44 protein-coding genes, 2 tRNA genes and 1 riboswitch (1 of these 47 only partly in view) are annotated in these 42,182 nt (G+C 64.9%); of the genes, 17 read left to right on the top strand and 29 right to left on the bottom strand.

All coding sequences use genetic code 11. From position 1 onward, the window contains the following. Positions 1-395 precede the first annotated feature (395 nt). On the bottom strand, positions 396-1,019 hold the full coding sequence (locus tag J7I84_RS14705) for a hypothetical protein (RefSeq protein WP_214945290.1): 624 nt from the start codon (positions 1,017-1,019) through the stop codon (positions 396-398). A 219-nt stretch (positions 1,020-1,238) separates the two neighbouring features. On the opposite strand from J7I84_RS14705, the gene J7I84_RS14700 reads away from it, so the two are divergent. The 3 genes from J7I84_RS14700 to J7I84_RS14690 all read left to right on the top strand — a co-directional run bounded on the left by J7I84_RS14700 (position 1,239) and on the right by J7I84_RS14690 (position 2,190). Then, positions 1,239-1,562 carry a hypothetical protein gene (locus tag J7I84_RS14700; protein ID WP_214945289.1) on the top strand — a complete coding sequence of 108 codons (324 nt, stop codon included), beginning with the start codon at positions 1,239-1,241 and terminating at the stop codon, positions 1,560-1,562. Between the two features lie 93 nt (positions 1,563-1,655). Beyond that, positions 1,656-1,829 carry a hypothetical protein gene (locus J7I84_RS14695; RefSeq protein WP_214945288.1) on the top strand — a complete coding sequence of 58 codons (174 nt, stop codon included), beginning with the start codon at positions 1,656-1,658 and terminating at the stop codon, positions 1,827-1,829. 223 nt (positions 1,830-2,052) lie between these two features. After that, the gene (locus J7I84_RS14690) at positions 2,053-2,190 is read left to right on the top strand and encodes a hypothetical protein (protein WP_214945287.1); all 138 of its coding nucleotides are present in this window, start codon (positions 2,053-2,055) and stop codon (positions 2,188-2,190) included. A gap of 224 nt (positions 2,191-2,414) precedes the next feature. On the opposite strand, the gene J7I84_RS14685 is transcribed toward J7I84_RS14690, so the two are convergent. From J7I84_RS14685 to J7I84_RS14640, 10 genes are all read right to left on the bottom strand, one after another. Then, complete coding sequence (locus J7I84_RS14685) at positions 2,415-4,934, bottom strand: GDSL-type esterase/lipase family protein (protein WP_214945286.1); 2,520 nt, start codon at positions 4,932-4,934, stop codon at positions 2,415-2,417. Between the two features lie 116 nt (positions 4,935-5,050). Then, on the bottom strand, positions 5,051-5,209 hold the full coding sequence (locus J7I84_RS14680; protein WP_214945285.1) for a helix-turn-helix domain-containing protein: 159 nt from the start codon (positions 5,207-5,209) through the stop codon (positions 5,051-5,053). Positions 5,210-5,466: 257 nt separating this feature from the next. After that, positions 5,467-5,706, bottom strand: coding sequence for a hypothetical protein (locus tag J7I84_RS14675; protein ID WP_214945284.1), 240 nt, complete (start codon positions 5,704-5,706; stop codon positions 5,467-5,469). After that, positions 5,703-5,900, bottom strand: a complete 198-nt coding sequence (locus tag J7I84_RS14670) for a hypothetical protein (RefSeq protein ID WP_214945283.1) — start codon at positions 5,898-5,900, stop codon at positions 5,703-5,705. The genes J7I84_RS14675 and J7I84_RS14670 overlap by 4 nt, the downstream gene beginning before the upstream one ends. Further along, positions 5,893-6,072, bottom strand: a complete 180-nt coding sequence (locus tag J7I84_RS14665; RefSeq protein WP_214945282.1) for a hypothetical protein — start codon at positions 6,070-6,072, stop codon at positions 5,893-5,895. Before J7I84_RS14665 ends, J7I84_RS14670 begins: the two co-directional genes overlap by 8 nt. Beyond that, entirely contained in the window at positions 6,069-6,248 is a 180-nt protein-coding gene (locus J7I84_RS14660) for a hypothetical protein (protein ID WP_214945281.1), read from the bottom strand. The genes J7I84_RS14665 and J7I84_RS14660 overlap by 4 nt, the downstream gene beginning before the upstream one ends. Beyond that, complete coding sequence (locus tag J7I84_RS14655; RefSeq protein ID WP_214945280.1) at positions 6,245-6,478, bottom strand: hypothetical protein; 234 nt, start codon at positions 6,476-6,478, stop codon at positions 6,245-6,247. Before J7I84_RS14655 ends, J7I84_RS14660 begins: the two co-directional genes overlap by 4 nt. Then, positions 6,475-8,031: a YfjI family protein gene (locus J7I84_RS14650; protein ID WP_214945279.1), complete on the bottom strand. Its 1,557-nt coding sequence runs from the start codon at positions 8,029-8,031 to the stop codon at positions 6,475-6,477. Before J7I84_RS14650 ends, J7I84_RS14655 begins: the two co-directional genes overlap by 4 nt. 359 nt (positions 8,032-8,390) lie before the next feature. Next, positions 8,391-8,717, bottom strand: coding sequence for a hypothetical protein (locus J7I84_RS14645; RefSeq protein WP_214945278.1), 327 nt, complete (start codon positions 8,715-8,717; stop codon positions 8,391-8,393). A gap of 74 nt (positions 8,718-8,791) precedes the next feature. Then, positions 8,792-8,983, bottom strand: coding sequence for an AlpA family transcriptional regulator (locus J7I84_RS14640; protein WP_251046651.1), 192 nt, complete (start codon positions 8,981-8,983; stop codon positions 8,792-8,794). Positions 8,984-9,159: 176 nt separating this feature from the next. On the opposite strand from J7I84_RS14640, the gene J7I84_RS14635 reads away from it, so the two are divergent. Both J7I84_RS14635 and J7I84_RS14630 read left to right on the top strand, forming a co-directional pair. Beyond that, positions 9,160-9,795: a hypothetical protein gene (locus J7I84_RS14635; RefSeq protein WP_214945277.1), complete on the top strand. Its 636-nt coding sequence runs from the start codon at positions 9,160-9,162 to the stop codon at positions 9,793-9,795. 2 nt (positions 9,796-9,797) lie between these two features. Further along, the gene (locus J7I84_RS14630; RefSeq protein WP_214945276.1) at positions 9,798-10,931 is read left to right on the top strand and encodes a site-specific integrase; all 1,134 of its coding nucleotides are present in this window, start codon (positions 9,798-9,800) and stop codon (positions 10,929-10,931) included. A 61-nt stretch (positions 10,932-10,992) separates the two neighbouring features. Here J7I84_RS14630 and J7I84_RS14625 read toward each other — a convergent pair. Further along, positions 10,993-11,082: transfer RNA gene (locus tag J7I84_RS14625), tRNA-Ser, on the bottom strand. A 110-nt stretch (positions 11,083-11,192) separates the two neighbouring features. Between J7I84_RS14625 and J7I84_RS14620 the strand changes: the two genes are divergently transcribed. The 4 genes from J7I84_RS14620 to J7I84_RS14605 all read left to right on the top strand — a co-directional run bounded on the left by J7I84_RS14620 (position 11,193) and on the right by J7I84_RS14605 (position 15,391). Further along, positions 11,193-12,581, top strand: coding sequence for an HNH endonuclease signature motif containing protein (locus tag J7I84_RS14620; protein ID WP_214945275.1), 1,389 nt, complete (start codon positions 11,193-11,195; stop codon positions 12,579-12,581). Positions 12,582-12,878: 297 nt separating this feature from the next. Continuing rightward, positions 12,879-13,907 (top strand): zinc-binding alcohol dehydrogenase, encoded by a 1,029-nt coding sequence (locus J7I84_RS14615; protein ID WP_214945274.1) that lies wholly within the window; start codon positions 12,879-12,881, stop codon positions 13,905-13,907. A gap of 3 nt (positions 13,908-13,910) precedes the next feature. After that, positions 13,911-14,306, top strand: coding sequence for a 6-carboxytetrahydropterin synthase (locus tag J7I84_RS14610; protein WP_214945273.1), 396 nt, complete (start codon positions 13,911-13,913; stop codon positions 14,304-14,306). Between the two features lie 2 nt (positions 14,307-14,308). Continuing rightward, entirely contained in the window at positions 14,309-15,391 is a 1,083-nt protein-coding gene (locus tag J7I84_RS14605; RefSeq protein ID WP_214945295.1) for a glycosyltransferase family 4 protein, read from the top strand. Positions 15,392-15,448: 57 nt separating this feature from the next. Here J7I84_RS14605 and J7I84_RS14600 read toward each other — a convergent pair whose 3' ends face one another. Next, a complete protein-coding gene (locus tag J7I84_RS14600; protein WP_214945272.1) occupies positions 15,449-15,955 on the bottom strand; it encodes a nucleoside deaminase in 507 nt (168 codons plus the stop codon). Positions 15,956-16,010: 55 nt separating this feature from the next. On the opposite strand from J7I84_RS14600, the gene J7I84_RS14595 reads away from it, so the two are divergent. The 3 genes from J7I84_RS14595 to J7I84_RS14585 are packed head-to-tail and all read left to right on the top strand — an operon-like array spanning position 16,011 to position 17,932. Continuing rightward, positions 16,011-16,835 (top strand): phosphatase PAP2 family protein, encoded by an 825-nt coding sequence (locus J7I84_RS14595; RefSeq protein WP_214945271.1) that lies wholly within the window; start codon positions 16,011-16,013, stop codon positions 16,833-16,835. A gap of 12 nt (positions 16,836-16,847) precedes the next feature. Further along, complete coding sequence (gene upp / locus J7I84_RS14590) at positions 16,848-17,483, top strand: uracil phosphoribosyltransferase (protein WP_214945270.1); 636 nt, start codon at positions 16,848-16,850, stop codon at positions 17,481-17,483. 44 nt (positions 17,484-17,527) lie between these two features. After that, on the top strand, positions 17,528-17,932 hold the full coding sequence (locus J7I84_RS14585; protein WP_214945269.1) for a glyoxalase superfamily protein: 405 nt from the start codon (positions 17,528-17,530) through the stop codon (positions 17,930-17,932). Positions 17,933-18,160: 228 nt separating this feature from the next. On the opposite strand, the gene J7I84_RS14580 is transcribed toward J7I84_RS14585, so the two are convergent. From J7I84_RS14580 to J7I84_RS14555, 7 genes are all read right to left on the bottom strand, one after another. After that, on the bottom strand, positions 18,161-18,886 hold the full coding sequence (locus J7I84_RS14580) for a hypothetical protein (protein ID WP_214945268.1): 726 nt from the start codon (positions 18,884-18,886) through the stop codon (positions 18,161-18,163). Between the two features lie 5 nt (positions 18,887-18,891). After that, positions 18,892-19,052, bottom strand: a riboswitch (cyclic di-AMP (ydaO/yuaA leader). A 197-nt stretch (positions 19,053-19,249) separates the two neighbouring features. Then, entirely contained in the window at positions 19,250-21,373 is a 2,124-nt protein-coding gene (locus J7I84_RS14575; protein ID WP_214945267.1) for a glycosyltransferase family 39 protein, read from the bottom strand. A 6-nt stretch (positions 21,374-21,379) separates the two neighbouring features. Further along, positions 21,380-23,494 (bottom strand): glycosyltransferase family 39 protein, encoded by a 2,115-nt coding sequence (locus J7I84_RS14570; RefSeq protein WP_214945266.1) that lies wholly within the window; start codon positions 23,492-23,494, stop codon positions 21,380-21,382. Beyond that, entirely contained in the window at positions 23,491-23,919 is a 429-nt protein-coding gene (locus J7I84_RS21600) for a GtrA family protein (RefSeq protein WP_251046660.1), read from the bottom strand. Before J7I84_RS21600 ends, J7I84_RS14570 begins: the two co-directional genes overlap by 4 nt. Before the next feature lie 5 nt (positions 23,920-23,924). After that, positions 23,925-24,899: a dolichyl-phosphate beta-glucosyltransferase gene (locus J7I84_RS14565; RefSeq protein ID WP_251046649.1), complete on the bottom strand. Its 975-nt coding sequence runs from the start codon at positions 24,897-24,899 to the stop codon at positions 23,925-23,927. Between the two features lie 79 nt (positions 24,900-24,978). Then, complete coding sequence (locus tag J7I84_RS14560) at positions 24,979-26,466, bottom strand: HAMP domain-containing sensor histidine kinase (protein ID WP_214945265.1); 1,488 nt, start codon at positions 26,464-26,466, stop codon at positions 24,979-24,981. 13 nt (positions 26,467-26,479) lie between these two features. After that, positions 26,480-27,220: a response regulator transcription factor gene (locus J7I84_RS14555; RefSeq protein ID WP_214945264.1), complete on the bottom strand. Its 741-nt coding sequence runs from the start codon at positions 27,218-27,220 to the stop codon at positions 26,480-26,482. Between the two features lie 230 nt (positions 27,221-27,450). Between J7I84_RS14555 and J7I84_RS14550 the strand changes: the two genes are divergently transcribed. The 4 genes from J7I84_RS14550 (at position 27,451) to J7I84_RS14535 (ending at position 31,748) form a co-directional block, all read left to right on the top strand. Beyond that, complete coding sequence (locus J7I84_RS14550; RefSeq protein ID WP_214945263.1) at positions 27,451-28,296, top strand: hypothetical protein; 846 nt, start codon at positions 27,451-27,453, stop codon at positions 28,294-28,296. Positions 28,297-28,866: 570 nt separating this feature from the next. Next, positions 28,867-29,733 (top strand): winged helix-turn-helix domain-containing protein, encoded by an 867-nt coding sequence (locus J7I84_RS14545; protein ID WP_214945262.1) that lies wholly within the window; start codon positions 28,867-28,869, stop codon positions 29,731-29,733. A gap of 414 nt (positions 29,734-30,147) precedes the next feature. Further along, positions 30,148-30,675 (top strand): histidine phosphatase family protein, encoded by a 528-nt coding sequence (locus J7I84_RS14540; RefSeq protein ID WP_214945261.1) that lies wholly within the window; start codon positions 30,148-30,150, stop codon positions 30,673-30,675. Positions 30,676-30,746: 71 nt separating this feature from the next. Further along, positions 30,747-31,748 (top strand): EamA family transporter, encoded by a 1,002-nt coding sequence (locus J7I84_RS14535; protein ID WP_214945260.1) that lies wholly within the window; start codon positions 30,747-30,749, stop codon positions 31,746-31,748. 559 nt (positions 31,749-32,307) lie between these two features. On the opposite strand, the gene J7I84_RS14530 is transcribed toward J7I84_RS14535, so the two are convergent. The 5 genes from J7I84_RS14530 to J7I84_RS14510 all read right to left on the bottom strand — a co-directional run bounded on the left by J7I84_RS14530 (position 32,308) and on the right by J7I84_RS14510 (position 37,366). Then, positions 32,308-32,955 (bottom strand): TetR/AcrR family transcriptional regulator, encoded by a 648-nt coding sequence (locus J7I84_RS14530; RefSeq protein ID WP_214945259.1) that lies wholly within the window; start codon positions 32,953-32,955, stop codon positions 32,308-32,310. Continuing rightward, positions 32,952-34,988: a YhgE/Pip domain-containing protein gene (locus tag J7I84_RS14525; RefSeq protein WP_214945258.1), complete on the bottom strand. Its 2,037-nt coding sequence runs from the start codon at positions 34,986-34,988 to the stop codon at positions 32,952-32,954. Before J7I84_RS14525 ends, J7I84_RS14530 begins: the two co-directional genes overlap by 4 nt. After that, positions 34,985-35,692 (bottom strand): ABC transporter ATP-binding protein, encoded by a 708-nt coding sequence (locus tag J7I84_RS14520; RefSeq protein ID WP_214945257.1) that lies wholly within the window; start codon positions 35,690-35,692, stop codon positions 34,985-34,987. Before J7I84_RS14520 ends, J7I84_RS14525 begins: the two co-directional genes overlap by 4 nt. 66 nt (positions 35,693-35,758) lie before the next feature. Continuing rightward, positions 35,759-37,213, bottom strand: coding sequence for an NAD(P)/FAD-dependent oxidoreductase (locus J7I84_RS14515; protein WP_214945256.1), 1,455 nt, complete (start codon positions 37,211-37,213; stop codon positions 35,759-35,761). Between the two features lie 76 nt (positions 37,214-37,289). Further along, positions 37,290-37,366: transfer RNA gene (locus J7I84_RS14510), tRNA-Arg, on the bottom strand. 276 nt (positions 37,367-37,642) lie between these two features. Between J7I84_RS14510 and J7I84_RS14505 the strand changes: the two genes are divergently transcribed. Then, positions 37,643-39,475, top strand: a complete 1,833-nt coding sequence (locus J7I84_RS14505; RefSeq protein ID WP_214945255.1) for a phosphoenolpyruvate carboxykinase (GTP) — start codon at positions 37,643-37,645, stop codon at positions 39,473-39,475. Positions 39,476-39,578: 103 nt separating this feature from the next. Here the strand turns inward: J7I84_RS14505 and J7I84_RS14500 are convergent, their stop codons facing one another. From J7I84_RS14500 to J7I84_RS14485, 4 genes are all read right to left on the bottom strand, one after another. Continuing rightward, the gene (locus tag J7I84_RS14500) at positions 39,579-40,739 is read right to left on the bottom strand and encodes a globin domain-containing protein (protein ID WP_214945254.1); all 1,161 of its coding nucleotides are present in this window, start codon (positions 40,737-40,739) and stop codon (positions 39,579-39,581) included. A gap of 140 nt (positions 40,740-40,879) precedes the next feature. Beyond that, positions 40,880-41,329, bottom strand: a complete 450-nt coding sequence (locus J7I84_RS14495) for an Rrf2 family transcriptional regulator (RefSeq protein WP_214945253.1) — start codon at positions 41,327-41,329, stop codon at positions 40,880-40,882. Between the two features lie 15 nt (positions 41,330-41,344). Continuing rightward, positions 41,345-41,842 (bottom strand): hypothetical protein, encoded by a 498-nt coding sequence (locus tag J7I84_RS14490; RefSeq protein ID WP_214945252.1) that lies wholly within the window; start codon positions 41,840-41,842, stop codon positions 41,345-41,347. Between the two features lie 6 nt (positions 41,843-41,848). Further along, on the bottom strand, positions 41,849-42,182 hold the 3' end of the coding sequence (locus J7I84_RS14485) for a phosphomannomutase/phosphoglucomutase (RefSeq protein WP_214945251.1). The gene runs 1,085 nt beyond the window's last position; the window shows 334 of its 1,419 coding nt (coding positions 1,086-1,419); its start codon lies off the right edge, out of view; it ends in the stop codon at positions 41,849-41,851.

Genomic DNA, 42,182 nt, shown 5'->3' with positions numbered 1-42,182 from the left:
AAAGTTGCCGCTCACAGTCCCACTGCGTTGCCTGCGGAGAACGCCACAGCTCTTCCCAACGGGCCCTCTCCAAGTCCGTCCAATCCCTCGAAGCAGGGATGTCAGGAATAGGGAGGGTGCAACCGTCTGCGGGCAGCTCCACCATGGACGGCGTCGCGGAGACGCCCCTGTAAGCCCGTGAGTTCGGCTTCGTGTAATTCCTTTGTGTGCCCAAGTGGGCCTCCTTTCATCCGCCCCGTTGAGGTCGAGCGGTTTGCAAACTAGCGAGAGTCCTCACCGGCGGTCTGGGCTGGGGTGGGCCTTGGTGGGCCCCCCTGGGGGCATGGCAACGCCGTGTCCACCTTCGCCTAAACCTTGGGTGGACACGGCGCGCCGGTCTGTGGGGCAGAACAGGGTTATACGTCTGCGTCTGCGATCTGTTCGATCTGGCTGTCGTAGTTGAACCTGGCGAGTTCTGCGGGTGTGTCGATGGCGAAGGCGCCGGCTTCCACGATGATCTCTTTGAGGCCGCTGATGTGGTCGTCTGTGGGTGGCTGCATCTCCCAGAGTTCTTCGAGCTTCTGCCCTTCGTAGGGGTGAGCTTCGATGTAGGTGTTTGCGACGTTGACCCAGCCTGCTTCGACTGCGCGGCTGATGAGGGCTTTGACGAGGATCTGGTCGCCTGAGAGTTCAGCCCGGTCAAGGAGTGCTAGTGCTTTGCTTTCGTCGCGTACGCCGAGGCTGGAGACTCGTTCGTGTGCGTCTCGGTAGGAGATGGCGTGCTGCGGGTCTGTGGCTGTGTTGCCGAAGAGTTGCCGGCGGAGGTCGTAGGTGCGTGTGGTGCGCGCTTGGAGTTCAGCGGCTTTGAGGTCGTTGATGGTCTTCTTGGTGTCTAGAAAGCTGCGGGCGATCTTGGATAGTTTGCCTTCGGGGGTGAGCTTGCGGTCATTGCGGACGGCTTCAGTGGTTTCGCGGAGGCGCTGGCGGAGGGTCGCTGCCTGGTTCGCGAGGTCCGTGTTGGCGGCGTTGTATCGTGCCACGGTGGTTCTCCTTTGTCGGGGAAGGTCTATGTGTTGATAGTCCCGCGGCTTCCGGCGCGGGTGCATTATCGCTTCCGGTGACGGCAGTAGTGTTATTTGCAAGAGAAGCTGTGCTTCTAAACGCTTTCAAAGGGGGGTATTTTTTCGATGCAGGAAACTACGGACAAACAGAGCACTGGCGTTGACACGGTTCCGGGTGACACAGCGCCGAGCAGTATGGTGGCACCTGACGCATTGCCGGGCGAAGCGGCGGCAAATGGTAGTGGGCCCAAAGAAACTGTCAAAAAGAAAATCCTTCTTGCGGGTGGAATTACGCTCATTGGTTTGGCGATGGGGCTGGTCGCCCTAGCCCCTAATGATGTGTGGACTCCGGCATGGGGAAATTTCTTTGGCGCCCTGATTGTCGCCTTGGGTGGTCTCTTCGGCTGCCTCCACGCGTCCAAACTCGCAACAGAACGTGTTGTACCGCTCTCCTGGTCGTGCATCGTCGTGGGAGGATTCGTGATCGCTGGAGCATCCCTTCAGATGGCCCTGAATTCCTAACAGGACAGGTAAAGGCACCCAACTTCCGTAAGGGTTGGGTGCCTTTCGCGTCTGTCGCCTTATTGGTAATCATGTGAGCCATATGATGAGGTCATGACTGAATACAAAGTGGGGGGCTCGTTCAGCCCGGGTGATCTGAGCGTTGTTGGACCTGACTGCAAAGAACAAGACCCGAACAGCGGTTGCTTTTGCGTCTTAAATGACAAGCATGGCGGACAGCACGTCGCTGCTGATTCACATTTCACAGTGGTAGCCGTCTGGAACTAGCCGATCCCTGGGGGCAGCAGAAGACCCCGAGTCCTTGGGGGGGGTGGCTCGGGGTCTTCTGGCTTCTACGTTCACCGGGGGATGGTTAAGTAGTCGCCTCGAAGAAGGTTACTGACGGGAACTTCCTTCGGCAACTTGCATAAATGCAGGTCCGGCCTGCGCGGATGCAGCCAGCGTTCGGAGTGGTGGATAACCAGATCCTCGGTGCGGTTATGCTGGGCCCATGTCGAGCGATGACGAGAAGGACCCGCCCGTTCCTGCTGATGTTGAGGGAAAGATCCCGAAGAAGGTCCACGACGAGCATGCCGCGACGAAGCCTGTCGCTGCGCAGGGTGACGCTGACCCGGAGCGGACAAACTAAAGCGGCAGGAGCCCCCCAAAGGAACCCCTGCCACCTGCCCCATGCTAGCGGCGGGCAGGCCATGGGCGTAGAAGAAGACCCCGAGACACGGGGGCGTCTCGGGGTCTCCAGCTTCTCTACACATCCCGGGGGCGTGCGAAGTCGCACCATCTATTGTACTCGCAAGTAACTTATGAGGAACGCGCCCATTGAGCGCTGGTGCATAACCGGTATGTTTCTTACCCCTACACGTAGCGGGCGAGCATGCTGGTCCGGATGGTCGTCTTCTCCGTGGTGGTCAGTGCCCTGTCGTAAATGACCGCCTCGCGGATGTCCACGCTCCGCTCAGCCGTCACCGCATTCTCGGTGTAGAGCGCCTGGAAGAGCAGCTTGTTCAGGTTGCTCAGACGGTCCCATGTGCCGGAGACCGTGGTGTAGGGGCTGCCGTCGATCCGCCACGATGGCGCTGTGACGTCCATGCAGATGAATGCCCAACCCGGCATCCCGCCACCGGAGATGAAGCCGCCAGCGCCGCCGAGGCTGTACATCCGCGAGCCTGTTGCGTGCAGCCTGACGGCGCTTGCCCCGTTGAACTTGGCGAAGGTCATGAGGTCCGTGGACGTGAGTGCGTCCAGGCGTACCATCGCGGCGAGCGTGACCATAGTGGTGTGCGTGCCGGCGTCGCTCATGCTGACATCGCCGCTGGTTGAACGGAGCCGCACGAAACGGTTGTTCGATTCGGTGAGCGCTTGAATGGTCGCGGTGCTGGCAGAGGCTGCGTCGCGGGTCAGGTCGTTCGCTGTGGCGCCAATATCCTTCCAGACGGTCACAGTGTCGTTGGAGCGAATTGAAGCGGCGAGGTACCGGCTGGTGTAGTCCTCAACCCCCAGCGTGTAGGAGGTCTTGGTGGGAACCGTTCCGACAACCACGGAGCCCATGCGTCCGACGCGCAGAGTCCCAGCGTTGGCGCTGAACCGGACATCAACGAGGATCGCCGTCACTCCTGTACTGGGGATGGTCATCGTCGGGGTGCGGAGCATCCCGGACATCGGGAACAGCGCTTCGGTGGGCGTGGGTGTGATGTTGGCGTTGGCGTTGTCTTCTGCGTAGCCGGTATTGCCGTTGCCTTCGTAGTGGAGTCCACCCTTCAGCAGGGTCACTCCGGACCAGTCGGCATCGCGTTCCCACTCGATGTCGGCCCGGATGGTCGTGCCCGGTTTGAACTGCCAGACGCCCGCGCCGGTCTGCTCGACAAGGCCGGAGCCTGCCGCGCCGAGGGCCGAAGCTTGAATGCGCTGGTACATCCATGCGCCGCCGGCGCTGGTGAGCTGTACCTGCTGCCATGCCCCGCCGACCGTGCGGGCCACCTTGGACCAAACCATGGTGCCCGTAAACGATGTCCCGCCGCCGGTCTGCCCCTGGGTGCCGTTCCAGCTGTCCGCGATGGTGCCTGAGCCTGCGCCGCGCACGCCAGCGGTACCGGACATAAGCGGATTGAGCGTGATGTTCCGGGCATCCGTGTTGGAGCTGATCGCGTCGGTGTCGGCAGCCACGATGAGAGGCTTGATGACCTTCGCCAGTTCCGCACCAAGATACGAGGCGCCCACCGGGTTCGGGTGGGTGGTGTCGAAGTACATGCCCGGCTTCCAGTCACCGGTTGCTGTATCAATGACCGCAGCCCGCCAGTCGCACAGGTAAACGTCTACCTGCTGCTTGCAGTAAGCGCGGATGTACTCATTGATGGCGAGGAGCTTGGGGCGCTTGTCTTCCTTGCCGTTGGTGCCGTCCCACTCGTTACGGAGCAGGGTGCAGAGAATGACGCGCTTGCCGGAGGCTATGGCGCGTTCGCACATGGTCCGGAGGTTGCCAAAGATCGACTCCGGGGTTGTTAGGTCGGATCCGATGTCGTTGATGCCGCCGAACAGGATGAGGAACTCGGCGGGAACGTTCTCCACGTCGGTGGCGAAGCGGGCCAGCATGGAGGTTGTGCTCTGCCCGGTGATACCGGCTTCACGCTGGCAGACGACGGCCTGGTTCAGGGTCATCTGCGCCCAGGTGTAGTAGCCGATCATGTCGAAGCGCCGAACCGTTGCGGTACTGCCGCCGGGGTCGACCTCGCCGCCGAGAAGCGATGTCTGGTCGGTGATCGAGTCGCCCATGAGGATCATGCGCGGGCGCGACTTCGCGGGAACCGTGGACTTCACGCGGGCCACTAGCGACTCGATAACCGGCGTCAGCGACGCTGGGGCATAAGTGGCAGATAGTGCCGCTGGGGTGAGTGATGGGGGCACGACGTAGTCGAACTTTGACGAGTCGTAGGACGCGCCGGACGTGTGAGCGGTTGTGACTTTTACGAGGTCGCCGGACTGGTTGGAGATGACCTGATTCAGCGGGTAGAACGTGTTGGGCTGCCAGGTTGCGAGGTCGCCACGGTCGCCCTTATCGCCCTTCGCACCACTGTTACCCGGGTCACCCTTCGGGCCGGGCACAGGATCCGTGGTCGTCAACACAGACGTGAACGAGCTGCTGCCCTGCTTCCACACAACCGAAGTCCTGTTAGCGACCGTGAAGTCCGGGAAAAAGCCATTCGCGTCGGCGCTCAGCGAAGTAGTAGTCAGGCCCCCGACAACCAGCGTGATGTTAAGGGGCGTGGTGAACGTGGTGTCACCGATGGCGTAAACCTTGCCGGTAGCGGACTTAGCAACCGTCGCCGGGGTGGTGTTGAAGTTCAGAGCTGCGACTCTGGAATAGGTGTAATCAACCAAGATGGTTCTCCTGTTTTTGGGCATAAGAAAGCCCGCCACTTTGGGCGGGCTAAACGGGTCTTGCTATTCAGTTATGGGAAGGGCCCGCACACTGATTGATGCGCGGGCCCATGGTCCTAGGCGGCTTTCTTCGCCGCGGTGAAGTGGGCGATGTCCTCGTTAGTGATCCGCCACCGACCATCCACGTTCGTCGCGGGTAGCCGGCCTTCCTGGATCGCGAGGCGCACAGCCCTATCCGTGATGCCAAGCCGGTTTCCTGCCTGGGTCGTGGTCATCCACTGCCTAGAGGATCCCGTCACTTCCGGCTCCGCTGGCTCCTGGCTACCTGTCGCGACATCACGCCAAGCCAGAGCTGCCCATCGGATGGCGAGCAGCACCGCATCTGCTTCCGGGTCCATCCCACGAGCGTTCACCCGGACGCTATTGAGGTCCGCGTGGCGCTCCAACCAGGCAGCGATACGCCCAGGAACAATCACCACGGGCCCCGCAAGGCCGAGGCCGTGAACGTAATGCGCAGGGGTTCGTTCCGCCATCAGGCGTGATCACCTGCCTCGTGAGCGTTGATGCTGTCCAGGATGAAGTTACTAAGCCGCCTCGCGTCATCTATCGTCAGGATCCCCATGAGGTTGTGATCCCGGAACAGAGCAACCGCGGGCTGCTTCCCTCCAGGGCTGTCGATGTACGCCGGGTTTGCGTACGTGCTGGCCGACTTCCGCAGGTTCTCCTGATAGAAGCGTGCCGGGCCTACGTAGGGTCTCTTAGGGATCTTCACGCGGCACCCTCCCGCGATTCCGTCGTGTAGACCGGCTGTTTACGGGCCAAGTACAGCCGAAGCTCAGCCTCAACCGCGTCATACTCCGCCTGAAGCAACCGCAGCTTATGGTGTGCTCGGTGGATGATTTCCTGACGTGTCTCCGCCATCTTCTTCCAATACTCCGCAGACCCATACGGGAAGTAATCAGCCATGCTCACCCCTTGCTTTCGCTAGTTCGGTGAGGGCGCCGGCTGCTACAGCGATCCACCAGCCCGTCTCTTCATCCGGGGTGGATCCCTCCGGCGGCTGGGTCGCTTTGAGGTGTTCCAGCACGTCCTGCCTCAGCGCTTCAGTAACGCGAGGATCCTCGAAAAACGCAGTCACAGGGCCGGCTCCTTTGCGGGAGTAGCGGCATTCGCCAATCGAGCTTCCGCGGTCAGTGCCCGAGCCTGCCAAAAGACAGCCCTGCGCTGTTCATGTTCGAACTTCTGGCGGTAGGCCTCGGCTTGGGCGGGCCAGTCCCACTGCTGTAGGACCCTGGGGGTGTAGTCGTATGTCATGGTTGGCCTTTCGAATTTCTGCGTTCTTTTTCAACGGCATTCACGGCTGCTGTCCCCGTCGGGTCGCGATGCAGGGTGGTCTTTCCGTAGTGCCGTTCCGGCTTGTTTTTCAGCGCCAGGAGCTGCTGCAAGTAGGTGTTGGCAAGGTTCCGGTAATGGATGGTCTGGTGCTTCCAGTACTCGGCCAGTTCGGCGTCAGTCCGCGCAGTTGTCTGCTGCTCCTGGCTCATGCGGCTGATTCTGCGTATTCTGCGGATTCCGCGACGTGCAGGCCACTTTCAAACATGCTCCGGTGAGGTACATACATCTGCGATGGCTTGCGCCCAGGCCCTCTGGGTTCCGGCATCTGGACCCTGAACACCCAGTCATTTTCCAGAAGAATGGCAAGCGCTTCTTTTATGGCCGTGGAATCCGGGAACACTGAACGGCTAGCCTTGGTAAGCAGGTCCCGCTCAGTAAAGCTAAAGAGCTTGTTGTTAATGATTATCATTCTCAAATCCTTAGCTTTCTTATGAGGATCAGAGATACTCATAAGGTGAAAAGCAGCTAGGGCATGCTGTGCAAAGTGTTCTGCGATAGCCGCCGCACAATCCGCAGTATCCGCAGAAACCAATTCATCCGTCGTTTTCCCGGACGCCAGGTGGAGTATTCCTGCGAACCTCGCAGTTGTACCTGCGAGCTTCGAGCCCCAGCCGATAACGCGAGGATCCCCAAGCAGCCCACCAGGCCGCAGATCAGCCTCTATGGCCTTCTGCCAGTCAGTGAACAGCTTTGCAGCGTCCGAACCCATCTGGATGATTGCAGGCCCGTCAGGAGCCGCGGCAGTCCGGGCCAGTGAAGACACGTGGTGGTAGTAAGCGGCCTTTACCCCTGCGGGCACCGGCTTGGCTTCCACGGACCTGTACCCGACAATCGACTTCGGAACCGTGAACAGGAACCGCTCTAGTTCACCCTTGGATTTCTCCGGGGAACCAGATCCGATCTGCCTCAGTACTGCCGGCTGAACCGTGAGGTTCATATTCAGGCAAACTGAAGCGATCCGTTCAGAAGGCCTGCCCTTGCGATCCACTGTCATGGCGTCCCCGGCATGCCCCTTCAAAAGGATGTCCATGTTCGGCATCCCGCCGCTGTAGCGTCCGGCGAAGATGTCGAAAATGCCACCCTCTGCCGAGGCAACCGATATCTTCCCGCCGTTGTCTGCGGCAAGTGATGTCAGCGCTTCCGGCGTTGCGTCGTCAGCAAGGAGCCGGGGTAAAGTCAGCACCGGGATTTCCTCCGCAGCCTGAACGGCAGACAGATACTCATCCTCGGACTTCTTACCGGTCATCACCTGCTTACGCACCGTCTCGGCGGCGTCTTCCCGCAACTTCTTGAGCGTCGCCTGTCGCCTGACTTCCGGCTTAGCGTCCTCAATCAAGTCAGCCTCCACGTCCCGTAGGGGAGCAGTAGCGAGATTGAAGACTGCCGATTTTCGGTTGCCGGGAGGTAGGGCACAGGCAAGGTAAAGGTTCAGGGGCTCTTCCCAACCTGGTGCTGCCTGGATCCGGTTCCTACCAGACAAGGCGGTAGCCATGACCCCGAGTGTCACTGATGCTGCAAGGTCAAGCGGCGTCTGCGTCGCTTCTGCTGTGGCTTCGACAAAGTCCTTCCACCACGAGGGGAGTGCTCCCGTAGGAAATGGTGGAACCTTGGGTTCGGTATGCAGTGCCGTTGGTTCCGTCATAGCGGCTTCGTATTCAGCGCTGGAAATAGCGTCTGCGAGTTCTGGCGTTGGCTCTTTCACGCGGCGGCTCCTTCCGGGCTAAGGACAACCATCCACGCAGCTATGACAGACGGGTCGGAGGCTTCTACCTGAACGATGAGGTCAGGGCGACACCAAGAAGCGCTGTCACTTGTGGGCTTGTAGTTGTGAACTATTAGGCGGACATTGGTGCCCGCGGGAACCTGTGGCATGAGGTGCAGCATTTGCCGCTCCAACTCAAAGCAGTCATAGCCCCAAGCGCTGGAGCTGGGTTTAGCGGTGTAGTCGGCTAGGTCAATCCGGAGAACCGGGTTCGTGAGCATAAGCTTTGTGTCCTCGAAAATTTGTGGGAGTGGGGGAGTTTTAGCCGGCCTGGGTGCTCAAACCAAGCCGGCAGTCTGTTACTCCTGAACCTCGTACAGGTCATGTCCGTGCAGGTAACTAAGACGGAACAGCTCAGTCCATTCGGAGGCCGAAAGGACCCGCTTCGGATTCTCACTCTTTAGCCAGGCGGTGTAGGCGGCATCGGCGAGGACTTTAGGGCGTAGCCGCTCAGCGCGTGCAAGCTGGAGGACCGTTCTGGCGTACTGCTCGCCGGTCGTAGCAGCCCTGAACTGTTCGAGTTCCGCTGCCGTGACAATTGAAGTTCCACGCGTTAAAGTTGAAGAAACCATTGGTTTGAGACCTAACTTTTTGGTTGATGTGTACAGACGGATCGGGTTCTGCAAGGGCAATTGCAGGGTTCGATCCGTTTTTGTATATGGGTCCCGGGGTTGAATCGGGGTTTTTGATTTGCGCTTGATTACGCAGCGCCAGTCTGCTGTCGAGTTTGTGCATCCAGCCATGCCTCTACGTCAGTCACCCTGTAGCGGATCGATCGACCGAGTTTGATGAACTTCGGGCCGATGCCGAGGTATCGCCAGTTCGCCAAAACGGCAGTAGAGGTCTCGATCCGGATGCTTAGTTCGGCTGGCTTCATGAGTTCAGAAGTCATTGATTTCTCCCTGGTGTGATCGAGGGATAAGTACGTTGATTTATCATCTGGTTCAGTTTTGACAACTGAGCCTCTTTGTCCCCACTTTGATATTAGAGGTGGGGAGTTAGCCTTGTCAAGAGTGCTCCCCGATGATTCTCACTTGTCATGGGTGAACCAGTTTGGGATACTGGGTCATGCCCAAAACGACGGTGAAATCCTCATACACCCCAGACCCCGGAGCGGTCCGCCACGTCCTGGACCCCGTATTCATCGAACTGCCTGGGACGTTGACGGTCGCCCACGTTCCAGCCGAGACTCAAGACGTTTCTTTTCGTGTCGAGCTGGTGGAAAACGTTCTTCGGCCGACAGCCATAACGGTGTCTTCCCGAACCGGGCAAGAAGTAACGTCAACTGATCTACGCGCCGTGAATGTCCAAAACCTCTGGCGCTCTGCCATAGTGCAGCATCTCGAATACTGGCGTGGTTTCCACTCTTGGGAAAATCATGATGGGACGAAGGTCTTGGCGGAAAGCCCGATTCAGTTGCCAGATGAAGACTTGGAAAAGCTGAGGCTGCGCGGCCCGGAGCGGGACACATTGGAATATGTGGCAGACATCTATTCGCTTGGTCGTCTCCTTGGCCTAGCGCCAGCGCTTTATGTTCAACAGACCTTTGCGGGTGAAAATCTCGATCCATTGCCGCGAACGACCGCGTCGAAGTGGATCAAGAAGGCGCGAGACCTGGGCATGATCCAGGAGCCAAATGTGCAGCAGTTCCAGCTCCTAGATGAAGCGGACGGGATACGCGTGCAACATCCCGGACAGGACTGACAATGGCGACAATCGAGGCCTACACGACGGCTGCCGGCAAGCGTTACCGTGTACGTTATCGAAAGCCGGACCGGACGCAGACGGATAAGCGAGGGTTCCGAACCAAGAGAGACGCGGAACTGTTCCTGGCCTCTGTAGAGGTTTCTAAGGCCCGCGGGGAGTTCATTGACGCTACGGCAGCGCGGGCGCTCATTGGGCCCCTTGGGGCTGAGTGGTTGACCCGCCAGACGCACCTCAAGCCTTCAGCGTTCCGTCCGCTGGAATCAGCCTGGAGGCTACACGTGATGCCTCGTTGGGGTGGCGTCGCTGTAGCCGATGTCCGCAAGACTGCCGTCCAGCAGTGGGTATCCGATATGTCGGTGGGGGATGCTTCTGTTGTGCCGCATCGCAAGCCGAAGGGAGCAACGCTGGTTATCCGGTCATATGGGATCCTGGCTGCAATTCTTGATGATGCCGTGAGTGACCGCCGGGCTCTCAGTAACCCCGCCCGCGGTGTCTCCCTGCCTCGCAAGGTGAAGAAGCCCCATGTGTATCTGAGTCATGAGCAGGTGCACGCCCTGGCTGCCGCAAGCAAGTACCCGGCGCTGGTCCTGGTGCTGGCCTACTGCGGCGTCCGGTGGGGAGAGGCGACGGCGCTGCGGGTAAAGCACCTAGACATGTTGCGGCGCCGACTGATGATCGAAGAGAACGCTGTTCAGGTCGGTTCCGTGATCGAGGTAGGTACTCCCAAGAACCACAAGAAGCGCACTGTGCCATTCCCTAAGTTCCTGGGGGAGCATCTGGCGCGGCAGTGCGAGGGCAAGGGCCGGGACGACCTGGTGTTCCCGGATGAAAATGGGCACTACCTGCGCGGGGCCCGCGTGCACGAGGACAACATGAGCTGGTTTGCCTATGCCATCAAGAGGGCTGGCGTGCCGCGTATTACCCCGCATGACCTGCGGCACTCTGCTGCGAGCTTTGCCGTATCGGCCGGCGCTAACGTCAAGGTGGTGCAAAAAATGCTGGGACATAGCTCGGCAGCTATGACGCTGGACACTTACGCGGACCTGTTCGACGGGGACTTGGACGCCGTTTCGGACGCTCTAGATCACGCTGTTTCACAGACAGATGTGGGCAAAGTGTGGGCAAGGCCCTGATTCGGTAAAAGCAAAAGGCCCCGGTTCCCTTGAATCGCAAGGGAACCGGGGCCTTTCTACGTGGCGGTGACGGTGGGATTTGAACCCACGTTGGCTTTTACACCAAACAACATTTCGAGTGTTGCACCTTCGGCCGCTCGGACACGTCACCAACCTCAATAGGGTACCGGAGCAAGGCCTGCATCCCCAAAACGTGGGTAGACCAAGCCTGTGCTGCAGCAGTCGGTCTTGATTGTCGGACCCCCTTGTCATGATGGGTCTATGGGGAAGGCAGCGGTGGTGAAGGCGTTCGGGGACATCCGTGCTGCCCTTGCGGTGTTGAATGCTGAGGTGGACGGTTCTGGGTCGGTGCCGTTTTCGGGGGCTGATCCGTTGGCTGGTTTGGTGGATGGTTGCCTGGAGATTCTCGCCGGTGTCCGGGAGGTGGAAGCCGGGTTCGCGGCTCTGAAAGCGAAGGCTGCGGTGGGGTACGCGGACAGTGCTGATGCTGTTGCCGGGCCGGATGTGCCGGTGCGGGCGCAGGAGATGGCGGTCGCTGCGGAGATCGGGTGCGTCCTGGCTTTGGGGCCGCGGGCAGCGTCGTCGTTCCTGGCCACCTCGTACGCAGTCACACGGACGTTGCCGCGGACCCTGGCGGCGTTGCAGGCCGGGGTTCTGTCCTGGAGCCTTGCGGTGGTGATGGCCGATGAAACAGCGAGCCTTGACGCGGCGGGGGCGGCGGCGTTGGAGGCCCATTTCCTGGACCCGGACGCACCGGATCCGGCCCGGGGGTGCCCGGTGGGGCAGATGCCGGCGCACCGGTTCAAGGCCAAGGCCCGGACCTGGCGGGAGCGCCACCACGCCGAGAGCATTGAAGCCCGGCACGCGAAGGGGGTCGCTGACCGGCGGGTGGAGTACCGGCTGGACCAGGACGGGATGGCGTGGCTGTCGGCGTACCTGCCCGCTGCCCAGGCCCTTGCCGGGTGGAACCGGCTCACGGCTATTTCGCGTGCCATGCAGGGACCGGAGGAGTGCCGCGGCATGCCGCAGTTGCGGGCCGACATCTTCGCCGACGCGGTTCTTGGCAGCGGTGCCACGGACGCCGGCGACACCGCAGCCGGGACCGTGGAAGGAACAGGTTTCCGATCGTCGCCGATCCGGGCTCAGGTTCTGGTCACGGTCCCGGTGTTCTCCCTGCTTAGCCTGACAGATGAGCCGGCGATGCTGGATGGGTACGGCCCCATCCCGGCCTCGATGGCCAGGGACCTGGTGGCGGGCGGTGCAGGATCGTTTTACCGGGTGTTGGTGGATCCGCGGGACGGGGCGCCGTTGGAGATCGGCCGGGCGAGTTACCGGGTGACCGGGCCGATGCGGGCCTGGCTGCGGATGCGGGATGGAAAGTGTCCGTTTCCGGGTTGCAGCAACAACTCGCTGGACAACGACGCCGACCACATCCTCGCCTGGGCCAAGGGTGGCACAACAGGCATCTCGAACCTGGGACAGCCCTGCCCGAAACACCACAAACTCAGACACACCACCGGCTGGAAACCCACCCCGGCCGCGAAGAACGAACCACCGGGCTGGATCTCCCCATCAGGCCGGCACTACGCGAGCGAACACCAGGACTGGGAACCGCCCCAATGGCCCTCCGGATTCCTGCCCGAAAACTGAGTCTCCCTGAAGAACCAAGCCTGCCCGGTGGACGGAGTCTGCCTGAGGAACCGAGCCTCACCAAGAAGCGAAGTCTCCTCGAGGAGGAACTCCTCCTGCATCTTGTCTCTTGATGCGTCACGGAGGATGCGCCACGCGGGTTGCGCCACGCAGGCTGCGCCCCGCGGCCTCCGGCCACGGACGATGTGCCAGGATGATGCGGCCGCGAAAGCGCGCCATGAATCCTCGCTGGGAAACCCCGCCAAGCGGCGTCTGACTTTCCCCGTCCATGCAGGTCCGGTTAGATTCATCAGCAAGATGACAAATTCACAGAATCCGATCCACGCAACCGCATACTGGACCACGGCCAAGGAACACGGCGAGCTCAGGACCGAGGATGTGCCCGGCCCGGGGCCCGGTGAAGCCCTTGTCCGGGCCCTCTACTCCGGGATCAGCAAGGGCACCGAAATGGTAGTCCACGCCGGGGCGGTGCCGCCGCGTGTCGCTGAAGAAATGCGCGCCCCGCACCAGGAAGGCCACTTCCCCGGACCTGTGAAATTTGGCTACCTGTCCGTCGGAGTCGTGGAGGAAGGACCCGATGGCTGGAAAGGCCAGCGCGTCTTTTGCCTGAACCCCCACCAGGACCTCTATGTGGTTCCGGTGGCCTCCTTGACCAGGATTCCCGACGACGTCCCGTCCCGGCGTGCCGTCCTCACCGGGACAGTGGAAACGGCAGTCAACGCACTGTGGGAAGCAGGGCCACGGCTGGGAGACCGGGTTGCCGTCGTCGGTGCCGGGCTGGTGGGCGGCATGGTGGCCACACTCCTGCGGACCTTCCCGCTGCAACGCCTGGAGCTGGTGGACCTGGATCCCGGCAGGAAACAGCTCGCGGACACCCTGGGCGTGGACTTCGCACACCCCGATGACGCACTGGCCGACTGCGACATCGTGTTCCACTGCTCGGCGTCCCAGGAAGGGCTGGAACGCAGCCTGCAGCTCGTCGGCGATGAAGGCGACGTCATCGAGATGTCCTGGTACGCAAACCGGGAAGTCACTGTCCCGTTGGGGGAGGACTTCCATGCGAGGCGGCTGTCCATTAGGGCCAGCCAGGTAGGCATGGTGGCGCGTGCCAGGCGCCACCGACGCACCAATGCCGACCGCCTGGACCTCGCCGTATCGCTGCTCAAGGACCCTGTCTTCGACGCATTCCTGACCGGCTCGTCCCGGTTCGAGGACCTGCCGGGCGTCGTCCGAAGCCTGGCGGACGGCACACTGCAGGCCCTGTGCCACGTCGTCGAGTACCCTGCCACCAACCCAGCTGCCCACGACTCCGAAAACTTGAGGTAACCCATGTTCAGCCTGACCGTCCGCCGCCACTTCATGATCGCGCACAGCCTTCCGCGTGAAGCCTTCGGACCCGCCCAAGGACTCCATGGGGCAACCTTCGTCGCCGAGGTGACCTTCCGCCGCCGAGCCCTGAATGATGACGCGATCGTCCTGGATATCGGCGCCGCCGGAGCAATCATCGAGGAAGTGCTCGCCGGCCTGAACTACAAGAACCTGGATGAGCACCCTGACTTCGAGGGCAGGCTCAGCACCACGGAAGCCCTCGCTGAGTACATCGCAAATAAGGTCGCCGCCCGGATCAAGGACAGCGACGACGGCCGCGAACTGGCAGGCCTCGACGTCACTCTGCGGGAGAATCCTGATGCCTGGGCCACCTATTCCCTGGACCTGACTGCTTGACCGTGCGCCGCATCCGGCTGCTGGTCCCCGGCAACATCCGCCACAGCTCGGGCGGCAACGTCTATAACGCGCGCCTGGTTGCAGGTTTGCAGGAGCTGGGCGCCGAGGTGGACGTCATCGCCGTCGAGGGCAACTGGCCGGCTGCCAGCGCGCGGGAACGGCGCCGGCTGGGCACTCTCATTGGGGCATGGGAAAGTGACAGAGGTCCGGGGCCGGCCGTGGTCATCCTGGACGGGCTGGTGGCGGTCGGTGCCCCGGATGAACTGGAACTTGCGGCCACGTCGGGACAGCAAACATGGGTCTTGGTACATATGCCTGTGGCGGAGACTTCCGGGGCTGCAGCACTGGAAAACGAAGCCAGGGCCCTTCGTGCAGCATCGGGGGTGATCTGCACCAGCACCTGGGCAGCGTCCGTTCTCGCGGAACGCGGGCTTCCGCAGGCACGTGTCGCCCTCCCCGGAGTAGTTGCCGCAGCCCAGGCCGCTGGTTCCAGGCCGCCGCACTTGGCAGTGGTCGCCGCGCTGCTGCCCAACAAGGACCAGCTGCTGGCCGTGGAGGCGCTGGCGCAGCTCAAGGACGTTGAGTGGACGGCATCCTTCGTCGGCTCGGACCGCGCGGACCCGGCCTACGCGCAGGAACTCCTGGCCGCCGTAACCGACCACGGCCTGCAGGGGCGGGTTCGGCTTACCGGCGAGCTGGCCGGTGCCGCGCTTGAAGCCGAATGGGCCCGGACGGACCTGAGCCTGCTGCTCTCCCGGGCGGAGGCGTTTGGAATGGTGGTCACCGAGTCGCTGGCGCACGGCATCCCTGTCCTGGTCCGCGCCGGGACAGGGGCGGTGGAGGCGCTGGACATGGGAGGGCTGGCAATGGCCGACGGCGGGCCACGCCTTCCGGGTGCAGCCCTGACACTTCCTGCCGGCGGAAGGGAGAGTCCCGGACTCCTGGCCGGGGTTCTGCGCCGGTGGCTTGAGGACCCGGCGGTAAGGGAGAGTTGGCGCGCAGCAGCGATGGAGGCGCGGACGGGCCTACCGGACTGGAGCGGCACGGCCAGGCGAGTGCTTGCCCTGCTGGCGGAACGGGACTGATCCCGGTGCTGGCAACCATTTGGGGGGCAGACACCAAGCAGCAGGGCGCGAAGCGGACTAGAGGCCGCTCCTGTGCCCCGCAAAAAACTCGCGAAGCAACAAGCCGCACTCTTCCTCACGGACCCCGGGGCACACCTCAACCCAGTGGTTGAGCCTGCGCTCACGGAGGATGTCGAACACCGAACCGGCGGCACCGGCCTTTTCGTCCCAGGCCCCGAACACCACCCGGGGGATCCGGGCCAGGACGATCGCGCCGGCACACATGGCGCACGGTTCCAGCGTGACCACCAGCGTGCAATCGGACAACCGCCAGCCATCGCCGCGGCCGCCGTCGAGCCGGGCCCTTTCCTGCAGCCGTCCCGCCGCTTCCCGGATGGCCACCACCTCGGCATGGGCTGTGGGGTCGCCCAGTTCCTCCCGGCGGTTCCGGCCGGAACCCAGCACCGCGCCGTCGGGCCCTATCACCACGGCGCCGATTGGTACGTCCTCCGTGGCCAGTGCCCGCCGGGCTTCCGCCAGGGCGAGGCCCATCCAGGCGTCGTGTTTCTTTTCGGACAACGGCATGGCTCAATGATAGTTTCGGGAATACTCAGGTTACTTGCCGACGCCGGGAGGCACCATGGACACTCTTCGGGATCGTTTCGGACTGTGGTTCAAGCCCTACGCGGCGCTGGTCCTCACCATCCTTGTGGGCGGCGTGATTATCGTGTCGCTGGCGTTGCTGGGCGCCGAGGTGTACGACAACGTGGTGGATTCTGCGGGGCTGGCCAACCTGGACAAGCCTGCCCTGGCACTGGCCGAGAGCCTGCGCAGTCCCGGCCTCGATGCCTTCGTTACTGGTTTCACCGACCTCGGCGGCGGCATCGGCATGCCCATCCTTGCCAGCATCCTGACCGCCTGGTTGACCTTCCTCAGCCGGAACTGGCGCCCGCTCGTCCTGATCGGCGGTGCGGCGGGGGTCTCCATCCTGGCCACAACCTTCGGCAAGAGACTGGTTGGCCGTACCCGCCCGGACCATGCGGATGCGGTGCCCCCTTATGAGGACTCGCCATCCTTCCCCAGCGGCCACACCCTGAACACCACGGTGGTGATCAGCCTGGTGATGTACCTCGTGTGCCTCCAGTTCCAGGCCATGCTGGTGCGCGTCACAGCCATCACGGCCGGCACGCTCTTCATCATCGCCATGGGTTTAAGCCGCGTCTTCCTTGGCCATCATTGGCTGACCGACGTCATGGCCGGGTGGTTGCTGGGCCTGACCTGGGTGGGCGTGGTGATCCTGGCACACAGGCTGTTCCACCTGGTCCGCAGGCGGGAGCACGCCGGGGCGGCGCCGTCTTTCGACCGTCCGATTGTCCGCGACGTTGTTGCCGAGGAGATGCACCACGGCGATGCCGGCGGTAAGGAGCACGCCCACCGCAGCCGCAACAAGGACACTGCCGGATGATAGTTTTGGGGGATGCGCACTCTCGTTGTTGACCACCCCCTGGTCGCCCACAAGCTCACCGTCCTGCGGGATAAGAACACGCCGTCGCCGGTCTTCCGCCAGCTGACAGAAGAGCTGGTGACACTGCTGGCCTACGAAGCCACGCGGGAGGTCCGTACCGAGCCCGTCACCATCGAGACCCCTGTAAGTACCACCATTGGCACGGCGTTCACCAAGCCCACCCCGCTGGTGGTCCCCATCCTGCGCGCGGGCCTGGGCATGCTGGAGGGCATGACCAAGCTGGTCCCCACGGCCGAGGTGGGTTTCCTGGGCATGGCCCGGGATGAGGAGACGCTGGACATCATCACCTACGCGGAGCGCCTCCCGGAGGACCTGACCGGCCGCCAGGTCTTTGTCCTGGACCCCATGCTGGCTACCGGCGGGACCCTGCGCGAGGCCATTAAGTTCCTGTTCAAGCGGGGCGCTTCGGATGTCACCTGCATCTGCTTGCTGGCCGCTCCTGAGGGCCTGGACAGGCTGGAGGAGGAACTGTCAGGGGCCAACGTGCACATCGTCCTTGCCTCCATCGACGAGAAGCTCAACGAGAAGTCCTATATCGTTCCCGGCCTGGGGGACGCCGGCGACCGCCTCTACGGCATCGCAGGGTAGCCTTCACTCTTTTTCAATCGTTGTCCCGCCGCTAGCCTGTGCGGATGGACTGGAAACTCGAAGTTGTCTTTGTCCCCGTGTCCGACGTTGACCGCGCCAAGGACTTTTACGTCAATAAGGTGGGCTTCAACGCCGACTACGATGAGCGGCCTTCGGACGATATCCGCTTTGTGCAGCTGACCCCGCCGGGCTCGGCCTGCTCCATCTGCATTGGTGAGGGACTGTCGGACGCCCCACCCGGCACGGGATCCACCCTCCAGCTGGTGGTCAGCGACATCGAAGAAGCGCACGACCACCTGAAGAACAACGGCGTGGATGTCAGTGATATCGAGGTGCTCCCGTGGGGCCACTTCGTGTACTTCGCCGATCCGGACGGGAACAAATGGTCCGTCCAGTACATTCCGTGGCGGAACGCCGGGCCGGACGCGACTCAAAGCACCGCACCTTAAAGCGCACCGCGGCTTAATGCACTGCGGGCCGCATCCGTGTGGATGCGGCCCACTGTTGACGCTGCAAGTTCCCTGCTGTTCAAATGCCCAAGCCCGCACATGCCCATGGCGTACATGCCCAAGGCGTACGACGGCGTGTGGCCGGGACACGCCGTCGGCCGCCGCCGTCAAGGCTGGGGAGACTCAGCGCAGGGCGTCCTTCGACGCGCTGGCGCAGGGGAGGGGTGCCTAGTACCAGTTGTGCGCCAGATGGAAGTTCAGTGCGCCACAGGGCGAGGCGTAGCTCTTCTTGATGTAGTCCAGGCCCCAGTTGATCTGGGTGCGGTAGTTGGTCAAGTAGTCCGCGCCTGCGGTGGCCATCTTCTCGGCAGGCAGCGACTGGACGATGCCGTACGCGCCGCTGCTGGAGTTGGTGGCCGTGGTGGTCCAGTCCGACTCTTTGGTCCACAGCGTCTGCAGGCACTGCATCTGGTCCGGTCCCCAGCCAAACGTAGCCAGCTGGCTGGCCGCGTAGGCCTGGGCGCCGGCGGGATCGTTGACCGCGACGGCGGGTGCCGGCTCAGGTGCGGGGGCGGGGGCGGGGGCGGGTGCCGGTGCTGGAGCGGGGGCCGCAGGTGCGGGTGCCGGTGCTGGAGCGGGGGCCGCAGGTGCTGCTGCCGGAGCCGGTTCCGCGGCCTGCGGCGCTACGCTGATTGCCGCTGGAGCGGGGTTCGCTGCCGGGTTGGAACGGATTTCGCTCTTCTCGATGCTCATTTGGGCATCGGACGCCGTGTTTGACCCGGTGGATGACACGGGAGTCATGCTGCCGGTGGCCTGTCCTGCCGCGCCTACCCCAACCAGTACCGCGCAGGATGCTGCGAGGACGGCGGCGCGCTGGCCGAGGGTGGTCTTCTTTGCCTGCTGCCTGGCCCGGTGTTTGGCGCGCAGGCATTGTTCTGCCGTGTTTTTGGACATGATTGATCGCCTCTCACACCTGCGGAGTTAGCTGTCGGGTTCGGATGAGGGCATCCGGCCGCACGGAAAGATCACGTACTGGCTTAACCCCAAGGGCAGTCATTGCCCGGGACGGTGGGTCCCCCGCCTCTGCCGTTGCTCAATCGGAATCCAGGGGAAGCGGCAGAGCTTGGCGTCAACCCGGGATATGCGGCCCGAACGGGGGCCGCACCCAATCGACGGTACAGGAAGATTAAGCAGAAGTCACATTTAGGTAACGGAAGTCACGACTGTCAGCGAGTCGATTTGCGCTGGCGGCCGGGGTCCCGGCGGCGGGCAGCACCCAGCACGTGCCGTCCTGCGACCCGGGCTGGGTGTCTTCCGCTATTGGCCGGCGAGTACGTAGACCGCGGTGCCGCCGATGTTCTGTGACTGGAAATTGGCAGCGACCCATTCGGCGATCTGTGTGGCCGCGTCAGAACCGCTGGTGGAGCGCATGGGGCCGCCTGCAATGAAGTAGTGGATCTTTCCCTGGGATACCAACTTTTGGAACTGTGCCAGCGTGGGGGAGGGGTCGGTACCGTTGAAGCCACCAACGGCCATGACAGGCAGCTCCGTTGCCAATTGGTAACCTGCCGCGTTGTTCGAGCCCACCACGGCCGCTGCCCACGTGTAGTTGGCGGCACCGCTCTTGAGCGCGGTGACCAGATCAGAAGACGGCGTAGGCGCGCCAAGGAGTCCGCCCATGCCACCCCCGCGCGCTCCGGCGAAACCGGCGCTGCCCTGGGCGCCCGGCTGCCGGAAGCCCTGCGCCGGGTTGCCCTGAGCGGCATTACCCTGCGCCGTATTTCCCTGCCCAGCACTGCCTGGACCACCGCCCACGTTGTTCCGGCCGAATCCGTTCCGGTTGCCAGCGAAGCCGGGCGCGCCGCCCGGGCCTGCCCCGAACGCGGACGGCGGGCCTGCGCTGACAATCGCCCCGCTGTGCTCGGTCGACGCCGTGGTGATGGAGTAGGCCAGCGGCCCGGCGAGCGACGCAGCAATGGCAAGCGCCGCCGTCGTCCTCTGCACCGAGCGCCTGGCCAGGAATTTGCTGAAGCCTGTTCCTGCCGCCCCGGCCAGGCCTGCCGCAAGCACCACCCAGCGCAGCCATGGACCGTAGGCGGCGGTGGTGCCCAACAGGGAAAATGCCATCAGGGCCGCCGCGGCAACAGCTGCAGCGAGCACGATGGCGGCGGCAGCCTGGTGCCTGTGCTGCCACAGAAGAACCGCGCCCAGGCCGGTGAGCCCGGCGATCCCGGGTGCCAGCGCCACTGCGTAGTAGGGGTGAATGATGCCGGCCATGAAGCTGAATACCAGACCGGTCACCAGCACCCAGGAGCCCCAGACCAGTACCGAGGCACGCACCGGATCTGTCCGCGGTGCCCGGCGGCCCACCCACAACAGGCCCGCCGCAAGGATCAGGGCTGACGGCAGGAGCCACGCGATCTGCCCGCCGAACTCGCTGTTGAACATCCGGAACAGCCCGGTGACACCCCAGCCGTTGCCGCCGCCTACGCTGCCCGTTTCGTCGCCCGTAAGACGGCCCAGCCCGTTGTAGCCAAGCGTTAGCTCCAGGATGGAGTCGTCCTGCGAGCCGCCGATAAAGGGCCGCATGCCGGCGGGCGTCAGTTCCACTGCCGCGAGCCACCAGCCCGCGGAAACCAGCATCGCCGCCCCCGCCGCGCCGAGCCGTAACAGGCGCCGGCCCAGCCTGCCCTGCCCCGCAACCGCATAGGCAAGGCCAAACCCTGGAACCACCAGCAGGACCTGCAGTTGCTTGGCCAGGAACCCGAAGCCCAGGAACACGCCAGCCAACAAAAGCCAGCGCAGCTTGTCCTCCTGGATCGCCCGGAGGACACCATAGGCTGCAGCCGTCATGAGCAGCACCAGCAGGGCATCCGGGTTGTTGAACCGGAACATCAGCGTGGCAACCGGGGTGAGGGCCAGGACCGCAGCGCCCAGCAGGCCAGCATGGTGGGCAACGGCCGCACTCCCGGTGGCCAGCACCGCCGCCCGCCGCACCGCGAGGTACAGCAGCCAGGTGGCGCCCACTCCCATCAGCGCTTGCGGAACCAGGATGCTCCACGAGCTGAGGCCGAAGATCCGGACCGACAACCCCATGATCCACAACGAGGCCGGCGGCTTGTCCACCGTGATGGAGTTTGCAGCGTCTGAGGAACCGAAGAACCAGGCAGTCCAGTCCTGCGATCCCGCCTGCGCGGCGGCGGAGTAGAACGCGTTGGCCCAGCCGGACGCCCCCAGGTTCCACAGGTACAGCACTGCCGTACTGGCCAGCACCGCTGCCAGTTCCAGGTGCCGCCGGCGGGCCCGGCGGTCCCGGAGGCGGGCACTCTGTGCTCCCTGCTTCCCGGCCGCCCCGGTCCTGCCGGCCGCATGTGCTTCGACGGGACGCCCAACTCCAGTCGTGGGGCTGGAATACAGGTGGCTTGGGCTTTGGCTGGACATGGCGTCCTACTTCGTCAGGTCGTAGACGGTGGAGTTGCCCACCGTCTGGGCCTGGAAGTTGGCCTGGACCCAGGCGGCCACCTCCGAGTTGCCGCCGCGGCCGCTCATGCCGCCTCCGCCCCTGCCTTCTCCACCCATGCCGCCGCCCTGGATGTAGTATCCGATCTCGCCCCTGGACACCATGTCCTGGAACTCGGCGAGCGTGGGGTAGGGATCCCCTCCGTTCCAGCCGCCGAGCGCGATGACGTTGGTGTTCGTGGCGAGCTCCAGGCTGGCCGCCTGGCTGGCGCCGGAGACGATCGCCGACCATTTCGTGGTGGTGGATGACAGCAGCGCGGTCACTGCGGCATCGGCTGGTCCCTCGCCACCCGGGCCACCTCCCGCTCCGCCGGGACCGGCCGCTGCGCCGCCGAATCCAGGGTCAAACCTGCCGGTACCGGTCGCTGCGTCGGTACCATCAGTGCGGTCGCCGCGGAAGCCAGTCGCCCGGTTGCCAAAGCCGCCTGCCGATGAACCCGCGGGCCCCGACGCCGGAATGGAGCCTGAGTGCGCGGTGGCAGCCGTAGCGAGGGTCCAGGCACCCGCTCCAAGTCCGCCGGCCAGGAGGGATACGACGACGACGGCGGCCGCTCCGGCACGCTTGAACCGTCCGGCGGTGCCCAGGGCGTCGACAGGGACGAGGATGCCGGCAGCGGCAAGGACGCCGAGGATGATGACGGCGATGCGCAGCCACGGGAGCCAGGACGCGTCCCGGCCCAGGAGGACAGCCGACCAGATGGAGGTGCCCAGGATGGTTCCGGCCAGGACAATCCTGGCCGGCCAGTATTCGCGCCCCCGCCATAGCTCCACGGCGCCGATGCCCACCAGCGCTCCGATCGCCGGTGCCAGGGCTACTGAGTAGTAGGGGTGCACGATGCCGCTCATGAAGCTGAAGACACCCGCCGTGACCAGGAGCCAGCCACCCCACAGGATCAGCGATGCGCGGCCCGTGGAGGTGCGGACTTCCCGCCGGGTGAACCACAGGCCGGCCACCAGCAGGATCAGGGCGGCGGGCAGCAGCCACGACACTTCACCGCCAAAACTCGTTCCAAACATCCGCGCCAGGCCGGCCGCACCCCCGAATCCGCTGTTGCCCCCGCCGAAACCGCCACCGGGTCCGCCGGCCGCACCTCCCGCCGCACCTCCCGCTCCGCCGCCGGGCATGCCTTCGCCCGAGCCGGTGATGCGGGCCAGTCCGTTGTAGCCAAAGGTCAGTTCCAGGAAGCTGTTGGTTGTGGAACCGGCCATGTACGGGCGCGCCGGGGCCGGTGTCAGCTGGAAGAGGGCGATATAGCTACCGGCAACTACAGCGATGCCGCCGAGTGCCCCCAGCAGGTGCGCTACCCTGCGGCCGATCGAGGTGGGGGCAGCCCACAGGTAGGCCAGCCCCAGCGCCGGAACGGTCAGGAAGCCCTCCAGCATCTTGGTGAGGAATGCCAGGCCGATCACGGCGCCCGCAGCCATGAGCCACTTCCAGCCCGCCCGCTCGATGGCCCGGGTGGTGAAATACGCGGCCAGCACCAGGCAAAGGGTGAGCATGGCGTCGGGGTTGTTGAACTTGAACATGAGCGCGGCAACGGGTGTCAGCGCCAGTGCGCCGCCAGCCAGCAGGCCCGCTGCCGGTCCTGAGGTGCGTTTGACGGCCAGGTAGAGGAAGCCGACGGCGGCCACGCCCATGAGTGCCTCCGGCACCAGCATGCTCAGCGGTGAGAATCCAAAGATCCGGCCCGCGAGGGCGGGAATCCACAGTGCCGCGGGCGGCTTGTCAACAGTGATGGCGTTGCCGGCGTCGAGCGAACCGAAGAGGAACGCGGTCCAGTCCTTGGTGCCCGCCTGGATAGCCGCGGCATAGAAGGAGTTTGCGTAGCCGGTTGCGGCGAGGTTCCACAGGTACAGGACCGCCGTGGCCACCAGCAGCCCGGCAGCGGAGGGCCGCACCCAACGTGGCTGGTTGCCGAAGGCGTAGCGGGTCCAGCGGGAGGCGGTGTGGGCCGATCCAGGGGAGTGGGCAGCATGGCCGGAAGATATGGAACGCGGGGCGGCAGATGAGCTGGCGCCCGCCGGTGAGATGGTGGAGGTCATGATGCTGCCGTTTCTGTGGAGGCGATGGCTGTAGTGCGGTCTGCGGTTGATACCGCGGGAGTTCCGGCAGTTTCAGCCCCGGGATCAGTTTCAGCGGTGGGTACTTTACGCGGTGCCCGTTTACGGAACACCCACAGCCGGAACAGCAGGAACCGGACCGCCGTGGCCGCAAGGTTCGCCGCCAAAACGGTGAGGACTTCCGCCCACCGGTCGGGCGTCGTCGTCCGGTGGACCAAGGCGAGTGCCCCTGAGGTGAGCAGCAGGCCGATGCCGAACACGATCAACCCCTCGAAATGGTGCCGGACGCGGCTGCCGCCCTGGATGCCGAAGGTGAATCGTCTGTTGGCGCCTGTATTGGCGACCGCCGTCACCAGCAGTGCCAGGAAGTTTGCCAACTGCGGATCCATGAAGCCGCGGCAGAACAGGAAGATCAGCAGGTAGGCCAGCGTTGACGCTGCGCCGATGGCGGCGAACCGGACCAGCTGGCCGAACAGCTGCCGCCGCGGGTCTGTTCGTCAGCCCGGGAGGACGCGGGAAGCGGACCCCTCGCCAGGGCGGCGCGCAGTTCCGGTACCGGGATGCGGCCGTAGAGCAGGTCACGGGTGAGCCGGGCCATTCCACGCACGTCGGCCAGGGCAGTGCGGACCACGTCCACGCTGGAATCGGGATCGTCGATCCAGTCCACGGGAACTTCATGGACGCGCAGCCCGCAGCGTTCAGCCAGGACCAGCAGCTCGGTGTCGAAGAACCAGGAATTGTCCACTGTGTAGGGGAGGATCTGCTGCGCGACGTCCGCACGGATGGCCTTGAACCCGCACTGGGCGTCACTGAACTGCGCGGCCATCAGGGAGTGGAGCATCAGGTTGTAGCTGCGCGAGATGAACTCCCGCTTGGGCCCGCGGACAACCCGGGAGTTACGGGTCAGCCGGGTACCGATGGCCAAATCCGAGTGACCGGAAATCAGGGGTGCCAGCAACGGGGGCAGGGCGGCCAAGTCTGTGGAAAGGTCCACGTCCATGTAGGCCAGGACCGGCGACGGGGAAGCGAGCCATACTTTGCGCAGGGCGTTCCCGCGGCCCTTCTCGTCAAGGTGGACTACTGCCACCTCCGGGAACTCACGGGCCAGCCGTTCGGCGATCTTCAGGGTCCCGTCGGTGCTGGCGTTGTCCGCCACGGTGATCCGGAAGCTGTGCGGAAAGGTATCGCGCAGGTGTCCATGGAGCCTGCGGAGGCATTCCTCAAGGTCGCGCTCCTCGTTGAACACGGGAATGGTGACATCAAGGACGGGAACGGCGGTACGGGTGTCCACGGGGGAGCGCCGTACGGTACGTGCCCGGGCAGGAAGGCCCGGCGGCGGTACCGCGGCGTCCTGCTGGGTTCCTGAAGTCGAGTCGGTGAGCGTCATGCATCAACAGTGGCGCCGCCGGATTTGAGGGCTTTAGGCACAACCTGTGACGTGCCTGTGTAATACAGGGCCCGGTACGTCAGTGCGGGGCGGGGCCAGGCGCGGGAAGGTGGACCGCGAACTCGGTCCTGCCCGGCCGGGAGACCAGTTCCACGGTGCCCCCGTGGGCCCCCACGATGGATTCGACGATCGAAAGGCCCAGGCCGGAAGAACCCTCAGCTCCGGCGCCCCCGGAGCGGGCGGTGTCCGCCCGGGCGAAGCGGGAGAAGATGCTGCCCTGGAATTCGGCGGGGATGCCCGGGCCGTCATCCGTAACCGTCACCACCACGCTTCCGTCGGCGGAGCGCATCACCCCGGTGGTCACGGTGGTACCGGGAGGCGTATGCTTCCGCGCGTTGGAGAGCAGGTTCGCCAGCACCTGGTGGAGCTGGGTTGTGTCTCCGCGCACCGTGACGGGTTCGTCGGGCAGCCGCAGCTGCCAGGTGTGATCCGGTGCCATCACCTTTTCGTCGCTGACGGTTTCCACCACCAGCTGGGTCAGGTCCACATCTGTGGTTTCAGTTGCCTTGCCCTCGTCCAGCCTGGCCAGCAGCAGCAGATCCTCCACCAGCGCGGTCATCCGCTCCGACTGGCTCTGCACGCGGCCCAGCGACTTTTGGCCATCCTCGGTAAGGGTCTCGGTCATGCGCATCAGCTCGGTGTACCCCCGGATGGCGGTCAAAGGCGTTCGAAGTTCGTGGGAGGCATCGGCAACGAACTGGCGCACCTTCATCTCGCTGCGCTGCCGGGCTTCCAATGCGCTGGAGACGTTGTCCAGCATCAGGTTCAGGGCGTGGCCCACACTGCCCACCTCCGTGGTGGGGTGCGCCGCGGAGGGCGGCACCCGCACGGCGAGCGCCACCTCACCGGCATCCAGGGGGAGTTTGGAAACCTTGGTGGCGACGTCGGACAGTTGCTCCAGCGGCCGCATGGTCCTGCGGATCAGGGCAGTGCCGGCCAGGCCGATCAGGACCAGGCCGCCCAGCGAGACCAGCACCATCGTCAGGACAAGCGAGGCCTCGGTGCTCTGTTTCATCGCCAACGGCAGGCCGGTGATCACGACATCGCCATACGGGGTCTGAGTCGCCACCAGCCGGTAGTCGCCATTGGACAGCTCGCGGTCCACCGGCTCGCCGTTGTGGGGGAGTGCCTGCAGGGTGGCAACGTCCCGAGTGGTCAGGGATGTGCGGGTGGCGTCTGAGGAAAGGAAGCCGGCTTCCCGGCTGACCTGTCCGCCCACGACCCTTGCATTGAGCGTTCCCACGCTTTGTCCCCGCGCGTCGAGGGGGTCGGGACGGCCGGACGGGTTGCCTTCCGGCGGCCGGCCGCGGGATGCCAGCTTCAGCTGCGCGTCCAGCTGGTTGGTCAGGACCACATCCATTGAGGCGTAGCTGACCACGCCGATCGCGCCGGAGATGGCCACCAGGAGCGCCATGGACAGCAGGATCAGGCGGGTCCGGAGGTGCCAGGTGGAGGGGTTGAACCAGGACCGGCCGGTGGGCCGGGGGACACCGGAAAGCGATGACATGCGTTTCCTTCGGCTAGTCTGCCGGCTTGATGACGTAGCCCGCCCCGCGCACGGTATGGATCATCGGCGGATGGTTGGCTTCGATCTTCTTGCGCAGGTAGGAGATGTACAGTTCCACGATGTTCGCCTGGCCGCCGAAATCGTAATCCCATACGTGGTCCAGGATCTGGGCCTTGCTGACCACGCGCTTGGGGTTCTCCATCAGGTAGCGCAGGAGTTCGAACTGTGTGGCCGTCAGCTGGACGTCGTCCCCGGCGCGGGTCACTTCCCGGGTGTCCACGTTGAGGACCAAATCGCCCACCACCAGCTCGGCGGTATCCATGGCGGCCACCCCGGAACGCTGGACCAGGCGGTGCAGGCGGAGCAGGACTTCCTCCATGCTGAACGGCTTGGTGACATAGTCGTCTCCACCGGCGGCCAGCCCGACGATGCGGTCCTGGACGTCGTCCTTGGCGGTCAGGAAAAGCGCGGGCACCTCCGGCGCGAAGGCCCGGATCCTGCCCAGCAGCTCGACGCCGTCGAACCCCGGCAGCATGACATCGAGCACCAGGACATCCGGGTGGAACTCCTTGGCGAGCTTGACGGCACCGGGTCCGTCCCCGGCCACGGCCACGGACCAGCCTGCCATGCGCAGGCCCATGCTCATCAGTTCTGACAAGCTGGGCTCGTCATCCACCACGAGGGCACGGATCGGGGAGCCGTCCGGGTGGGTGAGCTGGGGAAGGTTGTTGGTCATGGGGTGCGGGGATGCCATGTGACAACTCTCCGATCTATCGGTTTGCCGATGCTTTGCCGTTGCTGTGTTCCGGCTGTGAGCTCCAGCCTAGCCAGCTGGTGCTGCGGTAGGGGGTGCCTTCCCGTTTTGCGGCCGCGGCCAGGTCACAGGCAGGCGCGGCCCGCAGCACAGCCCCCGCACAGCAAAGCGGCAGAGCCTGTTGGGACAACAGCATCACCACCGGCACTTACGACTTCTTGGAGAAAGACATGGATCAGCAAGACAGCTCCTACCCGGGGGCATCAGGTCACGACGGCAAGGCGCGCCCCGCGGAGGGCTGGGAGCAACAGGACCGCCCGGCCCCGGTCTGGGAAGGCGCGGCGGATGGTTCCCACCGCGAGGGCGCCGCACGCGGATGGACGGCCAGCTCCGGCACTGGCTGGGACGCACGCCAGCAGTACGCACCCGACGCTTCGCCGCGGGCAGGAAAAGGCAATTGGACAGCGAAGAAGGGCCTGCTGGTGGGCGGTATTGCGGTGGTTGTGGGCGCGGCAGCCGGTGCCGGTGCCTATGCTGCCGGAAACGGTAGCGGAACGGCTTCAGCGAACAATGGCCAGGGCGCGGGTGCTACTGGCCAGTTCGGACCGGGAGGGCAGAGCGGCATGACCGGCCGGAATGGCCGAAGCGGCGTGGACGGCGGGGGCACGGCGGGTGGCATGGGAATGGATGGCGGCCCCGGTGGGCTGGGGATGGGATCTGCCGGACTCAACGCAGCAGTCCACTCCGAGTACGTGGTCCCCCAGGGCTCCGGCTACGTCACCATGGCAGGCCAGGTGGGTACGGTCACCGAGATTTCGGGTACGTCCATGACCGTAAAGAGTGATGACGGGTTATCCCGCACCTATGCCCTGGGATCCGACGTTCAGGTGACCCAGGGGATGCGGCAGCGGGGTGGAGGTTCCACCGGCAGCACATTCAGCCTGTCCAATGTGACCTCCGGCGCCAGCGTCCGCGTAACCGCCCTGAAGGATTCAGACACCTACACGGCACAGTCCATCCAGCTCGCTGCGTCCACCACCGCAACCACCCCTAACACCGGTACCAGCAGTAACTGACGCCCCGGATGAAACCATGGCTAAGCGTCCCGTCTCCGGCTGTCCGCACCGGTAGCAGGCAATAAATTGGCTGGAGGCAGGACGCTGGCTGGACACGGCTTCGAACTCCCGGGGCGATTCCACGTCAAACGGTTGAATTTCGGAGGTATTCGGCGATTACGAGTTTCGCCGAAGAATGTTGCGGAAAGCTCGGGAAATCGGGCACTTGCCGGGATAAGCGTTCAAATTCCCCCAGGCTTCCGAAATAGTGACGTGCAACACAATTCCCGGTTTTGTCTCACGATGCGGACGATTGAGTCCATTGTTACTTGCAAGTTCGCATTGTTACGCGTCACACTTCCAATGTGAACAAGAACTCAACAGCACCTGCAGCCGCAGAATATTGGCCCAGCACATCCGCTGCTGCCGACATGCGCTGTTGTCGAATGCACGCCTGACCTTCCCACCCACCGAAGTTCTTAGGCATTCGCCCCCAAGCCCAGCGTCGGGCGCCCCTCCCCGGTCCGCGTGACGGGGAAGCCAGCATTCGAGCCGCGGAGACGGCCACTTTCACATTGAGGTAAGCATTTCATGTCAGTTGCATCCGGATACGTCCACATCTCTGTCCGCAACGCCGCCAAGGCAGGCCAGCCCTCCGGCCTTCGTCCCGGCTTCGGCCCGCGTCCGTCGCTTGCGCCTTCCACTACCGGCAGCAGCTTCCCCGCCCAAGGCTTCGCCCCGCAGGGATACAACCCGAACTCATACGGCCAGCTCCGCGCTGTGCATCCCATCGAACCCGCTCCCATCACTGCCCCTACCCCTGTTGTGCCCGGCGTAAACCAGGTCCGCCCGGTAGCCAACGACAACGTCGCCCGCGGGTTCGTCCTCTACATGGGTATTGATGAGGAAACAGCGGCGGCAGCCGGCACCTCCATCGCCAAGCTCGCACAGGAAATCCGCGCCTACGCCCAGTCCCTGGTTTCCGGAGCCGAAAGCTACGCTGCCGTTGCGGTAGCGCCCGCCGGCACCCCCGGTTCCGCGCTCGACGTCGTCCGGTCCACCTTCGGCGACCCCACGGTCAACTCCCGCCAGCGCACCGAGGCCCAACGTCCTGCCCAGCCGCAGGAACCGCGCCCCTCCGGCGTGCTCATCGACCTCGCCCGCCGTGAAGTCCACCTCGACGGCGAATCCCTGAACCTCACCTTCAAGGAGTTTGAGCTCCTCAACTACCTCGTCGAAAACGGCACCCGCACCGTGGGCCGTGACGAACTCCTCGAAGGACTGTGGCGCAACGCCGAAGAAGTGCCCAACGAGCGCACCATCGACGTCCACATCCGCCGCCTCCGCTCCAAGCTGGGCCGCCTCGCCAACACGGTCCGCACCGTCCGCGGCCAGGGCTACCGGTTCTACGAGCACCCGGAAGTTGTTGTCTGGGCCGCTCCGGAGTACTCGATCTAAGTCTTTATCTCTGCTCGAAAGGCGCCTGCCCATCTGGGCGGGCGCCTTCGCTTTCGCGAGGCATCCTTCGGCGCCTGCGCTCGTTCCTCCCCACCGCCACCCTCGCCTCGCAAGCTCGGCCAGGGAACCCTGGCGGCGTGGGCCCAACGCAACAACGGCGCTTTCAGGATGCCTCGCTGCGCTGCAGCGACCGGCATGGCCTGCACTTCACTTCCGGTTCGGTCTGGCCCTCTCCAAGTACTATGCGTTCGCGGCTGCTTGGTTGTCGTGTCACTGTGGGCCTGCTTTGGGGCTCTGGGTTGGTGCTGAAGCCTGAGTCTCCGCCACATGTGTTCTTGGGGCGCTGCGCAAAGGGTGCTTGGTGTGACGCTGCCGCCGCTCTTTTCCTGCTTTTGCTGGGGCTAGGCTTGGGCCATGAGTTCGCACCACGTTCGACGCCTTGTGATCATGCGCCACGCCAAGGCTGACTGGCCCGGCGGCGTGGCCGACCACGAGCGGCCGCTGGAGGAGCGCGGGCACCGGGAGGCGCCGCTGGCCGGACGCTGGCTGCTCAAGCACAACATCGTTCCGGACTTCATTCTCTGCTCCAGCGCCCTGCGGACCCGGCAAACGTGCACGTGGGTCTGCTCAGAGCTCGGCGACAAGGCCCCCACGGCCAAACTCGAAGACGGACTGTACGCGGCGTCGGCACTCCGGATGCTCACGGTGGTCAACCACGTGCCGGACACCGTCACCACGCTGATGCTGATCGCGCACCTGCCCGGTGTGCAGGACCTGGCCATGCACCTCGCGTCTCGGGATTCCGACCACGACGCCTATATGGACGCCGCGACCCGTTTCCCCACCAATGCGCTCACCGTCCTTGAGACGGAGAAGCCGTGGGCCGAACTCGACGGCCAGGACGCCCGGATCACCCGGTTCAAGGTTCCGCGCGCACATTAGCCCCGGATGTCCCAGCCGTCCCCCGGGTGGAAAAGTGCCACCTTCATCCCAGGCTCTGCCAGAGTAGGACTGTGAACCTCCGCGATTCCCTCCTTGCCGTCGTTGTGGCCGTGCTGTGGGGCCTGAACTTCGTGGCCATCGATATTGGGCTGCACGCCGGGGGTCAAGACTTCCCCCCGCTGTTGTTCGTGGCGATGCGCTTCGTCCTGGTGGTTGTGCCATGGATCTTCTTTGTCAGGAAGCCGGACGTGTCCTGGAAGGCCATTCTCGGGGTCGGACTCTTCATGAGTGCAGGCCAGTTCGGCCTCCTCTACCTGGCCATGGCGCTGGGCATGCCGGCGGGCCTCGCGTCGCTGGTCCTGCAGGCGCAGGTGCTGCTGACTGTCCTGCTCGCCGCGGCGTTCCTTGGCGAGCGGCCCAGCGCGCGACAGCTCGCAGGGGTGGTGCTGGGCGTGGCCGGGCTGGCCCTCGTGGCCATGGGCCGAAGCGCCGTGGCCCCGCTCCTGCCGCTGGTCATCGTGCTGGCGGCTGCATTGTCATGGGCAGCCGGAAACGTCATTGCCCGGAAGGCCAGGGCTGCCTCGGGCCTGGGGCTGGTGGTGTGGTCCGGTGCCGTGGTGCCGCTTCCGCTGGCGGCGCTGTCGGTGCTGGTCGACGGGCCCGGTCCCGTCTGGAATTCACTGTCCAACGTCCAGGCGCCCACCGTGCTCAGCGCCCTGTACACCGCTGTATTCGCCTCACTGGTGGGTTACGGAATCTGGAACCGGCTGCTGGCCAGCCACCCGTCGTCGGCCGTTGTCCCGTTCACCTTGCTCGTCCCCGTGGTGGGCATGAGCGCTGCCTGGCTGGTCCTCGCGGAGGTCCCATCGCCCACGGAGCTGGCAGGTGGGCTGCTCCTCCTGGGTGGCGTGGCGACGGCGGTGCTCACCGGAGCAGGCAGGCGTCAGCGGCGGGGGAGCGGGCCGCTGCCGGACCTGGGTACCGGCCTGGGCAACGGCGCGGCGGACGACGACGGGCGCTTGCCCGGCGCTGCAGATTCCCGGGCCGGAGCGCGGGAGGCAGAGGGCCGCTGAACGGGGGAGGACTGGCCGCCGGAAGTTTGGCCCCCCGCCCGCGCTAAGGCAGCCCGGGGGCTGCGCGCTGTCGTTGCGGCGGTCCGCTGTGACGGGCCGCGCTGGGAGGAAGGACGCTGTGCCGCCAGCCGTGCTGCCGGCCTGCGCGCCGCCGTCGTCCGTCTCCGTCCCGGCCACAAGGCACCCAGGAAGAGGACACCAAACGTTGCTGCCAATGCACCCGCGGCCCCCAGGAAGTAGTTGTCCGGGTTGCGGGTGGGAAGCGGGGTGCCCAGGAAGGAGGGCTGGCCGTCGAACGCCAGCTCCCACGTGCTGAGGAACGCCAGGGAAAAGCCGAGGGCGAGGGCGGTCCCGGCGCCCGCGGCGAACAGGGCAAGACGCCGCCGCCGGACCAGGACCTCGGCGAGGGCGGCCAGGTACGCCAGCCCCAGGACCCCCACGAACGCAACGAACACCGGCTCGGCGAGGGTCATCGCCGTGAGCACCAGCAGCCCGGCGGCAACCACCCCGCAGATCACCGCGAACTTTCCGCTCTTCCCCGTATGGTGCATGTGCTCCATCATCCCCGAGGAGCAGGCCCCTTCAGGACGTAGCCGCGCATGATGGCCATGATTGCTGCAACGCTTTGGTCACGGGTGCGCTCGGGGTTGTACGTCTGCCGGTCAAGGCCCACCACGAAGCATGCGCCAAAGATGGCCGTTTCCAGGCTGCCCCTGGACACGGAATCGTCCACAGGGTAGGCCTTGGCCACCTTCTCCACGGCGTGGCCGATGACCTCGAGGAGCTCCCCCCGCAGGACAGAAAATGTGCCCTGCCATTCGCTGGGAATCCGCCAGTTTTCGCTGACCCACAGACGCGCGAAGGACGGGTACTCCGCCATGAAGTCCATGGCCTGGCCGATCATCGCTTCCATGGCCAGCAACGGGTCGCCGCCTGCAGCTCCGGCGTCGGCGGCGTCGAGCAGCCGCGCCTTGAGGATGTCCACGCCGTGCCGCAGGAGCTGCGCGATCAGTTCGGACTTGCTGCCGAAGTTGTAATAGACGGTGCCTTTGGAAACCCCCGCCGCTGCCGCGATCTCATCCACCGTGACGCTGGCAGCCCCGCGCTCGCCGATCAGCTCCATGGAGGCATCAAAGAGCTTCTGGCGGGTGGCGTTGGTCCGGGCGGGCCGCAGCCCCTTGCCCGCGGATGTTGGTTCGGTGGTCATACCGCGATCTCCGGCTTCAGGGTCTTGAGCGTCCAGTACTTGTTCTTCCGCACCGCGAGCGTGGACATGGCCGCACCCAGCAGAGTGCAACCCAGCAGGCCTACAAAGGTGGGGGCAATCATGGACAGGTCCCCGCCGTAGATCAGGTGCCGCATCCCGGTCACCACGTATCCCATGGGCAGGACCTGGTGCACCACATGCAGCGGCTCCGGGGTGGTCTGCCACGGGAACGTGCCGCCGGACGACACCAGCTGCAGGACCAGGAGGATGAGCACCACGAGCTTTCCGGGCGAGCCCAGCAGCGCCACGACGCCCTGGATGAGGGCACTGAATGCCATGGCAGCGGCCAGCATCAGCAGCCACATCAGGACTGGATGGGAGGGATTGAGCCCCAGTGCCACGTCCGCCACCAGGGTCAACAGCGATGCCTGCACCACCGAGACCAGGAAGAAGGGCAGCCATCCGCCCAACGCGATCTTCCACGACGGCGCGTTGGAGGCCAGCGCCCGCTGCGTTATGGGGCGCATGGCCTGGACCAGCATGAAGATCCCGATCCACATGGCCAGCGTGAGGAAGAACGGCGCCAGCCCGGCACCGTAGGATCCGGCCTTGGCCTGCGAGACATTGCTGACCGCCACGGGATCTGCCATCACCTGGGACAGGTTGCTCTTCTGTGCGTCGTCAGGGTTGGGGACCTGCCCGGCACCCTTGCCGATCTCGTCCGACAAGGTACGGGAGCCGGTGGCGGCCTGGCCCGCGCCGTCCGCAAGCTGGGCGGCCCCGGCGTCGACCTTCCGGGCTCCATCGGCAACGCCGGCGGCGCCATCGACGGCGGATTGCTCCCCGGCTGCCAGCGTGGCGGCACCCGTGTTCAGCTGGTCAGCCCCTGCCGAGGCCTGGGCGATGCCACCCTTGAGTGCGGGCATTCCCGCTGCCAACTGGGCGGCGCCAACACTGACCGCCTCGGAACCGCTGGCCAGCTGCTGGACCTGGGCCGCGTCTGCCTGGATCTTGCCCTGGGCGGCTGCCAACGGACTGGTCGCCGCGGTGGCATCGAAATCGGCCAGGACCTTGTCCGCCTGTTCCTGGGTCAGGACGCCTGACGCGACCAGCCTGCTGTTTGACTCCACCACGCGGGTGCGCAGGCCCTGGCCCACCGCGGCCAGCTGGGCTGCCGCGTCCTGCACCTTGGCGTTGAGCTGGGCGTTTCCGGCGGCAACCTGGGCAGCGCCGGAAGCGAGCGCCTGGGTGTCCGCGGGCAGGGTGGCTGTCTTGTCCCTGAGGACTGCCAGGCCGCTGCTGAGCTGCCCCGCGCCGTCGGTCAGCTGGTTGGCGCCGTCCCGCAGCTTCAGCTGGCCGGCGTACAGCTGGTCTGCGCCGCTGCTCAGGGCTGAGGTCCCTTCGTGGAGGGTGACCGTTCCGTCCCTCAGCGTTGCCACGCCGTCGGCCAGCTGGGAAGCGCCGTCCGCGGCCTGGGCCATTTTGGAGTGGATGGTGCCGAACCCGGTGAGGAGCTGGTTGGCGGTCTCCTCGCCCACTTGCTTGGCCACAGTGGTGTGCACGGCGGTGGTCAGCTTGTCCACGATGGTGCTCAGCAGGTAGTTGTTTGCATCGTTCGTGGTCACGTTCAGCATGGCCTGGCTGGCCGAGTCAAAGCTGCCGGGGGAGACCAGGTTGGCCGAGAAGTCCTTGGGGATCTTCAGCGCGAAGGCGTACTGGCCGCTGCGGACTCCTGCATCGGCTTCCGTCGAGCTGCCCACCGGCACCCAGTGGAAAACATTGCCCTCCACCAGGCTGTCCGCCACCTTTGTCCCTGCCTCCAGCCGGGTGCCGTCGGCAGCGGGGGCGCCGGTGTCCTCCACCACCAGGGCCGCATCCAGGTTGTTGAGGTGGCCATAGGGATCCCAGTTCGCGTAAAGATAGACCGCGCCGTAGAGCAGCGGGACCATGGTCAGCGCCAGGATGGTCAGCTTGGGCAGCAGCCCGCCGGTCATGCGCTTGAGTTCGGAGCGGGCCAGCCGCAGGACAGTCACTTGGCAACCTCTGTTTCGAAGGTGGTTTCCTGGGTTTCCGGGTCAGGGGCGGCTTCCGTCGGCTCCGCAGCCGGCGCTACAGGTACGGCATTGCCAATCACGGCCACCGGACCGTCCCAGGACGCGGGGACGGCACTGACTGCCGCTACGACGGCGAGGGGCCGGCCGGCGTCGTACGCCAGGTCCTGAAGGCGCGGCAGCCAAGTGGACTCGTCCGCACTGTGGCGGTCCGGCGAGTCAACCACCAGCAGGTCCGTGCGGGGGTTGGCCAGGGCCAACGCGGTCAGCAGTGCAAGCCGCCGCCCGGGATCCAGCTGCTCCGTCCACAAGCCGGCGATGTCCTCGAATCGGTTGACCTTCAGCCAGGGGCCGCTGAGCAGTGCACCGCGGTAGCGGCGGGGTATCAGGGCGAGGTCTTCGGTCACAAGGTCGCGGACGCTGAGGTGTTCCTCGGGTTCGTTGACACCGGGGGAGTCCACCAGGGCCGCCGCCAGGCGGAGCTGCTTGGTCCGGGAGACGTTGTCCCAGGTGAGCTGGCCCCCGGCAACCCTCATCCTGCCGCTGAGCAGCAGGGACAACGCCGTGCGCTGGTCCTGCCTGTCCCCGCTGACGAGCAGCAGTTCGCCGCGGGCAACGGTAAGCGATGTGGAGGGAAGCAGCGGGTCCCGGCGTCCTTTGGCCTGGAGCTGGTGTGCTGAGAGCAAGATTGCCTTTCGCAGAAGAAGTCTGCATCAAGGCTAACCGAACTGACTGGTCAGTTCAAATAAAGCTCAGAGGCCGTACTTCTCCAGCAGGCGCAGCCACACCTCGCTGATGGTGGGGTAGGAGGGGACGGCATGCCAGAGCCGGTCCAGCGGCACCTCGCCCACCACGGCGACGGTTGCTGCGTGCAGCAGTTCGGCCACGTCGGGGCCGGCAAACGTTGCACCGAGGAGAACCCTGCGGTCTTCATCCACCACCAGTTGCGCCCACCCCTCGTAGTTCTCGGAGTGGAGGGAGGAGCCTGCCACCTGGATGGGCAGTTCCACGGAAGATGCGTTGTACCCGTCCTTACTGGCCACCTCCAGGGTGCGTCCCACGCTGGCCAGCTCGGGGTCCGTGAAAACGACGCTGGGCACGGCGTGCTGGCTGGCCGTCTGGGCATAGCGGGTCCAGTCGCCCGGGGTTCCCTTCAGCTCGCCCTTGGCCCGGGCGGCAATGGCATCGCCGGTGGCTCGGGCCTCGTATTTGCCCTGATGGGTGAAAAGGTTCTTGCCCGCGGCGTCACCCACCGCGTAGAGCCAGGGTTCGTCGCCCGGAGTTTCCCGGACCAGGCCTGAGGCGTCCGTTGACAGGGACAGGTGGCCGGACTCATCAGGCTCGAAACCGACGCTTTCCAGGCCCAGGCCTTCCAGTGCCGGGTGGCGGCCGGTGGAAACCAGGACCTTTTCGGAGGTGACACTGGTTCCGTCGCCAAGTGTGAGGGTGAGGGTGCCGTCGTCGTTTCCGCTGATCCGGTCCGTGGCGGTATTCAGGCGGAGTTCGACGCCGTCCGCCCGCAGCCCTGCTGCGACCAGTGCGGACGCCTCCCCAGGAAAATTGCCCAGCAGTTTGCTGCGTGCCACCAAGGTGACGCGTGAACCGAGCCGGGCGAAGGCCTGGGCCAGCTCCACACCAGCCACTCCGCCGCCCAATACTGTCAGCCGCTCCGGAACCTCGCTGGCCGACGTTGCTTCCCGCGTTCCCCAGACCTGCACATCCTGCAGTCCCTCGATGGGCGGGGTGTTGGGGGTGGAGCCGGTGGCAAGCACTACGGCCTGCCGAGCCCGCAGCAGGTGCTGCGTCCCGTCCAGGCCAGCCACCTCCACGGCTTTGGGGCCAGTCAGCCAGGCGTGGCCGCGTACCAGTTCAATGCCCGTGTCCTTCACCCACGTCACCTGGCCGTCATCCTGCCAGTTGGACGTGAAGTAGTTGCGGCGCGCCAGGACGGCAGCGGCGTCGAGGGTGCGCGTGACTGCCTCCTTGGCGCCCGGCGTCGTCTGCGCCCCATGGAGCGCGGCGCCTGGCCGAAGGAGTGCCTTCGACGGCATGCACGCCCAGTAGGAGCACTCCCCGCCCACCAGTTCCGCCTCCACGAGTACGACCGTCAGGCCGCCCTGGACAACGCGGTCGGCCACGTTTTCCCCTACGGCGCCTGCGCCGATAACAACAACATCAAATTCGCGCTCAGCGGACTCGGGCATCATGTGCAAAGCCTAGCCGGGGACAGCTGGCCTGACAGCACAAAAAAGGTCCGCACCGGCGAACCGGTGCGGACCTTGTTGGTGCGCCCAAAGGGATTCGAACCCCTGACCTTCTGTTCCGTAGACAGACGCTCTATCCAGCTGAGCTATGGGCGCATTTCGTGTCCCGGGAGAAGAACCGCTCTCCCTGAACCTCGAATTACTTTACGCGAGCAGGCGCCGCATGCCAAATCGAACCAGCTGTAATCTCCGCAACTAGACCGGTATAGGTGACCTTTGTCACTTAATCGCCGTTTTCGCGGCAACACTTCCTTGATTTCCCGCGGAATTCACTTTCGGTGGCCGGATATGTCAGTCAAGCTCCCCAAAAACTCCACTGGTCCGGACCATAGCATTTAGGACACACCGATGAACCCGAGGAAGGGAACTGCAATGGGCGATCTGGCGCAGAAGCCGCTGCTTGAGAAAGCACCCACCACACATGCCGGCCTGCTGGCATGGGTCGAAGAGGTTGCTGAGCTTACGCAGCCGGACCGCATCTACTGGGTAGACGGCTCCGAAGAGGAAAACACCCGCCTCACGGACGAGCTTGTTGCTGCCGGCACCCTGACCAGGCTCAACCAGGACCTGTTCCCGAACTCCTTCGCCGCGTTCTCGGACCCGGCAGACGTAGCGCGTGTCGAGGAACAGACCTTTATCTGCTCCGAAAACAGGCGCGATGCCGGCTTCACCAACAACTGGATGGACCCGCGGGAGATGAAGGACAAGCTGCGCGGCCTGTTCGCCGGCTCCATGCGCGGCCGCACCATGTACGTTATCCCGTTCGTCATGGGCCACCTCGATGCCGAGGACCCCAAGTTCGGCGTGGAAATCACGGACAGCGCCTACGTTGTTGCCTCCATGCGCATCATGGCCAATATCGGTACCGCGGTGCTGGACAAGATCACCAGGACCAACGCGTTCTTCGTTCCGGCCCTCCACTCCCTGGGCGCCCCCCTTGAGCCCGGCCAGGAAGATGTGGCATGGCCGTGCAACCCCGACAAGTGGATCGTCCACTTCCCGGAGGAGCGCTCCATCTGGTCCTTCGGCTCCGGCTACGGCGGCAACGCGCTTCTGGGAAAGAAGTGCTACGCCCTGCGCATCGCCTCGGTCATGGCACGCGACGAAGGCTGGCTGGCCGAGCACATGCTCATCCTCAAGCTGACCTCGCCGGAGAAGAAGAACTACTACGTCTCCGCCGCCTTCCCCTCCGCCTGCGGCAAGACCAACCTCGCGCTGCTCGATCCCACCATTGAAGGATGGAAAGTGGAGACTCTGGGCGATGACATCACCTGGATGCGGATCGGCAAGGAAGGCGAGCTCCGCGCCACCAACCCGGAAGCCGGCCTTTTTGGCGTCGCCCCGGGCACCGGCTGGGGCACCAACCCCAACGCCATGCGCGCCATCGCCAAGGGCCACAGCATCTTCACCAACGTTGCCCTGACCGACGACGGCGGCGTGTGGTGGGAGGGGATGACGGACGAGGTTCCGGCGCACCTCACCGACTGGGAGGGCAACTCCTGGACTCCGGCGACGGGCAAGCCTGCCGCACACCCGAACTCCCGCTTCTGCACGCCGATCGCGCAGATCGACATGCTTGCCGAGGAGTACTACAGCCCGGAGGGCGTGGAACTTTCGGCCATCCTCTTCGGTGGACGCCGCAAGACCACGGTTCCCCTGGTCACCCAGGCCCGCAGCTGGACCAACGGCATCTTCATGGGCTCCACCCTTTCCTCCGAGACCACGGCCGCGGCCGCCGGCCAGGTTGGCGTGCTCCGCCGCGATCCCATGGCCATGCTGCCGTTCATCGGTTACGACGCCGGCGACTACCTGAAGCACTGGATCAGTGTCTCCGGCAAGGCCAACCCGGAACGCCTGCCCCACATCTTCCTGGTGAACTGGTTCCGCCGCACCGCAGACGGCGGCTTCGCCTGGCCCGGCTTCGGCGACAACGCCCGGGTCCTCAAATGGGCCATCGAGCGCATCGAGGGCAAGGCTGACGCCGTTGAGACCCCCATCGGGTACGTTCCCGCCGGGCACTCGCTGGACGTCACCGGCCTGGACCTGACCCACGCCCACGTTGAGGACGCCGTCCGCGTCGACCGCGAAGAGTGGGACACGGAGCTCGCCTCCATCGAGGAGTGGTACGCCAGGTTCGGCGACTCGCTGCCGGATGCCCTGCGCACCGAGCTCGAGTCACTGAAGGAACGGATGTCGGACCACTAACCGGCAAACACAACGACGGCGGCCCCGCACCTTTTCGAAAAAGGTGCGGGGCCGCCGTCGTAATAACGAGGCTTGGCGCGGGCCCACCCAGCTATCAATGGATCTAGCTGGCGAGCCAGATGTCCGGGCCGAAGACCTCGTAGTGGATCCGGGTGGCCGGGATGCCGGCGTTGATGGCCTCGTTGCGGATGTTCTTCATGAATGGCAGGGGGCCGCAGAGGTAGAGCGATGCGTCGGCGGGAAGGTCCACTTCGCGCAGGGACATAAAGCCCTCCTTGGCGCCGTCCACCGGCTTCTCCAGCCAGAGCTGCAGCTCGGCACCGTCAAGGCGTTCGACGTCGTCCGTCATCTGGCTGCGCAGGGCCCAGCTGTCCAAAGTGCTTTCCGCGTGCAGCACCAGGACCTGGCGGTCGGAGCCGGACTCGGCGAGGGAGCGAAGGATGGAGGCGGTGGGCGTGCAGCCGATGCCCGCGGAGGCGAGGACCACCGGGCCGTCGCCCTCCTTGAGGGTGATCTCGCCGTAAGGATTGGAGATCTCGACGACGTCACCCACCTGGACAGTATTGTGCAGCACGGGGGAGACCTCCCCGCCGTCGTCCAGCTTGGTGGTGAAGGTGCGGCTGGTGCCTGCGTCACCGGAGAGGGAATACTGCCGGACCTGGCGCAGTCCGTCCGAAAGAGCAACCTTGACGCTGACGTACTGGCCGGGAAGGGCCGGGGTGACAGGGGTGTCGTCGGCCGGTTCCAGGGTGAAGGTCATGGATCCGGTTCCGGCAGGCGTCTTGGCCGCCACGCGCCACGGCATCCACATCCTGTCATTGGCCTGGGCAGCGTAAAGGCCCTTTTCGAGCTTGATCAGGGCGTCCGCCATCAGCCAGTACACCTCGGTCCAGGCCTCGGCGATCCCGGGAGTGATGACCTCCGCCAGGTCTTCGGCGATGGCCGCGAACAGGTGCTCGTAGACCACCTGGTACTGCGGCTCGGTGATGCCCAGGGAAGCGTGCCGGTGCGCGATGCGCGAAAGGACGGTTTCGGGCAGTGTGCCCGGGTTGTTCACCAAGTGGGTGGCGAAGGCGGCGATGCTCCCGGCGAGGGCCTGCTGCTGGTTCCCTGAACGCTGGTTGGAGCGGCTGAACAAGCCATCCATCAGTTCAGGATGCGCGGCGAAGAGGCGGCCGTAGAAGTTGGGTGTGATGGATCCGATCCTGGATCCGACCAGCGGCAGGGTGGCCTCAATGACTGGGCGGGACTTGTCCGAGAGCATCTGAACTCCTGAGGTTATGGCCGGGGCCTTCGTCCGGCCGGAGGAAAACTCATATTTGAAATACGAGTATTTCTGCCTCAGTTCTACACTGTGTAGAAGTTCGAAATCAAACCGATAGCGGGCGCCCGGATAGGCGGTGCCTAAAGCTCCGGACGGAGGCCGATCATCTGGAATACCGGAGCCATTTGCCGGGCGTGCGGGAGATCGGAGATGACCACGGAGTCCAGCTCGGCGTAGAAGGCCTCCCGGGCGCGGGCCAGGGCGCCGCGGAGCTTGCACTCGTTGATCAGGGGGCAGTTGCCTCCCGGGGCCACACAGTCTGCAGGATCCGTGCGCGTGTCAAGCTGCCGCAGGATCTGGCCCACCGTGGCGATGCGGCCCGCATGGCTAAGCCGCGACCCACCGGAGCGGCCGCGGACAACCTCAATCAGCCCCATGCTCCGCAGCCGGGCCATGGCCTTGCTGACGTGGTTGTAGGGCGTACCCACCGAGTCCGCGATGCTTTGGGTGGTGAGCAGCGCGCCGTCCGGGACGGCTGCGAGCACCATGAGGGCGCGCAGGCTGACGTCGGCGAAGGCATTGATTTTCATGGCTGCAGGTCCGGTCTAGTCCACCCAGATGGCGGGCTCGCTGGCGTCCGCGCCCAGCTCACCGAATTCCCAGGTCTGGGTGGTGGCGTTGGCGGCGTAAGGCAGCACGGCCGCGAAAAGGGAACCGTCCCGGTGCTCGGCTGCCACATGGATGGCATCCGAATCCTCTTCCACCAGCAGGATGTCGCAGACAACCGCGGCGGCGCGGAAATCGTCCCGGTTTTGGCGGAGGAGGGCCTGAAGGTCGCCGATCATGGCGTCGGCGTCGAAGTCTCCGTCGCTGCCCTCTCCGGCATCGGCGGGGGAGACGGCAACCAGCCGTACCTCGCCGTCGTTCTGCACCGTCAGCGCGAAGGGCAGGAAGCCGCCATTGCGCTGGAGCTGTTCCTGGGCCGCGCTGACGCCTGTGCCCAGGAGGTTCTCCAGGTCCGTTGCCGTGGCTTCGGAGACGGAGCCACGCCAACTCTCCTGCCCGCTGTGTCCGTCCGTTGCCTGCCCGGTGTGGTCAGTCATCCGGTGCTAGGCCCGCACCAGGGACAGGACGCGGTCGCGGACGCGTTCCATGGTGGCCCGGTCCGTAGCCTCGGCGTTGAGCCGCAGGAACGGTTCGGTGTTGGATGGGCGCAGGTTGAACCAGTAGCTGCCATCGTTGGCCGTGAACGTGCTGCCGTCCAGGTTGTCGATGGTAAGGTCCTGGTCCGCGAACGCCTGGCGCACGCGCTCAACCGCTGCCGGTTTGTCCTCCACCTCGGAGTTGATCTCGCCGGAGCTGACGTAGGGCTCGTATTCGCGGGCCAGTTCGGAGAGCGGGCCGTCCTGCTCGCCCAGGGCCGCAAGGACGTGCATGGCAGCC

Source organism: Arthrobacter sp. ISL-85 (genome assembly GCF_018613675.1).
Classification (GTDB): Bacteria; Actinomycetota; Actinomycetes; order Actinomycetales; family Micrococcaceae; genus Arthrobacter.
The sequence above is the reverse complement of the archived record's forward strand: the minus strand, read 5'-3'. Positions and strand labels throughout refer to the sequence as shown.

What these genes read in the sequence shown, in the direction of transcription:
- J7I84_RS14695 (WP_214945288.1), top strand. Translation starts at nt 1,656, where the DNA reads ATGACTGAATACAAAGTGGGGGGCTCGTTCAGCCCGGGTGATCTGAGC.
- J7I84_RS14690 (WP_214945287.1), top strand. Translation starts at nt 2,053, where the DNA reads ATGTCGAGCGATGACGAGAAGGACCCGCCCGTTCCTGCTGATGTTGAG.
- J7I84_RS14680 (WP_214945285.1), bottom strand. Translation starts at nt 5,209, where the DNA reads ATGACCACGACCCAGGCAGGAAACCGGCTTGGCATCACGGATAGGGCT.
- J7I84_RS14670 (WP_214945283.1), bottom strand. Translation starts at nt 5,900, where the DNA reads ATGGCTGATTACTTCCCGTATGGGTCTGCGGAGTATTGGAAGAAGATG.
- J7I84_RS14660 (WP_214945281.1), bottom strand. Translation starts at nt 6,248, where the DNA reads ATGACATACGACTACACCCCCAGGGTCCTACAGCAGTGGGACTGGCCC.
- J7I84_RS14655 (WP_214945280.1), bottom strand. Translation starts at nt 6,478, where the DNA reads ATGAGCCAGGAGCAGCAGACAACTGCGCGGACTGACGCCGAACTGGCC.
- J7I84_RS14640 (WP_251046651.1), bottom strand. Translation starts at nt 8,983, where the DNA reads ATGACTTCTGAACTCATGAAGCCAGCCGAACTAAGCATCCGGATCGAG.
- J7I84_RS14635 (WP_214945277.1), top strand. Translation starts at nt 9,160, where the DNA reads ATGCCCAAAACGACGGTGAAATCCTCATACACCCCAGACCCCGGAGCG.
- J7I84_RS14630 (WP_214945276.1), top strand. Translation starts at nt 9,798, where the DNA reads ATGGCGACAATCGAGGCCTACACGACGGCTGCCGGCAAGCGTTACCGT.
- J7I84_RS14620 (WP_214945275.1), top strand. Translation starts at nt 11,193, where the DNA reads ATGGGGAAGGCAGCGGTGGTGAAGGCGTTCGGGGACATCCGTGCTGCC.
- J7I84_RS14615 (WP_214945274.1), top strand. Translation starts at nt 12,879, where the DNA reads ATGACAAATTCACAGAATCCGATCCACGCAACCGCATACTGGACCACG.
- J7I84_RS14610 (WP_214945273.1), top strand. Translation starts at nt 13,911, where the DNA reads ATGTTCAGCCTGACCGTCCGCCGCCACTTCATGATCGCGCACAGCCTT.
- J7I84_RS14600 (WP_214945272.1), bottom strand. Translation starts at nt 15,955, where the DNA reads ATGCCGTTGTCCGAAAAGAAACACGACGCCTGGATGGGCCTCGCCCTG.
- J7I84_RS14595 (WP_214945271.1), top strand. Translation starts at nt 16,011, where the DNA reads ATGGACACTCTTCGGGATCGTTTCGGACTGTGGTTCAAGCCCTACGCG.
- upp (WP_214945270.1), top strand. Translation starts at nt 16,848, where the DNA reads ATGCGCACTCTCGTTGTTGACCACCCCCTGGTCGCCCACAAGCTCACC.
- J7I84_RS14585 (WP_214945269.1), top strand. Translation starts at nt 17,528, where the DNA reads ATGGACTGGAAACTCGAAGTTGTCTTTGTCCCCGTGTCCGACGTTGAC.
- J7I84_RS14580 (WP_214945268.1), bottom strand. Translation starts at nt 18,886, where the DNA reads ATGTCCAAAAACACGGCAGAACAATGCCTGCGCGCCAAACACCGGGCC.
- J7I84_RS14575 (WP_214945267.1), bottom strand. Translation starts at nt 21,373, where the DNA reads ATGTCCAGCCAAAGCCCAAGCCACCTGTATTCCAGCCCCACGACTGGA.
- J7I84_RS14570 (WP_214945266.1), bottom strand. Translation starts at nt 23,494, where the DNA reads ATGACCTCCACCATCTCACCGGCGGGCGCCAGCTCATCTGCCGCCCCG.
- J7I84_RS14565 (WP_251046649.1), bottom strand. Translation starts at nt 24,899, where the DNA reads ATGACGCTCACCGACTCGACTTCAGGAACCCAGCAGGACGCCGCGGTA.
- J7I84_RS14560 (WP_214945265.1), bottom strand. Translation starts at nt 26,466, where the DNA reads ATGTCATCGCTTTCCGGTGTCCCCCGGCCCACCGGCCGGTCCTGGTTC.
- J7I84_RS14555 (WP_214945264.1), bottom strand. Translation starts at nt 27,220, where the DNA reads ATGGCATCCCCGCACCCCATGACCAACAACCTTCCCCAGCTCACCCAC.
- J7I84_RS14550 (WP_214945263.1), top strand. Translation starts at nt 27,451, where the DNA reads ATGGATCAGCAAGACAGCTCCTACCCGGGGGCATCAGGTCACGACGGC.
- J7I84_RS14545 (WP_214945262.1), top strand. Translation starts at nt 28,867, where the DNA reads ATGTCAGTTGCATCCGGATACGTCCACATCTCTGTCCGCAACGCCGCC.
- J7I84_RS14540 (WP_214945261.1), top strand. Translation starts at nt 30,148, where the DNA reads ATGAGTTCGCACCACGTTCGACGCCTTGTGATCATGCGCCACGCCAAG.
- J7I84_RS14530 (WP_214945259.1), bottom strand. Translation starts at nt 32,955, where the DNA reads ATGACCACCGAACCAACATCCGCGGGCAAGGGGCTGCGGCCCGCCCGG.
- J7I84_RS14515 (WP_214945256.1), bottom strand. Translation starts at nt 37,213, where the DNA reads ATGATGCCCGAGTCCGCTGAGCGCGAATTTGATGTTGTTGTTATCGGC.
- J7I84_RS14505 (WP_214945255.1), top strand. Translation starts at nt 37,643, where the DNA reads ATGGGCGATCTGGCGCAGAAGCCGCTGCTTGAGAAAGCACCCACCACA.
- J7I84_RS14500 (WP_214945254.1), bottom strand. Translation starts at nt 40,739, where the DNA reads ATGCTCTCGGACAAGTCCCGCCCAGTCATTGAGGCCACCCTGCCGCTG.
- J7I84_RS14495 (WP_214945253.1), bottom strand. Translation starts at nt 41,329, where the DNA reads ATGAAAATCAATGCCTTCGCCGACGTCAGCCTGCGCGCCCTCATGGTG.
- J7I84_RS14490 (WP_214945252.1), bottom strand. Translation starts at nt 41,842, where the DNA reads ATGACTGACCACACCGGGCAGGCAACGGACGGACACAGCGGGCAGGAG.